The following is a 42132-nucleotide window of genomic DNA, read 5'->3' on the forward strand; positions in this document are numbered from 1 at the left end:
GGAAGTCTCCTACCGTCTGGCTTGCAGAAGCGGGTCTTGTCCCTCCACCCCCGACAGGTTCCTACCCTAACGCCATACAAGCGGATCTCATCCGCGAACCGCGCCGATATGTCCGGCCATCGCGGACAAGGTCCGCTACGGGGGAATGCCGTGCCTCGGGGCAACCTGTAGGAGCGGGCCCTGCCCGCGATTTCGCGCGCAGGGCGCGCTCCTACATGGGAATGGTGCGGGTGGGGCTGCGTAGCGGACTTCGTCCGCGATTCGGCGGATAACGCCATAGGCGTTATGCGCCCTACGGTGAAATACCCGAGCGCACCGGAACGCCCCTGTAGATCGGAGCGCAGGACCGCCTCGGCCCCTATGAAAATCCCGTTCCCCCCCCAGCCAGAGAAACGGCATCCTTTCCCAAGCGAACGGCATTGACTCGGCAGCGGGCTTCTAGCATCTGTCCGTAACCTGATAGTGGCCGGCCGTCCCCTTCGGCAACATGTGTTCTAACCATCACATTCGAAGTGGGTGAATACACATGTACCGTGGCTTTTGGTATGCGCAGGCGCTGGATCGCGATTGTCACCTCGCCCCCTCGCTCAAGGGTAATGAGCAGGCCGACGTCTGCATCGTCGGCGGAGGTTTCCTCGGCCTGTGGTCGGCGATCCGCCTGAAGCAGGCGCATCCCGAGCGCCGGATCGTCATCGTCGAGCGCGACCGCTGCGGCTCCGGCGCCAGCGGCCGCAACGGCGGCATCGCCACCAACTGGTGGGCGAAGTACCTGTCGGTGATGAGCATCTGCGGCGAGAAGGAAGCGCGGCGCATCTGCGAGGCCGCCGAATCGGCCATCGACGAGATCGGCAGCTTCTGCCGCGAGCACGGCATCGACGCGCAGTACCGCAAGGACGGCTGGCTGTGGACCGCCAGCAACCAGCGCCAGGTGGACTCCTGGAAGGTGCTCACCGACAGCCTCGAACGCCATGGCGTCAACCCCTTCCGCAACCTCACCCGCGAGGAGGTGCGCCGGCGCACCGGTTCGGCGCGGATGATGGGCGGCATCTTCGACCCCAACGCCGCCACCGTGCAGCCGGCGATGCTGGCCCGCGGCCTGCGCCGGGTGGCCCTGGAGCTGGGCGTGGTGATCTACGAGAAGTCGCCGCTGACCACCCTGGAGCGCTCCGAGCAGCCGGTGGTGCATACCGCGCAGGGCAGCGTGCGGGCGAAGAAGGTGGTCGTCGCCATGAACGCCTGGGGCGCGCAGTTCCCCGAGCTGCGCCGGATGATCGCGGTCATGTCCAGCGACATGGTGGCCACCGCGCCGGTCAAGGAACGCCTGGATCAGATCGGCTTCAGCGGCGGCGAGTGCATCACCGACTCGCGCACCGTGCTCAACTACTACCGCAACACCCCCGACGGGCGCATCGTCTTCGGCAAGCCGCTGGGGCAGTTCGCCTTCGCCGGCAGGATCGGCGACCTCTACGAGCGCCCGACGCCGGCGGCGCAGAAGGTGGCTGCCGAGATGCGCAGCTTCTACCCGCAACTGAGCGACGTGCCCATCGTCAGCAGCTGGACCGGCCCGATCGACCGCGCCATGAAGGGCCTGCCGAACTTCGGCCAGCTGGGCGGCCACCCGAACATCGTGTTCGGCATCGGCTTCTCCGGCAATGGCGTCGGCACCACGGTGTTCGCCAGCCGGATCATCAAGTCGCTGGTGGAGGAGGCCAACGACGAGTGGGCCAACTGCGGCCTGGTCAACCAGAAGATGAAGCTGTTCCCGCCGGAGCCGTTCCGCTTCATCGGCGCCCACCTGGTGCGTGACGCGCTGGTGCGCAAGGAGTCCCTGGAGGACCGCAACCTGGACGCCAGCTTCCTGACCTCGCAGCTCGCCGCGCTGGCCCCCGCCGGCTACGTTCCCGCCCAGAAGAAATAGGAAAGCATTCCAATGAAGCATCGCATCGTCTTCCTCGACGACGAAGGCATCGGGCCCGACGTCCGCGTGCCGAAGCTGCCTTTCGAGCACACCTGGGTCAGCCACCGCTACACGCGCCCGGAGCAGGTGGTGGAGCACCTGCGCGGCGCCAGCGTGGCGCTGACCTGCAGCGTGCCGCTGCGCGAGGAACACCTGGCCCAGCTACCCGACCTGCGGATGATCTCCCTGGCGCTGACCGGCACCGATATCGTCGACCTGGACTACTGCCGGGCGCACGGCATCAAGGTCAGCAACGTGCCGGGCTACGCCACCTACTCGGTGGCCGAGCATGCCGTGGCGATGATGTTCGAGCTGTTCCGCAAGGTCTCCAGCTACAGCCGCCTGATGCAGCGGGTGCGCAGCGGCGCCGCCGAGCCCAGGAACATCTACTTCGACTACCCGATCCGCGACCTGCGCGGCCGCGTGCTCGGCATCGTCGGCAACGGCCCCATCGGCAAGCGCGTGGCCGAGCTGGGCAGGGGCATCGGCATGCACGTGGTCTTCCATGACCGCGGCGGCCGCTACGCCGGGCCCAGCTACGTACCGCTGGACACGCTGCTGCAGCTCAGCGACGTGCTGATGATCAACTGCCCGCTGACCGACGAGACCCGCGACCTGGTCGGCGCCGCCGAGCTGGCGCGGATGAAGCCCGACGCGGTGATCGTCAACACCGGCCGCGGCGGCGTGGTCAACGAGGCCGCGCTGATCGAGGCGATGCTCGCCGGGCGCCTCGGCGGCGCCGCGCTGGACGTGCTGGTGGACGAGCCGGTGCAGCCAGACAACCCGATCCTGCAGTTGATCGAGCAGGACAACTTCATCCTCACGCCGCACGTGGCCTGGAGCAGCAACGATGCGATGCAGCGGCTGATCGACCAGAGCGTCGGCAACATCGCCGAGTTCGTCGCCTCGAGCGACGGCGCGCAACGCCTCGGGGTGCTCAAGTGAACACCGGCCCGGCCTGCCGCGCTGAGCTTTAACGATCTCCACTTGTGCTGCCCGCCGGCAAAGGTGCGCAGCACTTTTTTATGCAGATGCAACCTGGCGTCCAACGACAATCAACGAGGTATGCAGATGCCGTTCCGCCCGCTCGACATGCTCCGGAAGCTGCGCGACACGCGCGATGTGATGCAGTGCCGGGCCGAGCTGGTGCGCGAGATGCCCGGCCACCTGACCCGCCACCGCTTCCACTATCCCTTCCGGCAGGGCGACCGCTACCCGACCTGGCTGGTGGACATGGGCTTCCGGCTGGTGGCGGCCCTGGGCGGCTGGAAGGTGCCCCTGGCCTACCGCCGCCTGTCCCGTGCGCAGGCCGCCAGCGAGAGCGCCCTGGGACGGGGCAGGGCGGAGGCGCTCTCGCGGATCGCCGCTACGAGGGAGGCCCGTCGTCAGGAAGAGCTGTGCCATTTCGAAAGTCGACAGTGCCGGGCTCGCGAACAGGGCCTTGCCCATTGAGCGAAACCTCTCAGGAGGAATGAGCCATGACCCGGGAGGGCCCGCGGCGTAGTGGATGTTTCGTGCAGGACGCGCCAGCGGAAGCGATGGACCGCCTGGAAAGTCCACGGCCAAGTGCTGTTTGCCTTCAAAACGCTTTTTGCCGCAAAGCTCGGGCACGCGGTCCGGCCGGGTCCCCGGTGGAGCCAAAGGCTCCACCGGGTGAGGGCTTAGCTGCGCCCGCCTCCATGGCTGTGCTGCCCGCCCTTGCGGCCGGCTTCGGAGGCTTTCTCACGGTCGTTGGCGAAGTTGCCGCCGCTTTGCTGACCGCCTTTCTTCCCTGCCTCGGAGGCTTTTTCGCGATCGTTGGCGAAGTTGCCGGGGTTGGTGTTTTTGGAAGTCATGAAAGTGCTCCTCGGATGCATCGCATCCATTGGGTGGGCCGCCAGTCGGCCCACACAGTTACTGGGAAGGCATCGCCGGACAATGGTTCGAAGAAGTTTCGCCAGTGGTTGAAGCACCGTCGGATCAGGCGCCGGAAGGCGTCCGCGAGGGGCGGAGCAGGTCGACGACCTCCTGGTCGTCGAGCTGGTGGAAGTCCCGGTAGTAGTGGCCGACGCTGTGGAAATCCTCAGGCGTCAGCAGGCACACCAGCTCGTCCACCAGCGGCCGCAGTTTCTCCACGGTGGCCGGCGGCCCCACGGGCACGGCGAGGATGATCCGCCGCGGGTCGTCCTCGCGCAGGGCCTGCAGCGCCGCGCGCACGCTGTTGCCGGTGGCCAGTCCGTCGTCCACCAGGATCAGGTCGCGGCCGCGGCGTGACGCCAGCGGTTGCTGCCCACAGTAGCGGGCGCGGCGGCGCTCGATTTCCCGCAGCTGTTCGGCCAGGCGGCGTTCGAACCAGTCGGGCGCCACGCGCAGCTGGCGCAGCAGGTCCTCGTCCTTCACCCACCTGGGCGGGTCGCCTTCCACCACCGCGCCCACGGCGTATTCCTCGTGGCCGGGCGCGCCTATCTTGCGCACCAGCAGCAGCTCCAGGGGATATTGCAGGGCCAGGGAGATTTCATAGGCCACCGGCACGCCGCCGCGGGGCAGGGCCAGCAGCAGGGGTTCGTGCATGGGCCGTTCGCGCAGCGCCTCGGCCAGGGCCTTGCCGGCGTGCCGGCGGTCGTCGAATGCGTTCATCGTCGGACTCCGAAGGGGATGGTGTCCGCCGCGTCCGGCTCCGGCAACGGTTCGGCGGCGTGGCAAAGGCGTTCGCGCCCGGCTTCGCTGGAGGACATGCTGCGTACCTCGTCCCGTGGTTCATTCTGGTTTGAGAAGGCAGCGGGGCGGGCGTTCAGGTTTTCAGTGCGGCGGCGGGCAGAGCAGGAAGCGCAGGGCAGGGGGCCGCTGGCCCCGCTCGCGCCGAAAAGCCGACGTCAGGAAATGACGGTAACTGGCTGGCGAAGCGTCGTTATAACTTCTTCTTATACAGGGGGGATTTCAACTCGCGGACGGCGTCCTGGCGCATGAGCGGGCACGGCTTTTCGTAGGATGGTGTTGAGCGAAGCGATACCCATCAGCGCAACCGCATGGGTATCGCAAGCTCAACCCATCCTACGAAGAGCGCCTTGGTGCGGGGGGCAAAACCGTACCTCCCTGGAATTGTAGGAGGCCCTGCCCGCGATTCGCGCGCAGGGCGCGCTCCTACAGGGAAATGGCGCGGGTGGGGTTGCGTAGGAGCGAGCATGGCTTTTCGTAGGATGGTGTTGAGCGAAGCGATACCCATCGCCATGACCGCATGGGTATCGCCAAGGCTCAACCCATCCTACGAAGAGCGCCTCGGTGCGGGGGCAAAACCATTGCTCGGAGATATGGAGTTCCCGGTGGCGGGGTTTTAAGAGCACCCTCACCCCAGCCCTCTCCCGCAAGCGGGAGAGGGAGCTGTTCGTGCCAGCGGAGTGTCCGGCGTTGCCGGTGAGTCCAATCGCGGACAGAGTCCGCTCCTACGGCCGTACCTCCCTGGAATTGTAGGAGGCCCTGCCCGCGATTCGCGCGCAGGGCGCGCTCCTACAGGGGGATGACGCGGGTGGGGTTGCGTGGGAGCGAGCATGGCTTTTCGTAGGATGGTGTTGAGCGAAGCGATACCCATCGGCGCAACCGCATGGGTTTCGCAGGCTCAACACCATCCTGTTCCTCCGCGGCGTCCTTGGCGCGGTAGGCCGGTCGGCGAGCGCGGCTGAACCTTGGCCCGGGGCGCCGGTCAGCCGGAGACCACGCACCACGGAGGAACACGACCATGGCGCAGCCCCCGCGCTTTCGCATCCATTACGAGCTCGAAGGCCAGCCCTGCTCCCACGAGGTGGATGCCCCCAGCGGCAACCTGACCCCCGACCAGGCGCGCTTCCAGCTGGAAAGCCTGCATTCGGACAGCAACCCGGCGGACATCACCGAGCTGCGCATCGTCCCGCTGACGCCCTGCGAGGGCGAGCCCGGCCCCGGCGACGGCTGGCAGGCCGGCGCCCTGGATGGCGTGGCCTGAGGCTGGCGCGTGATGAAACCTTGCAAGCCGTCCCGGGCAGGGGGGCCGTCGGCATGAAGTCCGCCCTGTTGTGCCTGCTCAGGGGCTGCGAGTGGGAAGGCCGGGAGGTGCTGGAGGTGGGCCGCGAGCGCCTGCTGCACCAGTGCTGCCGGCGCTGCGGCGCGCACCGCTACGCCGCCGCGGCCTAGCTGCCCTGAGCCCCTGGCTGCTGGTCGAGGGCGATCGGCCGCTCGCGGGTGCGCCGGCGATGGCTCATTCGCCCTGCGCCAGCGGCAGTTCGGCGAGGCTCTCCAGGTAGGCGCCGAAACCGCCGTGGGCGCGGTAGTCGCGGCGGGCGCTGGTGGTCACGCAGGTCTGGTGCGTCCAGACGATGCGCGCGCCGCAGCGTTCCAGGTCGCGCACCAGGTGCACATCCTCGTCGCAGGGCAGTGGGCGGAAGCCGCCGGCGCGGCGATAGGCGAGGGCGCAGATGCCCAGGTTGGCGCCGTGCACGTGGCGGTGGCCCTCGCGGGACTGGTAGTGGCGCAGGTAGCGCGCCTGCACCTCGGGGGCATGGGCCGACCAGTCGTCCAGGCGCACCGTGCCGCACACCGCCTCGGCGTCGAAGGCCAGCTGGCGCGCCAGCCAGTCGGGGCCGACGCGGCTGTCGGCGTCGGTGCAGGCCAGCCAGCGCGCGCCCAGGCCCAGCAGGTGCTGGGCGCCGGCGCGGCGGGCCTGGCCGACGTTGCGCGCGCTCACCGGCAGCACCGCCACGCCCAGCTCGGCGGCGATGGCCGCGCTGCCGTCGGTGCAGCTGTCGAGCACTGCCAGCACGGTTACCGGCTCGCCGTTCAGGGCCGGGTGGCGCGCCGCTTCCAGCAGTGACAACAGGCAGCCACGCAGGCGCTGTTCCTCGTTGTGCGCCGGCACCAGCACGCCGATCACGGGGCGGCCCCGGCGTTGCCGTCGAACCACAGCTCCAGGCGGAAGTCCGGTTCCAGGTGGCAGACCCGCGCCGGCATGCCCATGGCCTCGGCGAGCAGGGCATGGACGGCGTCGCCGGCCAGTTCGCAGCCCTGGATCGGATGGCGCCAGTGGCAGGCCGCTAGCGCGGCGCCGCGCTCCAGGCTGGCGGCGGCGCGTTCGCAGGCCAGGCGCCAGGACTCCGCATCGAGGTAGTAACCCAGCTCGCTGAGCACCACCAGGTCGAAACAGCCGGCGGGCCAGTCCTGGGGCAGGCCGCCCTGGCGCACGCGGGCGTGCTCGCAACTGGCCAGGCGCTGGCGTGCCAGGCTCACGGCGGTGGCGCTGGGGTCGCTGCACAGCAGTTCGTCGCAGCGCTGGGCCAGTTCGATGCTCAGTTCGCCGTTGGCGCAGGCCGGCTCGAAGCCGCGGGCGAAGCGCGGGCGCGGCAGGCAGGCCAGCAGCAGCGCGCGCTTGCGCCGTTCGTACCAGCGGGTGCGGAAGGCCCAGGGGTCGGGATCGTCGGCGTACAGCGCCTCGAAATGGCTGGCGGGCAGGCTCACAGGAAGTACACCTCGAAGGGTTGGCTGAGGGTTTCCAGCAGGTGCGGGCCGAGGATGGGGCCGGCGCCGCGGGTGGGGTCCGCTTGCAACTGGCTGGCATGGGCGGCGATGGCCCGGCGCTTGCGCCCCCGGGCGCGTGCGTCCAGGTCCAGGCGCCGGGCCCGCGCCCAGGGCAGGCGCGGGTCGCCGGGGGCGGCCCAGTGCCAGGCCCAGATCGCCACTTCGCAATGGCGCGCACCGGAAGTAGCGGCTGCCGCCGCGCAGGCCAGGCCGACCTGATCGTGGTCCGGGTGGCCGTCGCGGCGCCAGGTGCTGAGCAGCCTGTCGCCGGGGCGCAGCAGGCCGCGCAGGGCGCTATCGAGGGTGGCCGCGTCGACCTGGCCGTCGGCCATGCCCAGGCGCCGCCAGCGCAGGCGCGGCAGGTCCAGGCCGAGGCGGGCGAGGGCCTCGCGGCTCTCCTGCGGGCGCACTTCGCGCAGGCGTTCGCGCGTCCAGCGGGACGAGCCGGGGTGGCTGGCCTCGCCATCGGTGACCGACACCAGCAGCAGCTCGCCGGCCCAGTCGCCCAGGCTGGCGAGCAGGCCGCCGCAGCCGAGCACCTCGTCGTCGGGGTGCGGCGCCACCAGCACCAGGCGCCCGTCGCCCAGCAGCGTCTGCGGGGTGATCCGCGGCAAGCGCTGCAGCGCCCGGCAGGCGCGCCAGGCCTGCGGGTCGGTGCCGGCGCCGGCCGCGGCTATCGGGTCCTGCGCCGCGCTCATAGCGCCCAGGCCTCGGCGGTCTGGGCGGCCAGGCGCAGGCCGAGGAAGGCCAGGTCGCGCTCGCCATGGCTCTGGCGCAGGAATACCGGCAGGTCGGCGGCCAACTGGGCGAAATGCTGGTCGCGGCAGAAGGGCGTGGCGCCCAGGGCGCGGCCGACGTGCCATTGCACCGCCTCCACGGCGCCCTCGACCTGGGCCCGCACGCGCCGGGCGCAGAGTTCGGCGCAGGCGTCGGGGTTGTCGTCGATCCAGCCGGCGCATTCGCGCAGCGCGCCGGCGGCGCCGGCCAGGGCGGCGTCCACCGCGCCCAGGTGGGCCATGGCGTGCGGGTCGTCGGTGTGGCCGTGGTGCAGGTAACTGGCCAGGCGGCTGGCCGCGCCGTACCAGCAGGCGGCGATGCCCGCCGCGCCGTGCCAGAAGCCCGGGCGTTCCAGGTAGGCCAGCGGCCCGCCCACGCAACGCGCCCCGGCTGCCTCGAAGCTGACCTCGACGCTGGCGGTGGCGGCCATGCCCACCGCGTTCCAGCCGCCCTCGGCGACCTGCACGCCCGGCTGCCTGAGGCTCACCGCCACCAGTTGCGGGCGCTGGTTCTCGTCCCGGACGCTGAGCAGCGCCTGGTCCACCTGGGTGGCGCCGGAGCACCAGGGCTTGACCCCGCTGATGCGCACCTCGTCGCCCCGGCGCGCCTCGATGCGTACCCGCTGGCTTGGCGGGTCGGCGGCCCACACCGCCCAGACGCCGGGGCGCCGCGGCACTTCGGGGGCCAGCTCGGCGAGGATCGCCAGGGCATCGGTGTGGCCTTCGTACAGCTTGAGCAGCGACAGGTCGGCGCCGGCCACCGTGGCCAGCGCCTGCCAGCGCTGCAGGGTGCGGCCGCTGCCGGGGCGGGGCAACTGGTCGAGGCCGGCGGCGCACAGCTCGCGCAGGCGCCGGCCCAGCGTGTCGGGCTGGCGGCTGAGGTCGCGGGGGAGTTCGAAGTCGGCGAGGGCCTGCAGCAGGCCGGTGGGCAGGTCGTGGGACATGGCGGCTCCGGCGAAGGTCGTTTCCCAGCCGACTGCCGGGCAAGGCCGGAGGTTCAAACCGAACGCCGAACGCGCCGCCGGCCTACCGCCGGGGAAAAAAGCCTGAACTCCGCCGCCGCGCCCGCCCCCAACCAAGAGCCAGCGCGCCCATGGGCGCCGCCCACCTGATCAGGAGATGGACAGATGACGCAGAACAAAGAGTCCGGCAAGCAGAGCCAACTGGCGGGGACCCAGACCACCGACCGCGGCAACGGCAACGAGAAGCTGGAGCAGTTGGAGCGCTACCGCGAGGACGCCACCGGGCAGGCCCTGACCACCAATACCGGCACGCGCATCGCCGACAACCAGAACAGCCTCCGCGCCGGCCCGCGCGGCCCCTCGCTGCTCGAAGACTTCATACTGCGCGAGAAGATCACCCACTTCGACCACGAGCGCATTCCCGAGCGCGTGGTGCATGCCCGCGGCTCGGCGGCCCACGGCTATTTCGAGGCCTACGAGGACTGCAGCGCGCTGACCAAGGCGGCGTTCCTGGGCAAGGCCGGCAAGCGCACCCCGGTGTTCGTGCGCTTCTCCACCGTGCAGGGCCCGCGCGGCTCGGCCGACACCGTGCGCGACGTGCGCGGCTTCGCGGTGAAGTTCTACACCGAGGAGGGCAACTTCGACCTGGTGGGCAACAACATGCCGGTGTTCTTCATCCAGGACGCGATCAAGTTCCCCGACTTCGTCCACGCGGTGAAGCCCGAGCCGCACAACGAAATCCCCACCGGCGCCTCGGCCCACGACACCTTCTGGGACTTCGTCTCGCTGCAGCCGGAGTCGGCGCACATGGTCATGTGGCTGATGTCCGACCGCGCCATCCCCATCGCCTTCCGCAACATGCAGGGCTTCGGCGTGCATACCTTCCGCCTGGTCAACGCCAACGGCGAGAGCCACCTGGTGAAGTTCCACTGGCGGCCGAAGTCCGGCACCTGCTCGCTGGTCTGGGACGAGGCGCAGAAGCTCGCCGGCAAGGACCCGGACTTCAACCGCCGCACGCTCTGGGAGGACATCGAGAAGGGCGACTACCCGGAATGGGAGCTGGGCGTGCAGGTGATCGCCGAGGATGATCAGGACAAGTTCGACTTCGACCTGCTCGACGCCACCAAGCTGGTGCCCGAGGAACAGGTGCCGGTGCAGCTGCTCGGGCGCATGGTGCTGGACCGCAACCCGGACAACTTCTTCGCCGAGACCGAGCAGGTGGCCTTCCACGTCGGCCACATAGTGCCGGGCATCGATTTCAGCAACGACCCGCTGCTGCAGGGCCGGCTGTTCTCCTACACCGACACCCAGCTGCTGCGCCTGGGCGGGCCGAACTTCAACCAGATCCCGATCAACCAGCCGCTGTGCCCGTTCCACAACAACCAGCGCGACGCCTACCACCAGCACAGCCTGCATCGCGGGCGGGCTTCCTACGAGCCCAACTCCATCGACGCCGGCTGGCCCCGGGAAACCCCGCCGGCGGCGCGCCAGGGCGGCTTCGTCAGCTACCACGAGCCGATGACCGGCAGCAAGGTGCGCGAGCGCGCGGCGTCCTTCGCCGACCACTTCAGCCAGGCCGCGCTGTTCTGGCACAGCCTGAGCGAGGCCGAGCAGAATCACGTGGTGGCCGCTTACGCCTTCGAGCTGGGCAAGGTGGAGCGCCAGGCGATCCGCGAGCGCGAGGTCAACGAGGTGCTGGTGAACATCGACGCCCAGCTGGCCGCGCGGGTGGCCGCGCAGATCGGCGTGCAGGTCACGGCGAAGGCCCCGCAGCGCCCGGCGCCGCAGCCATCGCCGGCGCTCAGCCAGGTGAACCTGCTGGCCGGCGACATCCGTTCGCGCAAGGTGGCGATCCTGGTGGCCGATGGCGCCAGCGAGAGCGAGATCGTCGACATGCTCCAGGCCCTGGGCGCGGAGGGCGCCAGCGCCAAGCTGATCGGCCCCACGGCGGCGCCGGTCAAGACCGACAGCGGCACCAGCCTGGTGCCCCAGGGTACCTGGGACGGCCTGCCCTCGGTGGCCTTCGACGCGGTCTACGTGCCGGGCGGGGTGGCGGTCACCCTGGGCGGGGACGGCCGTGGCCTGCATTACCTGCTGGAGGCCTACAAGCACCTCAAGCCGCTGGCCTTCAGCGGCGATGCGCAGGCGTTGCCGGGGCAACTGGGGCTGCAACCGGATGACGGCCTGGTGATGGGGGCGACGGCGGGGGATGTGTTCGGCGGGTTGAAGAACGCATTGCTGCAGCATCGTATCTGGGCGAGGGAGGCGCAGGTGGGGGCAGTGCCGGCGTGATGTGGGGAGGCTCCTACGGCCAGAAGGCACGGACGTAGGAGCAACTGTCTTGCCGGTTGTGGTGATGGGTATCGCTTCGCTCAACGCCATCCTACGAGTTGTGTTTGCCGGGGGCGTAGGAGCGGACTTTGTCCGCGATTAGACTCACCAAGCGCACCGGACACCCCGGTGGCACGGACAGCCCCCTCTCCCTCTGGGAGAGGGCTGGGGTGAGGGCAGCGGACTTCGCCCACACACCGCTGCCAACCCTGACTCCACACTCGTCTGGCCGCACCCATCGCGGACTGGCCGCCACCGCACTGAACTCGCCGTCCGCTGCGCCAGTCCACTGCCAGAGAAGCTCCGGAGGCGGTGATGAAAAGACGCTACAGCCTGCTCCTGTCGAGCGTCCTGGCGATCCTGGCGTTGCTGCTGGTCGCGCATGTCGCGTTGCCCTACGTGATCCGCGACTACCTCAACGGCAAGCTCGACCGCATGGGCGACTACCACGGCCAGCTCGCCGACGTCGATCTCGCGCTGTGGCGCGGGGCCTACCGGATCAATGGCCTGAAGATCGTCAAGGTCAACGGCAAGGTGCCGGTGCCGCTGCTGGACGCGCCGGTGATCGACCTCTCGGTGAGCTGGCACGCGCTCTGGTACGACCACGGCATTGTGGCGCGGGTGGTGTTCCTGCGGCCGCAGCTGAACTTCGTCGACGGCGGCGACCGCCAGGACTCCCAGAGCGGCGCCGGCACCGACTGGCGCGAGCAGCTGGACAAGCTGCTGCCCATCACTCTGGACGAGGTGCGCATCGACGACGGCCGCATCCACTTCCGCAACTACCGCTCCAGGCCGCCGGTGCACCTTACCGCCAGTGCGGTGCAGGCGAGCCTGTACAACCTGACCAACGTGAGGGACGAGAAGGGCGAGCGGGTGGCCCGCTTCGAAGGCCACGCCCAGCTGTTCGGCCAGGCGCCGCTGGAGGTGCAGGCGTCCTTCGACCCCTTCGCCAACTTCGAGGACTTCGAGCTGCGCCTGCGCGCCAGCGACGTGGAGCTGCGGCGGGTGAACGACTTCGCCGCGGCCTACGGCAAGTTCGACTTCAACCAGGGCCACGGCACCCTGGTGATCGAGGCCAGGGCGGACGAGGGCCGGCTCAGCGGCTACATCAAGCCGCTGCTGCGCGACGTCGACGTGTTCAACTGGCAGCAGGACGTGGAGGAGAAGGACAAGGGCCTGTTCCGCTCCATCTGGGAGGCGCTGGTGGGCGGCGGCGAGACGCTGCTGAAGAACCAGCGCAAGGACCAGTTCGCGACCCGCGTCGAGCTCAGCGGCAACATCCATGACCGGGACGTCAGCGCGTTCCAGGCCTTCCTCGGCATCCTGCGCAACGCCTTCATCCAGGCGTTCAGCGCGCGCTACGAGCGTTCCGCGCCCGAGGACTGAGGCGCCCGCTCAATGGCTGGTGGAGCCCTGGCCGCCGTTCTGCGCCGGCGGGCGGGCGAAATGGCGTTCCTGGCCGCGCGGGGTATCGCCCGGCGCCTCGACGTTGCGCAGCTCGCGGACCGGGAAGGCGAAGTCGACGCCCAGCGCCTGCACCCCGGCCAGCAGCCCCAGGTTGATCTGCTGCTGCACGTCCATGTAACGGTTGTAGTCGGCCGTCTGCATGATGTAGACGACCTCGTAGAGCAGGCGGCTCTCGTCGAAGCAGAGGAAGTGGGCGCGGTCGAACTTCGCCTCGCGCTGGGCGTCGATGATTTCCTTCACCAGCTCCGCCACCGCCTTGGCCTGCTCGGCCGAGGTCCGATAGCTGATGCCGAACTGGAAGACGATGCGCCGGGTGTTCATCCGCTTGTAGTTGTGCAGCGTCTGCTTGAGCAGCTCGGTGTTCGAGCAGACGATCTGCTCGCCGCTGAGGCTGCGGATGCGCGTGGTCTTCAGGCCGATGTGCTCGATGGTGCCGGCCACGTCGCCGAACACCACGAAGTCGCCGATCTCGAAGGGCTTGTCGAAGCCGATCGAGAGGGACGCGAACACGTCGCTGAGGATGGTCTGCACGGCCAGCGCCACGGCGATACCGCCCACGCCCAGGCTGGCGATCAGCGCGGTGATGTCGACGCCCAGGTTGGCCAGGATGGACAGCAGCATCACGGCCCAGACGACGATCAGGATCACCACCGAGAGGAGGGTCGCCATCACCGGGTTGCGGATGCCGCCGAAGCGCGAGCGGGCCAGCTCGCCGGTCCACAGGCGCACGCAGGCGTCGAGCCACAGGGCCACCTGCAGCGCCAGGATGACGAACCAGCCATGGGTCAGCGCCGCCTCCCAGTTGCCCGGCAGGGCAACCAGCTTGAGGGCCAGCATCAGCGAGAAGGCGAACAGCAGCAGGTTGCTGGTCCTGTTGGCGATCGCCGAGGCATAGCGGGCCCACTGGCTGGTCCTGGCCGCCAGGCGCTTTCTCAGGGAACCGATGAGCAGGTGCAGCAGCCCGGCCACCACGAAGGCGGCGGCCACCACCAGCAGCAGGCGGCCGAGGAAGGCGAGGTCGAGCCAGGAATTCAGCGACGCCATGGTGTTCCCCCTTATCGATGCGTATGAGTAGTTTTGGTCGGGGCGAGGCGGCAGAAGTTCAGGAAAACGGCGAAGCTCGCGCTGCCGCCGGCGAGTTCTTCTGAACTCTCGGCCGCGGCGCTTTTCCACCGAGGGCGACACCAGAGGCTTTGGGGGCTCGGCCCCGGGAGAGAACGTGATGAGCGAGAAGAACACCATCGTGCAGAAACCCCGCCCTGGCCCCGTGGCCGAACATGACGACCCGCCGAAGGCGCCGGTGCGCGAGCGCAAGGGCGAGCCGCGCCGGCCCGGCCCGGTCATCGAGACGCCCGAGGAGGACGGCAGCGAGGGTTGCGTGCAGAAGCCCCCGGCCTCGACGGCGGAGTATTCGCCGGAGGACATCGACATCCAGGGGATCGGCGATGAGAAGCGCCCGGGCTGAGCGGCCGGGGCAGATTGCGAAGGCGGCCGCGCCGGGGGCCGACGAGGCGCCCCCGGCCGCGGCTGGCGCCGAGCGGGAAAAGCCCGGCGGGCTGTCGTTTTCCCGCTTCGCCCAGTGGCTCTCGGAATGGGCCGGGCGCCCGCCGACCTTCGCCGTGGCCTGCGCGCTGCTGGTGGCCTGGGCCGTCAGCGGGCCCTTCTTCCACTTCAACGACACCTGGCAACTGGTGATCAACACCTCGACCACCATCGTCACCTTCCTCATGGTGTTCCTCATCCAGAACACCCAGAACCGCGACACCGACGCCCTGCACATCAAGATCGACGAGTTGCTGCGCACCACCCACGCGGCCCACGACGCCCTGATGGGGCTGGACGAACTGGACGCCGAGCAGCTGCAGAAGCTGCGCGACACCTACCAGCGCATGGGCGAGAGCGCCGGCGCCGGGGAAACGCCCCAGCGCGTGGCCGACCAGGAGCAGGCCGAAGGCGACGCGCCGCCGCGCTGATCCATGCGGAACACTTCGCAGCCGCTCATTTGCCGCTCTCGGGAATGATGGAGATCTTGCCGTTCTTCTCCAGGATGGCGAAGCGGATCTGCTCCATGCGCTCCAGGCCCTGGGTCTGGCGCGCGGCGAGGAGGATGTCTTCCTCGCGCAGGCGCGCCTCGGCCAGGCGCGCGCGCAAGGGCCGGCCGTACTCGACGATGAGCGTCGGCGAGCCCTCGATCAGCCGGTCCACCGCCGGGTGGCGCAGCTTGAGCAGCGACAGGCCGACGTCGATGACGATCAGCGTGACTATCACCAGCGCCGCGTTGATCAGCGAGAAGTCGTTGCCCAGCAGGGCCTGCTGGGTGGCCTCGCCGATGATCATCAACAGCAGCAGGTCGAAGGTGGTGATGTCCGCCAGCGACCGCCTGCCGGCGATGCGGAAGAGGATCAGCAACAGCAGGTAGATGGCCGCGGCGCGCAGGACCGACTCCATGGGGCACCTCCTCAGGGGTAGATGAGCTGGTTGAATTCCAGGGCCTGGCCGGCGCCTTCCACCCGGTAGTCGAGCAGGCCCGGCGCGTCGGGCAGCAAGGTCAGGAACAGGTGCCACTCGCCGCGTTCGTCGTGCCGCCCGTGGATGGCCAGCCCGCCGCGCCAGCTGTCGCCGCGCTGCATCGGCTGCAGGCTCTGCACGCTCTGGCGGGCGAGGAAGTCGCCGCCCAGGCGCAGCTCGGCCGGGCTGCCCGGGGCGCCCCGCAGGCGCACGTGCAGGTTGTGGCTGGCGCCGATGCGGCCGAAGCGCTCGTACTCCACCTGCAGCCGGCCATCCTGGCTGGCCAGCTGGCGCGAACTCAGCGGGCCGCTGGCGAACAGGCCGCTCAGGGCCACCAGCACGATGCCCAGCAGGACGGCCAGCCCCAGGCGCTCCAGGCGCCAGGCCCGGCGCTGGCCGGCCATGTGCTCGGCGACCGGGTGGCTGTGTTCGCTGAACTCCTCCGCGGGCTCGGCCGGGAGGGGGCGGGGATGCTCTGTCATGGCGGGTACCTTCGCTTGGCCGCTCTTTGCTGCGACTGCGGCGGCGCCGCTTGGTGCCGGCCAGCTTACCGGCGGCTGCGCTGGGCATTTTGCAGCGCATGGCGGAGCCGCCAGCGCATTCTGCTGATGTCGTCCTGCCATGACCCTGTGCGCGGGCGCTCTGCGCCGGGGCCTGGATCGTCGCGCGGGTGGGCGTGGTTCTTGCTCGCCAGGAAGTCGGACCATTCACCGACGGAGACGAGCCATGAGCGAAACGAACAAGGTGGTGCTGCTGCTCGCCGAGCAGGCCGACCAGTTGTGGCGCCTGGAGCAACTGCTGCTGGACCGCGGCTATGCGGTGCTCGGCGCCGGCGATGCGGAACAGGCGCTGGAACACCTGTCGTCCCCGGTGGTGATCGACCTGATGCTGGTGGACGAGCCTTTCGCCGGGCCGCTCACCGGCGCCGCGCTGATCGAGTCCTACCTGCCGCTGCGCCCGCTGATGCGGGTGCTGGTGCTGACGCAGAACCCTGAGCGCTCCGCGCTGCACGCCCGGGCCTACCCCGTGCTGCTCAAGCCGGTGGGCCTGGAGGAACTGGGCCTGGCGATCGGCGTGGCGCTGTGCAGCCCGCCGGTGCAGCCCTGGCTGTGACGGGGATCAGGCCAGGCGCCGCAAGGTCAGCAGCACCGCGGCGATGCGTTCCACCTGGCGGTAGGCGGGCACTTCCAGCTCTTCGCCGAACACGTCCGGGTCCAGTTCCTCGTAGCGCCATTCCCAGCCGGGGCGGGCCGCCAGCAGCCGGCTCGCCTGGCGCCACAGCGGCGCCTCGCCGTCGATGACCGCGGCGCCCGTGTAGAGCAGCAGGCTGCCGCCGGGCGCCAGGCGGCCGAGGGCGCTTTCGAGGATGCGCAACGACAGCTCCGCGCCCTGGGAGCCGCCGCCATGGCGGTAGGTGCGCTGGGCCGCGTCGAGCATGTAGGGCGGGTTGGCGACCATCAGGTCGAAGTCGCCGGCCAGGCCCTCCAGCAGGTCGCTGCGGCGCACCTGCAATTGCGGCGCCTCGGCCAGCAGCGCGTTGACGCGGGTGAAGGCCAGGGCGTGGGGGTTGATGTCCACCGCATGTATCTCCGCCTGCGGGCAGGCCCTGGCGAGGAGGATGGCGCCGGGCCCGGCGCCGCAGCCGATGTCCACCGCGCGATGGATGTCGCGGCTGTCCAGCGTGCGCAGGTGCTGGGCGATGGCGCGGGCGAAGCGGTAGGTGTCGGGGCCGAAGAACACCGCCTCGGCCGCCTCGGTGGGGTAGGCCGAATGGGCGAACAACTGGTCCTCCAGGCTCGACCAGCGCACCTTGCTGCGCCAGTGGCGGCCGTCCCACTGCAACAGGTCGGCGGCCGCCAGCAGGGAGAACAGCGAGCGCTCGAGCAGGTCCTCGGCGAAGGGCCGGCTCCAGCCGAAGACGTCGCGCAGGTCGCGGGCCAGGGCGTTTTCCTCGCGGGCATTGACCCGCGCGTGGGTGGCCGGGCTCACGGTGACGAAGGCGTAGCCTTCCCCGCGCAGGCGCCGCCCCAGCGCCAGCAGGGCTTCCAGGCGTGGCGGCAGCGGCGTCATGGCGCCACCCCCAGGTCCCGGCTGAACAGGCGGGTGGCCAGCAGGCCCAGCGGCGTCCAGTGGCGCTGCGGGGCCAGCAGCGGCAGCAGGTGCCGGCGGCGCTGGTGCGGCGCCAGCTGGGCCAGTTCGCGGCGCAGCCGGCGTTCTTCCTCGTCGAGGTCGGCCGGCGCCGCTTCCAGCGCCACCGGCTGCGGCGCGCGCCGGCCAGGGGCGTGCGGAGGCGACCAACTGCCGGCGATCCAGTCGTGCAGCAGCTGCTGCTCATAGCCATCGAAGACGCCGAACATCGCCGCGTCGGGGCCGCTGACCAGGCGCCAGAAGCGGCTGTGCGCCGGGTCGGCGTCGCGGCGGATCCAGCCCTCCTGCTGCAGCGCCCGCAGCAGCGCGGCCACGCCCCAGGGCGCGGCCAGCCACTGGTTCAGGGTGCGGCCCTGGATGCGCGTGCGGTCGCTGTGCAGGTGGCGGGCGAAGGGCTGCTTGCGCTCCAGCATGGCCAGCAGCTCGCGGTCGAGGTCGAAGCCGTCGATCACCTGGGTGCTGGACAGGCCGACGTCGTTCAGCCCCATGCCGGCCCGCACCCGGGCGAGGAAGGCCCGGCGCCGCGGTTTGTCCGGCAGATGGTTGTAGAGCGCCTGCAAGGCCCGGCGGGCGTGGCCGCAGCTGGCGTTGTCTATGGTCACGTGGAGGCGGAAGTAGGTGGCGTCGATGCCCAGCTCCTGCAGCTCCCAGGTGGTCACCAGCAGGTGCAGCGGCGGCAGCTCGTAGCCTAGGTTGTAGCCGATCAGCTCGGGCAGGCGCTGCCCGGCCAGGCAGCCCAGCGCCAGTTGCACCGCGCCCTGCACGTAGTGCTCGGCGGACAGCTCGGCCGCGCCGGCGCAGCCCAGGCTTTCCAGCAGGTGGCGGTAGATCAGCACGTGGTTGCTGGCGGCCACGCCGCGGCCGAGTTCCTCCAGGTAGGTATGCAGCAGGGGCAGCAGGCGGGCGTCGCCGGCATGGCCCAGCACGCCATACAGCCAGGCGCCGTCCACCAGCTTGGTGGGGGCCACGCCGCGCAGGAAGTGCAGCGCGTGGGCGCGGTTGCCGAAGTAGCGCCGCGGCGCGCCGGCATGCCGCTCGGCCAGGTACCGGGCATAGTCCCGCGCGGTGCGGGCGGCCCGCGCGTCCAGCCACTGCGGCCAGGCCGCCGGGGCGTCGGGCAGGTCGACGGGCAGCTCGGCCGCCTGGCGCAGCTGCCGGTCGAGGAAGGTTTCGGCCGCCGTCAGGTGCTCCAGGGGCGCATGGAGCAGCGCCCTGTGCAGCGAACGGGCATCGACCGCCTCTTCGCGGGGCGGAGTGCAGGGCAGGTTCATGGGGCGGCTCCTCTGGCGATGGCTCCTGAACATTGCGAGTGGCGCCGGCGGCGAAGGTTTCAACGATCGGCACCAGCGGCTGCGCGTGGGAAAAACGGAACCCCGGACGGGGCCGCGGCGTCGATCCTGTAACCCTTCCGGCAGGGATCCCCATGGTCGCGACGCCCGCCCACCCACCGGCCCGCTTCGGCATCGAGGAAGAGGCCTTCCTCGTCGACGGCGCCAGCCTCGACCTGGCCCGGCAGGTCCCGCCCGAATGGCGGCAGGCCTGCCGCCGGGCGCTGGGCGACTGCTTCGCCGAGGAGATGTTCCAGTGCCAGGCGGAACTGGTCAGCCCGGTGTTCCGCCAGTTGGGCGAGGCCGCCGCCTTCCTCGCCCGCGGCCGCGCGCAGCTGGCCGAGTTGGCCCAGGCCCACGGCCTGCGCAGCCTGGTGGTGGGCGCGCACCCGTTCAGCCGCCTCGCCGACGCTGCGCCCAGCGAGCCGGCGCATTACCGCGCCCTGTTCGAGGACTACGTGCAGCCGGCCCGCAACAGCCTGCTGTGCGGCCTGCACGTGCACGTGGAAGTGCCGCCGGGGCTGGACCGGGTGGCGCTGATGAACCGGGTGCTGCCCTGGGCGCCGCTGCTGCTGGCGCTGAGCTGCTCGTCGCCGTTCTGGCAGGGCCGCCACACCGGGCTGGCGAGCTACCGCCGGGCGCTGTCCGGGCAGTGGCCGCGGATGGACATCCCGCCCTGGTTCGACGACGAGCCGGCCTACCAGGCCTACCTGAAGCTGCTCCACACCCGGGGCCTGATGCGCGAGCCGGGCCACGCCTGGTGGTTCGTCCGGCCCTCGGCACGCTACCCGACCCTGGAACTGCGCATCAGCGACGCCTGCCCGCGCCTGGCCGATGCGCTGTGCATCGCCGGGCTGTTCCGCGCGCTGCTCACCCAGGCCATGGCCGATGCCGACGCAGAGGAGCCGCACCGGCTGCGGGCGCTGCTGGCGGAGAACTACTGGCAGGCCCAGCGCCACGGTTGCCGGGCGCGCTTTCTGCTGGCCGATGGGGATTGCGTGGACCTGGCGCGGTGGCTGGAACTGGCCTGGGCGCAGTGTGGGACAGCGGCGCGTGCCGGCAACGAATGGGCCTATGCCCATGCCTGCCGATTGGTCCGCGAGGGTGGCAGCGCGGTGCGGCAGGTTCGCAGTTTTCGCCGCCACCTGGCGCGCGGGGGCGACGTGGATGAGGCGTTGCGGGAGGTGGTGGTCGAGTTGCTGGAAGAGAACAGCCAGGCTCCGGTGGGGCTGGCGTAGCCGGCGAGTCCAATCGCGGACAAGGTCCGCTCCTACGCCGGTGCTTCCTGGAGCCGTAGGCACAACCGTCTTGCCTGCTGCACCGAGTCGCTTTTCGTAGGATGGGTTGAGCCTGCGAAACCCATGCGGTGGTGGCGATGGGTATCGCTTCGCTCAACCCATCCTACGGGGTGTGGTGTTTGCCGGAGATGTAGGAGCAACTGTCTTGCGCCGAGGTGCTCTTCGTAGGATGGGTTGAGCTTGCGATACCCATGCTGCCGTGGTGATGGGTATCGCTTCGCTCAACCCATCCTACGGGGCTTTCCTGGAACTGTAGGAGCGGGCCCTGCCCGCGAATCGCGCGCAGGGCGCGCTCCTACATGGGAATGGCGCGGGTGGGGCAGCGTAGGAGGACTCTGTCCGCGATCCGGCGGATAACGCCGGCGGTCGGGGTCAAGAGCACCCTCACCCCAGCCCTCTCCCGCAAGCGGGAGAGGGGGCCGTCCGTGCCACCGGAGTGTCCGGCGGGGGCGTTGAGTCCAATCGCGGACAAGGTCCGCTCCTACGCCGGTGCTTCCTGGAACCGTAGCGGACCTTGTCCGCGATTTGGACTTCCAGAGAAATAGCCGAGCGCACCGAAACGCCCCTTCAGCAGGCCGAGCGAAACCCGCGCTCAGGAGGTCATGCGACATGGATGTCGCGAGAGCCCCGATGGGCTACAGGGACGTACCCTCGGGGCGGGCCTCCGTGGCGGGGGAATTCGTGAGGGTAGCCCGACTGTGTCGGGCCCGTATGTCGGGGCAAGCCTTCTTGGTTACTTCTTTGGCGTTTGAAAGAAGTGACTCGCCCGAGGGGGCGAAACAAGACAGTCGAGCAAACTCGGAGCGGCGCAGAAACACCCAAGCCAAGGCAGCTGGGTTATTCCCCTTCGGGCCAGCGCAAGCGCTGTTCGCGATGGAGCCGCGTCCCGCGTTCGCGGGAATGACGAAGTGAAGGACGGAACTACACCTCACCACCATTCGTCGCCCCAATGGCTCCCCCACCCACCCCCGCGACTCACCAGAGAGTCCAGCCCAGCGACCCACGCCCCCAGGAGCCCCCATGTCCACCCACATCATCCACTTCACCGGCCCGATCAACTCCTCCACCTGCGGCAACCTCATCAGCACCTGCACCCGCGCCCTGCAGCAGGGCGCCAGCCACCTGCAGCTGAACATCGCCACCATGGGCGGCGACTGCAGCTACGGCTTCACCCTCTACAACTACCTGCTCTCGCTGCCGGTGCAGGTGGACACCCACAACCTCGGCACAGTCGAGTCCATGGGCAACATCCTGTTCCTCGCCGGCCAGGTGCGCACCGCGTGCCTGTACAGCAAGTTCCTGTTCCACCCCTTCCACTGGTCGCTGCACGGCGCGGTGGACCATGCGCGCATGGCGGAATACGCCATGAGCCTGGACTACGACCTGAAGCTCTACGCCGACATCGTCGACGAGCGCACCCGGGGCGCGGCGGAGCGCCTGGACATTCCCAGCTACCTGATGGCCTACCCGCGCATCCTCGGGGCGCAGGAAGCCATCGCCTGCGGCCTGGTCGAGCGGGTGGACGCCATGCCCATCGCCGATTCCACCTGCCAGTGGACGGTGCACGCCTGACGCCCGGGCAGATTCTTCGAACCCTGGCGGCGACGGACTTTCCACACAGGTGAGTCCACCCTTGAGGAGAACAGCGATGAAAGTCAGCGAAGTCATGAGCCGCGAAGTCCGCACCATCGACCCGGCCACCACCCTGCAGGAGGCGGCGCTGCTGATGCGCCAGGCGGACATCGGCGCCCTGATCGTCGGCGAGGGCGAGCGCATGACCGGCGTGGTCACCGACCGCGACCTGGTGGTGCGCGGCCTGGCCGATGGCCTGGACGGGCGCACGGCGGTCAGCGAGGTGATGAGTCCCGGCGTCTGCTACTGCTTCGACGACGAGGAGCTGGACCACGTGGCCAAGAACATGGGGCAGATCGAGAAGCGCCGCCTGGCGGTGGTGAACCGGCAGAAACGCCTGGTGGGCGTGGTGTCCCTGGCCAACGTCGCCAGCTGCAACGCCGACAAGCTGGGCGCCAACCTGCTGCGGGCGGTGGCGCGGCCGCATTGAGCGCAGGTCCCGCCGCCGGCGCATGCCGGCGGCGGGGCAGGGGGGTTACCAGCGCGGGTTGCGCTCGGCCAGGGCGCGCAGGCGCTCGCCGGCTACCACTATCTTGCGTGGCCGGTGCCGGTAGTTGCCGGGAACGAAGGTGCGCAGCTCGATACGCTTGAGGAACCAGTCGACGTTGTCCGGCTGCAGCGGACCCGACTCGGTGATCAGGTCGCGGCGGATGCGCTCCACCAGGTTGTTCAGCAGGACGTCGTTTTCCTGCTCTTCCTTGTGCAGCACGCGCAGGGCGATGCGCTCGCCGTTGGCGTCGTGCAGGTCCATCAGCACCGAGCCGTCGGGGCGGTAGGAGAATTGCGGGGCATAGGCGCGGAACTGGTTCTGCAGGTATTCGATGGCGGTGTTGGAAATGGCAGGCATGGCGTACTCCCTGTGTGTTGGTTGGGTAGCCGATGCCTTTGCAGCAATCGTTCCGCCCGTGCCGCTATTCCTAAGCGGCTGTTTACGTTGAACTTTCAGCTGAATAGATGGCCCTTTGATGCTTGCGCATTGCAAAGCGGCGGGCTCGCCCGGCGCCTTACTGCATGCCCGGGTGGTGGCGAAATGCAATCCAGGCGCGCCTCTGCCGGCCGGGCCTCGATGGCGGTTGGTACCCGGGTACCGGTAACGCCCCATGGTGCCTACCGCTCGTCGGGCTCGACGCTTTTTGGGGCGACAAGAAAGCGGCGCGCAGGTCCGCGGTCCCGCTAAGTGGATGACCCGCGGAGCGCTTTTGCCAATCAGGCATTCTGCATGGCCAAAGGATGGCGTCCTGCCAGCCTTTTTTCGCTGGCGACCGGCGCTACCTTTTCCCGAAAGAGGGGCTTTTTCCCGGGGAGGGTATCCGCATGACGCATTTCACTCGTGGCGAAATCGAAGCCTTGTTGCAGCACAACCATCCGGGGTTCCGCTTCAACTGCTGCCGCCAGCTCGATGGCTGCTACGCCATCAGCCTGCGCCACCCGTCGCAGGGCAGGGCGCCCACCACGGTGGTAGGCATCAGCGGCGAGGAACTCTGCACCGCCGAGCAGGTGGAAAGCCTGGGCCAGGAGCTGATCCGCACCTACGCCGCCGCCTGAGGCGCGGCGGCGTCGCCCGCGGGAAAAGCTGAACTCCCCGCTTGCGTCCGGCTCAACCGAGGTAGAGCTGACGCACGGAGGAGCCTGGAAATGAAACCCGATATCTGTGCCTGCCCCAACTGCATCTGCGAGCTGGACGCCGCCGCCGTGCGCGAGGGCGACCGCTATTTCTGCTGCCAGGCCTGCGCCCAGGGCCACCCCGAGGACCGCCAGTGCAAGGACCCCGAATGCCCCTGCGCCGACAGCGGCAGGCTGAAGAAGGCGCAGGAACGGCAACTGGACCACTCCCTGGAAGAAACCTTCCCCGCCAGCGACCCCATTTCCCCCTGAGGCCCATGCGCCGCGCGCGGCCCGTAGGTGGCCGGACAGGGCGGCGCCCAGCGAGAGGAGAAGGCCATGAGCGACGATCGCAAGCACAGCCAGCCGCAGGAAATCGACGACACCGAGGACCGCATGGGCTCGGTGCGCGAACTGGATTTCGAGGACGAGCGCGCCACGGGCCGCATCGGCGACGAGCGTCCGCGACGCGAAGTGAATGAGGAGTTCCCGCCGCAGCGGGCTGCCGAGATGGGCATGACCGGCGGCGAGACCCTGGTCGACGGCGAGTACGAGGACCACGTGGACAGCGACGACCTGGCCCCGGAGACGCTGCTCGACGAAGGCACCGAGTCCGAACTCGAGCCCGCCGACGAAACACCGGTGGACCGCGAACTGCGGGTGGTGGGCGAGGAGGAGATCGGCGGCGGCATCGGCCTGGACGAGGCCGAGTTGGGCCGCTCCGCGCCTTTGGACGGCAAACCCTGGACCGACCAGGTGTCGCCGCCGGACACTGACGAGGAAGAACGCTGAAGCGGCCCGCCGCGGAGGAAACGCCCATGGCCAGTGATACGCCGAGCCTGGAGGAGTACGCTCGCCGCCGTGACTTCAGCGGCACGCCGGAGCCGCGCGGCGAGGCCCCCGGACACCAGGCCGGGGAACTGGAATTCGTCGTCCAGAAGCATGACGCCAGCCACCTGCACTACGACTTCCGCCTGGAACTCGATGGCGTGCTCAAGAGCTGGGCGGTGCCCAAGGGGCCCTGCCTGGACCCTTCGGTGAAGCGCCTGGCCATCGAGGTGGAGGACCACCCGCTGGAGTACGCCGGCTTCGAGGGCCACATCCCCGAGGGCCACTACGGCGCCGGCGACGTTATCGTCTGGGACCGCGGCCGCTGGCAGCCCCTGGGCGACCCGCGGCAGGGCCTGGAGAACGGCCACCTGAAGTTCCGCCTGGAAGGCAGCAAGCTGCACGGCAGCTGGAACCTCATCCGCACCCGCATGGCCGGGCGCAAGCCACAGTGGTTCCTGGTCAAGGGGCGCGACGACCAGGCCCGCGACTTCCCCCGCCACGACATCCTCGCCGAGGCGCCGCAGAGCGTGCTCAGCGGGCGGACGCTGCCCGGCGAGGCGGCGCCGGCGCAAAAGCCGGCCGACCCGCCCAGGCGCGCCGCCGCGGCCAAGGCGCCGCGCCGCAAGGCCGCCAAGGCCGGCGCCATGCCCGAGCGCATCTCCCCGGAACTGGCCACGTTGCTGGATGCGCCCCCGGAGGGCGACTGGCGCTACGAGTTGAAGCTCGACGGCTACCGCATCCTGGCGCGGGTGGAAAAGGGCGAGGTGCGCCTGCAGACGCGCAACGGCCACGACTGGGCGGAGCGCCTGCCGGACATCTGCGCCGCGCTGCGCGCCCTGCCGCTGCAGTCCGCCTGGCTCGACGGCGAAATCCTGGTGGTGGACGAGGAGGGCCGCCCGGACTTCCAGCGCCTGCAGAACGCCTTCGACGTCGGCGCCAGCGACGAGGTGCGCTACACCCTGTTCGACCTGCTCTGGCTGGACGGCGAGGACCTGCGCCGGCAGCCCGTGGAGCAGCGCCGCGCCATGCTGGCCGGGTTGCTGAAGCACAATGCCAGCGACCGCCTGCGCTACTCGGAGGATTTCACCGACGACCCGCGCAGCATCCTCGACAGCGCCTGCCGCCTGGGCCTGGAAGGGCTGATCGGCAAGCGCGCCGGTAGCGTCTATGTCGAGCGCCGCTCCACCGACTGGATCAAGCTCAAGTGCAAGCGCCGCCAGGAATTCGTCATCCTCGGCCTGACCCCGCCCAAGGGCAGCCGCCGGCATTTCGGCGCGCTGCTGCTGGGCCTGCACGACGACCAGGGCGAACTGCGCTACGCCGGCAAGGTGGGCACCGGCTTCGACGCCGCCACCCTCAAGCGGGTGCACGACAACCTGCGCCCGCTGGCCAGCAAGACCTGCCCGCTGGCCTCGCCGCCGCGCGGCCAGGCCTTCCAGGGCGTGACCTGGCTGCGCCCCGAGCGGCTCTGCGAAGTGGCCTTCGCCGAAATGACCCGCGAGGGCCTGGTGCGCCACGCGGTGTTCCACGGCCTGCGCAACGACAAGCCCGCCGAGGCGATAGTCGAGGAACGCGCGAAGCCGGCGGCCGGGGAGGGCGCGCAGCCCGCGGCGAAACGTCCGCGCAAGGCGGCGAAGGACGACGCGAAGGTGGCCGGCGTGGCCATCACCCACCCCGAGCGGGTGATCGACGCCGCCAGCGGCCTGCGCAAGCTGGACCTGGCGCGCTACTACGAGAAGGCCGCCGAGCGCATCCTGCCCTGGCTCGGCGACCGCCCGGTGTCGCTGCTGCGCGCCCCGGACGGCGTCGGCGGCGAAGTGTTCTTCCAGCGCCACGCCTCGCGCAACGCCATGCCCGGCGTGGAACAGCTGGACCCGCGCCTGGACCCGGGCCACGCGCCGCTGCTGCGCATCGCCACCGCCAAGGCCCTGGCCGGCGCCGCGCAGATGGGCGTGGTCGAGCTGCACACCTGGAACGCCCGGGTGGACGACCTGGAGCACCCCGACCGCTTCGTCCTCGACCTGGACCCCGACCCCAGCCTGCCCTGGGCGCGCATGATCGAGGCAACCCGGCTGACCCTCGCAGTGCTCGACGAACTGGGCCTGGCCTGCTTTCTCAAGACCAGCGGCGGCAAGGGCATGCACATCCTGGTGCCGCTGGAGCGCCGCCACGGCTGGGACGAGGTCAAGGACTTCGCCCACGCCATCACCCGCCACCTGGCCAGGCAGATGCCGGACCGCTTCAGCGCCGTATCCGGGCCGAAGAACCGCGTCGGGCGGATCTTCGTCGACTACCTGCGCAACAGTCGCGGCGCCAGCACCGTGTGCGCCTGGTCGGTCCGCGCCCGCGAAGGCCTGCCGGTGTCGGTGCCGGTGGCCGAGGGCGAGCTGGATGCGTTGCGCGGCGCCAATGCCTGGAACCTGGGCAACATCGACGAGCGCCTGGCGCTGAAGGGCGAGGATGACCCCTGGGCGAGTTGGGGCGAGACCCGGCAACGCCTGACGCGGCGGATGTGGCGGCAGTTGGGCGAGGAGCGCTGAGGCCGGCCTGCCGGCCGGATCGCGGACGAAGTCCGCTCCTACGTCCGCAAACACAATCCGTAGGATGGCGTTGAGCGAAGCGATACCCATCACCGTGGCCGCATGGGTTTCGCCAAGGCTCAACCCATCCTACGAAAAGCGCTTCACAGTTGCTCCTACGTCCGGGCTGTAGGGCGCATAACGCCTATGGCGTTATCCGCCGTTTGGCCTTGGTTTCCAGCAGCTCCGGGGGGGATCTGGGCATTGGCCATCACCTCGGTGTATCGGCGAATAACCGCGAACGGTTATACGCCCTACGTCACTGACGAAGTCTCAGGACGACTGCGAATTCATCGCCCACGCCGAACGGCTCCCTCTCCCTCTGGGAGAGGGCTGGGGTGAGGGCAACGGACTTCGCCGACACACCTCTGCCAACCCTGACTCCGCTCCCCCTCCCTAACCCTCCCCCGCAAGCGGGAGAGGGGATCGCTCGGCATGATGCGCAACCACGAAGCTCCCTGGCTCCACAGGCAGGCGAATAGCAGCAGCGAAATGCGCGCAGCCGGCGGGCCGCTGGCGGAAAAAGCTGAACTCCGCCGCCCACGGCCGGCCGAACCCTGTGACCGGCGGGGCTGCGGCCCCGCGCCACGAAGCGGAGGAGACCTGTCATGAGCGACCAACCCTGCGCCTGCCCCGGCTGCCAGTGCAGCCTGGGCGCGGCGGCCGTGTTCGCCGACGGCCGCGCCTATTGCTGCCAGGCCTGCGCGGACGGCCACCCCGATGGCGAGAAGCACTGCCAGGACCCGCACTGCCATTGCGGCGAGACCCTGCCGCCGCGCGGCTGACGGCCCGCGCTACCGACCCACGCACCGGAGGACAGCCACCATGAGCGAGAAACTACCGCCCCAGCACCAGGACCGGCAGCCCGGCCGCGAGGAGATCATGCAGCCGCCGCCGGAGTTCGCCTCGGAAAGCTACCGCACCGCCGGCAAGCTGGAGGGCAAGGTGGCGGTGGTCACCGGCGGCGACAGCGGCATCGGCCGCGCCGTGGCGCTGACCTTCGCCCGCGAGGGCGCCGACGTGATGCTGCTGTACCTGGAGGAAACCGAGGACGCGACCAAGACCTGCCAGTTGATCGAGGCCTGCGGCCGGCACTGCCTGGAACTGGCCGGCGACGTCGCCGATGCCGGTTTCTGCGCCGAGGTGGCGCGGCGCCTGAAGGAACGCTGGGGCAGGCTGGACGTGCTGGTGAACAACGCCGGCGAACAGCACCCGGCCGACTCCCTCGAAGACATCAGCGAGGAACAGTGGGAGCGCACCTTCCGCACCAACATCTTCGGCATGTTCCAGCTGACCAAGGCGCTGCTGCCGCTGATGGGCGAGGGCGCGGCCATCGTCAACACCACCTCGATCACCGCCTACAAGGGCAACCCCAGGCTGATCGACTATTCCTCGACCAAGGGCGCCATCACTTCCTTCACCCGTTCCCTGGCGCTGAACCTGGTGCAGCGCGGCATCCGGGTGAACGCCGTGGCCCCGGGGCCGATCTGGACGCCGCTGATCCCCTCGACCTTCAGCGCCGAAGAGGTGGCGGAGTTCGGCAGCAACACGCCGATGGGGCGCCCCGGTCAGCCCGACGAGCTGGCCCCGGCCTACGTCTACCTGGCCTGTTCCGACTCCTCGTACATGAGCGGCCAGGTGCTGCACGTCAACGGCGGAACCGTGGTCAACGGCTGAGACGCCCGGCCCCTGGCGCAATGCAGCGCCAGGGGCCAGGGGCCAGGGATCAGGCCTTGCGCAAGGCCTCGATCAGCTCCTGCTTGCGCATGGACGAGCGCCCGCGGATGTTCTGCCGGCGCGCGCGCTCCAGCAGTTCCTGCTTGTTCATCGCCTCCAGGCGCTGGCCGGGGCGCGGCACGCCGTGCTTGGTGGCCACCGCGCGGCGCGCCGAGGAACGCCGCGACTCGGCCTTGGCCGTTGAGCTCTTCTTCTGGCCCGAGCCGCCGGCGCGCTCGCCGCCGCCGGACTGCTTGTTGACGGTGGCCCAGGCCCGCGCTTCGGCCTCGTCCCTGGACACGCCACGCTCCTCGTAGCTTTCCTCGATATGTTCGGCCTTGCGCTTCTGCTTGTCGGTGTACTTGTCTTTGCTGCCTCGGGGCATCGCTCTTCTCCTTTCGCGGCCGCTTCACTGCGGGGTTCGTTCGGGAGAGGCGGCGGCGCCGGGCGGTGTTCAGCGATTCGGACGGACGGCCGCGGACGAGGGGAAAAACGCCTGAACTCTGGCCGGCGCACCGGGCCTAGATACACGAGGCGGCCGCCGGCGCCGCCCTTTTCCCAAGGCGAACCACGGAGAACACGCCATGCACGGCTCCAGCACCCCCGTTCCCGAACAGGTGGAAACCTTCAAGCAGGAAGTGCTGACGCGACTGCGCTACGACGTCGGCAAGGACGCCGCCGATGCCTACGCCCACGACTGGTTCGAGGCCGTGGCGCTGGCCGCGCGGCGCTACATCGTCGACGGCTGGGACGAGGCCAGCCGCAGCATCGACCGCGGCCAGCGCAAGCGCGTCTACTACCTGTCGCTGGAGTTCCTCATCGGCCGCCTGCTGATCGACAACCTGAGCAACCTCGGCCTGCTGGAGATCGCCCGCGAGGCCCTGCTGCAACTGGGCGTGGACCTGGAGCAGGTGCGCCTGGCCGAGCCCGACGCGGCCCTGGGCAACGGCGGCCTGGGCCGCCTGGCGGCGTGCTTCATGGAGAGCATGGCGACCCTCGACATCCCCGCCTACGGCTACGGCATCCGCTACGAGCACGGGCTGTTCCGCCAGAGCATCGCCGACGGCTGGCAGCAGGAGCAGCCGGAGACCTGGCTGGACTTCGGCAACCCCTGGGAGTTCGAGCGCCCGGAATGCAGCATCAGCATCGGCTTCGGCGGCAGCGTGTACGCCATCGACGGCGGCGACGGCAGCGCGCGGCAGCACTGGGAACCCATGGAACGCCTGCGCGCGGTGGCCTACGACATGCCCATCGTCGGCTGGCGGCGGGCCGGGGTGAACACCCTGCGGCTGTGGCGCGCCCGCGGCGAGGAAACCCTCAAGCTCGACCGCTTCAACGCCGGCGACCACCTCGGCGCGGTGGCCGACACGGCGCGCGCCGAGAGCATCTCGCGGGTGCTCTACCCGGCGGACAGCACCGAGGCCGGCCAGGAGCTGCGCCTGCGCCAGGAATACTTCTTCGTCAGCGCCTCGCTGCAGGACCTGTTGCAGCGCCACCTGGGCCAGGGCCTGGCGCTGGCCAGCCTGCCGGCGCGGGTGGCCATCCAGCTCAACGACACCCACCCGGCCATCGCCGTGGCCGAACTGATGCGCCTGCTGCTGGACGACCATTACCTGCAGTGGGAGCAGGCCTGGGAGCTGACCGTGGCGACGCTGTCCTACACCAACCACACGCTGCTGCCCGAGGCCCTGGAGTCCTGGCCGGTGGGGCTGATGGAGCGCATGCTGCCGCGGCACATGCAGATCATCTACCTGATCAACGCCTTCCACATCGACGCGCTGCGCGCCAAGGACATCCACGACTTCGCCCTGCTGCGCGCGGTGTCGCTGATCGAGGAGGACAACGGCCGGCGGGTGCGCATGGGCAACCTGGCGTTCCTCGGCTCGCACAGCGTCAACGGCGTCTCCGCGCTGCACACCGAGCTGATGCGCGAGACGGTGTTCCGCGACCTGCACCGCCTGTACCCGGGGCGCATCAGCAACAAGACCAACGGCGTGACCTTCCGCCGCTGGCTGTTCCAGACCAACCCGGAGCTGACCGGGCTGCTCTGCGAGTTCCTCGGCCGCGAACTGCTCGACGACCCCGAGACGCGCCTGCGCGCCCTGGAGGCCCTCGCCGGGGACGCCGCGGTGCAGCGCGGCTTCGCCCAGCAGCGGCGGCACAACAAGGCACGCCTGGCGCGGCTGGTGGAGGAGCGCCTGGGCATCCGCCTGGACGTCGAGGCGCTGTTCGACGTGCAGGTCAAGCGCATCCACGAGTACAAGCGCCAACTGCTCAACCTGCTGCACGCCGTGGCGCTGTACCAGGACATCCGCAACGACCCGGCCACCCCGCGGGTGCCGCGGGTGAAGATCTTCGCCGGCAAGGCCGCGCCCAGCTACCACCAGGCCAAGCTGATCATCAAGCTGGCCAACGACGTCGCCCGCATCGTCAACGACGACCCCACCGTGCGCGGCCTGCTCAAGGTGGTGTTCATCCCCAACTACAACGTCAGCCTGGCCGAGGCCATCATCCCGGCGGCGGACCTGTCCGAGCAGATTTCCACCGCGGGCCTGGAGGCCTCGGGCACCAGCAACATGAAGTTCGCCTTGAACGGCGCGCTGACCATCGGCACCCTGGACGGCGCCAACGTCGAGATGTCCGAGCGCATCGGCCTGGAGAACCTGTTCATCTTCGGCCTCACCGCCCAGCAGGTGGAGGCCCGCAAGCACGCCGGCGAGCTGTCCATGGCCGGCGAGATCGCCGCCTCGCCGCGCCTGCAGGAAGCCCTGAAGGCCATCGGCTCGGGGGTGTTCTCGCCGGACGACGCCAACCGCTACACGGCCCTGGTGGAGGGGCTGCGCCACGACGACAGGTTCATGCTCTGCGCCGACTTCGAGGCCTACTGGCAGGCCCAGGAACGCGTCGAGGCGCTGTGGCGCGAGCCGGCGCGCTGGTGGCGGGCGGCGGTGCTGAACACCGCGCGGGTCGGCTGGTTCTCCTCCGACCGCACCATCCGCGAGTACGCCGAGGACATCTGGAAGGTGCCGCTGGGCGGCGCCTAGGGTCTACCAGAAGCCGCCGCCGTGGCGGCGCGCCAGGTAGTCCGGGCTGAGGCCGAAGCCGGTCTGGAAGAAGGCCTGCAGGCGGGTGTCCAGCACCATGCGGTTGAGCGAGGCCAGCGGGCCGACGATGCGCTCCGGCTCGCTGCGCCCGCCGTAGTGGTTCTCGTGCACCAGGCTGGCGCTCTGCGGCTCGGCGCTGATCAGGCAGCGGCAGTCCAGGCCCTCGCCGGGGCGGCGGGCGTGCAGGCCCAGCTCGGAGAGCCCGCCGGCGCCACGGTGCAGGCCCACGTGGCAGAGCAGGCCGTGGGCGCGGGCGTACTCGCCGGCGGCGGCGAAGGCGGGCAGGGCCACTTCGGTCAGGGCCTGTTCGTAGGCCTGGGCGAAGTCGGTGTCGTCGCGGCTGTTCATGGCACATTCCTTTGGTGTTCGACGCTTGCCGGGGTTGGACAGGCGCGGCGGGCGAATGCGCGGACGATCCGCCGGGCGGTCGTGCCGGGCTTCCGCCGGGGAAATCGTTCAAACCATCGGCCGGCGCGGCAGTCTGCACCTGCAACGGCCCTTCGCGGAGAAGCCCATGGAGACCCTGTCGCGCATCGCCGCGGCCCTGCTGGCGGAGTTTTCCGACCTGCGCGAGCTGGAGCAGATCACCCGCGCCTGCTTCCGCCTGGCGCTCGCCGCGCTGCTCGGCGGCCTGCTGGGCTACGAGCGCGAGGCCCAGGGCAAGGCCGCCGGGCTGCGCACGCACATGCTGGTCACCCTGGGCGCCGCGCTCTTCGTCATGGCCATGAGCGAGGGCGGCGCCGGCGACGACGCCATCAGCCGGGTGATCCAGGGCATCGCCGCGGGCATCGGCTTCCTCTGCGCCGGCACCATCCTCAAGCAGGACAGCGCCGACACCGCGCGGGTGAAGGGGCTGACCACGGCGGCGGGGCTGTGGCTGAGCACCGCCATCGGCATCTGCGTGGGCCGCGGCCATTCCGCCACCGCGGTGCTCGGCACCCTGCTGGCGCTGCTGGTGCTGCACAGCCTGCCGCGCCTGTTCGAGCGGCCGCGGGCGCCGCGCAAGACCGCGGAGGATCACCATGTTCCGTGAATTCAGCGGCAGCAGCGCCTGGACCGACGCCATGCGCAGCGGCGGCGCCTACGTCGGGCTGATCGAATACCAGCCCAGGCGCGAGGGCGCGGCGGTGCAGGTGCTCTGGGTGTTCGCCCCCGGCAGCCGCAACGAGGCCCAGGCCGAGGACGCGGCCCGGCGCATGCTGGCGCGCATCCGCGACATTTCGGCGGACGGCCGCGTCCGCTTCGACGACGGCATCTCACTGTAGGAGGCATGCATGGCGCGCGTGATCTGGAAGGGCGCGATCAGTTTCGGCCTGGTGCACATCCCCGTGGGGCTGAACAGCGCCAGCCGCTCCGGCGGCACCGACTTCGACTGGCTGGACGCCCGCAGCCTGGAGCCGGTGGGCTACAAGCGGGTGAACAAGGTGACCGGCAAGGAGGTGCCCAAGGAGCAGATCGTCAAGGGCGTGGAATACGAGAAGGGCCGCTACGTGGTGCTCAGCGAGGCGGAAATCCGCGCGGCGCGCCCGCGGGCCACCCAGACCATCGACATCCTGCGCTTCGTCGAGCGCGGCGAGATTCCCCTGGCGTACTTCGACACGCCCTACTACCTGAGCTCCGAGCGGCGCGGCGAGAAGGTCTACGTGCTGCTGCGCGAGACCCTCGCGCGCAGCGGCAAGGTCGCGGTGTGCCAGCTGGTGCTGCACAGCCGCCAGCATCTGGCGGCGCTGCTGGCCGACGGCGAGGCGCTGCTGCTGATGACGCTGCGCTGGCCGGGCGAGGTGCGCTCGGTGGACGAACTGGGCCTGGAGCTGGACGACGTCGACCTGGACAAGCGCGAGCGCGAGATGGCCACGCGCCTGGTGGAAGACATGAGCCAGGCCTGGGACGACTCGGCCTTCAAGGACAGCTTCAGCGACGAGATCCACGCCCTGGTCGAGCAGAAGGCCGCCAAGGGCCAACTGGAGGAAGTGCCCGGCGCCGAGACGCCGGAAGCCGGGGAGGGCGCCGACATCATCGACCTCACCGACCTGCTGCGGCGCAGCCTGCGCGGCAACGCCGGGGGCGGCGGCAAAGCGGCGCCCAGGGGCAAGGCCGGAGAGGCGCCGGCGCCGCGCAAGAGCAGCGGCCGGCGGCGCGCCCCGCGCTGAGCCGGCCCGCCGGCGAAAAGTCTGAACTTGCCGGCGGGCCCGGCCTCGGAAAGCATGGGGCCGCAGGTTGCGGCCGACGACGAACATGCGATCGCCTGGCGAGGAGGGCGCAGCGATGAATCCGGACCTGCAGGGGCGCGCCAGCGCCGCGGCCAAGGCGCCGCGCATCGCCATCGAGGGCATCGAGCCCCAGGTCGAGGGCGGGCGCTTCGCCGCCAAGGCCATCGCCGGCCGGGGCTGCCCGGTCAGCGCGCGCATCTTCATGGACGGCCACGAGCAACTGGGCGCCGAGGTGACCTGGCGCCTGGAGCCGGAAGAGGCCTGGCGCAGCCTGCCGCTGGCCTGGCAGGGCAACGACCTGTGGCGCGCCGAGCTGCTGCCGCCCCACGAGGGCCGCATCCAGTTCGTGATCCAGGCCTGGCTGGACCGCTACGCCAGCTTCCGCCACGACCTGGAGAAGAAGTACGCCGCCGGCCAGGCCGTGGACCTGGAACTCAGCGAGGGCGAGCAACTGCTGCGCGAGGCGCGGCAGGGTGCCCAGGGCGAACCCGCCGCGCAACTGGACGCCCTGCTGGGCCAGCTTGCCGCCGAGCAGGCCCGCGACGGCCGCGTGGCCCTGCTGCTGGCGCCGGCCACCCTGGAACTGATGCAACGAGTGGAGCCGCGCCTGCACCGCGTGCGCAGCCCGCTGCTGAGCCTGGAGGTGGAGCGGCCGCTGGCCGGCTTCGCCAGCTGGTACGAGCTGTTCCCGCGCTCGGAGGGCGCGCAGCCGGGCGTGCACGGGCGCTTCGAGGACGTGCGCCGGCGCCTGCCGGAAATCGCCGCCATGGGCTTCGACGTGCTGTATTTCCCGCCCATCCACCCCATCGGCCGCACCCACCGCAAGGGCCCGAACAACAGCCTGCAGGCCGGCCCGGACGACCCCGGCAGCCCCTACGCCATCGGCGCCGAGGAGGGCGGCCACGAGGCCGTGCACCCGCAGCTGGGCAGCCTGGAAGACTTCCGCGCGCTGGTGGCCGACGCCCGCACCCACGGCCTGGAGGTGGCTCTGGACTTCGCCATCCAGTGCTCGCCGGACCACCCCTGGCTGCGCCGGCACCCCGGCTGGTTCAGCTGGCGCGCCGACGGCAGCATCCGCCATGCCGAGAACCCGCCGAAGAAGTACGAGGACATCGTCAACGTCGATTTCTACGCCACCGACGCCGTGCCCTCGCTGTGGCTGGCGCTGCTGGAGGTGGTGCTGGGCTGGGTGGCCCAGGGCGTGACGCTGTTCCGCGTCGACAACCCGCACACCAAGCCGCTGCCGTTCTGGGAATGGCTGATCGCCGAGGTGCGCCACCTGCACCCCGAGGTGATCTTCCTGGCCGAGGCCTTCACCCGCCCGGCGATGATGGCGCGCCTGGGCAAGCTCGGCTTCAGCCAGAGCTACACCTACTTCACCTGGCGCAACACCAAGCAGGAATTGCAGGAATACCTCGCCGAGCTGAACCAGCCGCCCTGGCGCGACTGCTACCGGCCCAACTTCTTCGTCAACACCCCGGACATCAACCCCTTCTTCCTGCAGCGCAGCGGGCGCGCCGGCTTTCTCATCCGCGCCGTGCTGGCGGCCACCGGCTCGGGGCTGTGGGGGATGTATTCGGGCTTCGAGCTGTGCGAGGCCGCGGCCATCCCCGGGCGCGAGGAATACGCCGACTCCGAGAAGTACCAGCTGCGCCAGCGCGACTACCGCGCGCCGGGCAACATCGTCGGCGAGATCACCCAGCTCAACCGCATCCGCCGCGAGAACCCGGCGCTGCACAGCCACCTCGGCTTCCAGGCCTACAACGCCTGGAACGACAACATCCTCTATTTCGGCAAGCGCACCGCGGACCTGGCCAACTTCGTGCTGGTCGCCGTGTGCCTGGACCCGGACAACGCCCAGGAGGCCGACTTCGAGCTGCCGCTGTGGGAGTTCGGCCTGGCGGACGACGCCGCCATGGGCGGCGAGGACCTGATGAACGGCCACCAGTGGACCTGGTACGGCAAACGCCAACGGATGCGCATCGAGCCCTGGCACCTTCCCTTCGGCATCTGGCGCCTGCATCCGCAGCGCCGCTAGGAGTCCGCCCATGGCCAGACGCCTGAGAAAGCCCCGTCCCTTCCTGCACGACCCGCTCTGGTACAAGGACGCGGTCATCTACCAGTTGCACGTGAAGTCCTTCTTCGACGCCAACAACGACGGCATCGGCGACTTCCCCGGGCTGATCGAGAAGCTCGACTACATCGCCGACCTGGGGGTGAACACCCTCTGGCTGCTGCCGTTCTACCCCTCGCCGCGGCGCGACGACGGCTACGACATCGCCATGTACCGCGGCGTGCACCCCGACTACGGCAGCCTGGCCGACGTGCGCCGCTTCATCGCCGCCGCCCATGCGCGCGGCCTGCGGGTGATCACCGAGCTGGTGATCAACCACACCTCCGACCAGCACCCCTGGTTCCAGCGCGCGCGGCGGGCGAAGAAGGGCTCGCGGGCGCGGGAGTGGTACGTGTGGTCCGACACTGACGAGCGCTATGCCGGCACCCGCATCATCTTCGTCGACAGCGAGACCTCCAACTGGACCTGGGACCCGCTGGCCGGGCAGTACTACTGGCACCGCTTCTACTCGCACCAGCCGGACCTGAACTTCGACAACCCGCAGGTGCTGCGCGCCGTGCTGGGGGTGATGCGCTTCTGGCTCGACCTGGGCGTGGACGGCCTGCGCCTGGACGCCATTCCCTACCTGATCGAGCGCGAGGGCACCAGCAGCGAGAACCTGCCGGAAACCCACGCGGTGCTCAAGCGCATCCGCGCCGAGCTGGACGCCCACTACCCCGACCGCATGCTGCTGGCCGAGGCCAACCAGTGGCCGGAGGACACCCGCCCGTACTTCGGCGGCGTGGACGACGGCGGCCCCGGCGACGAATGCCACATGGCCTTCCACTTCCCGCTGATGCCGCGCATGTACATGGCCATCGCCCAGGAAGACCGCTTCCCCATCAGCGACATCCTGCGCCAGACCCCGGCCATCCCCGACAACTGCCAGTGGGCGATCTTCCTGCGCAACCACGACGAGCTGACCCTGGAGATGGTCACCGACGACGAGCGCGACTACCTGTGGAACTACTACGCCGCCGACCGCCGCGCGCGCATCAACCTGGGCATCCGCCGGCGCCTGGCGCCGCTGGTGGAGCGCGACCGGCGGCGCATCGAGCTGCTCAACAGCCTGCTGCTGTCGATGCCCGGCACGCCGACGCTGTACTACGGCGACGAGATCGGCATGGGCGACAACATCTACCTGGGCGACCGCGACGGCGTGCGCACCCCCATGCAATGGTCGGTGGACCGCAACGGCGGCTTCTCCCGCGCCGACCCGGCGAGCCTGGTGCTGCCGGCCATCCTCGACCCGCTGTACGGCTACCAGAGCGTCAACGTCGAGGCGCAGCTGCGCGACCCGCATTCGCTGCTCAACTGGACGCGGCGCATGCTCGCCGTGCGCAAGCAGCAGAAGGCCTTCGGCCGCGGCAGCATGACCCTGCTGTCGCCGAGCAACAGGCGCATCCTCGCCTACCTGCGGCAGTACCGCGGCGAGGACGGCGAGGACAGTCTGCTGTGCGTGGCCAACCTGTCCGGCGCGGCCCAGGCGGTGGAACTGGAGCTGGCCGAGTTCGACGGCCGCGTGCCGCTGGAAATGCTCGGCGGCGCGGCCTTCCCGCCGATCGGCCGGCTGACCTACCTGCTGACCCTGCCGCCCTACGGCTTCTACTGGTTCTACCTGGCCGATTCCCAGCGCATGCCCAGCTGGCACCGCCAGCCGGAGGAGCGCCTGCCGGAACTGCCGACCCTGGTGCTGGGCCAGCGTCTGGAAGAGATCATGGCCGGCGCCCCGCGCGAGCTGCTGGAGAGGGATTCGCTGCCGCGCTACCTGCCGCGCCGGCGCTGGTTCCCCCATGCCCGCGCGCAGGCCGGCAGCGTGCGCCTGCTCTATGCGCTGCCGCTGGAGGAGGATGACGCCGCGCCGCTGCTGGCGGAACTGGAATACCGCGACGGCGAGCTGCGCGAGCGCTACCAGTTGCCCCTGGCCGCGGCGCCGGAAAAAAGCAGCAGCGGCTACGACCTGCCGCAGCAACTGGCCCTGGCCCGGCTGCGCCGCGGCCGCCGCGTCGGCCTGCTGACCGACGCCCTGAGCCTGCCGCGCTTCAGCCGCGTGGTGCTGCGCCTGCTGCGCGAGAACGCGACCCTGGCCGGCGACGGCGGCGAGGTGCAGTTCCTGCCGCAACCCGGCCTGGCCGAGCTGGAACTGGCCGAGGACATCCCGGTGCGGGTGCTGGCCGCGGACCAGTCGAACACCTCGGCGCTGGTCGGCGACGGCCTGCTGCTCAAGGTGCTGCGCCGCGTCTCGCCCGGCCTGCACCCGGAGGCGGAAATGGGCGCCTACCTGAGCCGCCATGGCTTTGCCAACGTCGCGCCGCTGCTGGGCGAGGTGCGCCGGGTGGACGAGCAGGGGCAGACGCATACCCTGATGCTGCTGCAGGGCTACCTGAGCAACCAGGGCGACGCCTGGACCTGGACGCAGAACAACCTCGAGCGGGCCATCCGCGAGGCCCTGGCCGCCGGCGCCGCGCAGCCTCCGGAATTCGATGCCCTGGACGAGCTGCGCGGCTTCGCCGCCACCCTCGGCCGGCGCCTGGGCGAGATGCACCAGGTGCTGGCCGACGGCGCGGACGAGCCGGACTTCGCCCCGCGGCGCAGCGCCCCGGCCGATAGCCGCGCCTGGCAGGAGGGCGTCGGCGCCCAGGTCGAGCAGGCCCTGCGGGCGCTGGAAGACGCCCCGGGGCTGGACGAGCGCGGCCGCGCCCAGGCCGCGCGCCTGCTGGAGCTGCGCGACGAGCTGCTGCTGGCGGTGGGCAACCTGGCGCGGCTGGCCGAGGGCGGCCTGATGATCCGCGTGCACGGCGACCTGCACCTGGGCCAGGTGCTGGTGGTGCAGGAGGACGCCTACCTGATCGATTTCGAGGGCGAGCCCAACCGTTCGCTGGCCGAACGCCGGGCCCTGAACAGCCCGATGAAGGACGTGGCCGGGGTGCTGCGCTCCTTCGACTACGCCGCCGCCATGGCCGAGCGCAGCCTGCAGAGCGCCGACGTCTCGGAAGAAGCGGTGCGGGTGCGCCGCGCCCTGGCCCAGCGCTACCGCGCGGACGCCCGCGACGCCTTCCTCGACGCCTACCGCCTGGCCGCCGCCGGGCTGCCCCACGAATGGCGCGGGCGCGAGGGGGAGGGCGCGGCCCTGGCGCTGTTCAGCCTGGAGAAGGCGGCCTACGAAGTGGTCTACGAGAGCGGCCACCGCCCCGACTGGGTCGCCGTGCCGCTGCAGGGAATGCTGGAACTGACGCTCCACCTGCTGGGAGGAAGGCCATGACACAAGCGTCGCAAGACGACGAACGCAACCACCTGCAAGGGCTGCAACGGGCCGAGCACGGCGACACCTTCGCCTTCCTCGGCCCGCACCCGGAGGGCGACGGCTGGCGCGTGCGCGCCTGGCTGCCGGGGGCCTTCGCCTGCGAGCTGCTGGGCCGCGAGGGCGAATTCCTCGCGGCCATGCAGCAGCGGGACGCCAGCGGCCTGTTCAGCGCCCACCTGGATGCGCGCCAGGCCTACCTGCTGCGCATCCACTGGCCCGAGGGCGAACAGATCACCGAGGACCCCTACGCCTTCGGCCCGCTGCTGGGCGACACCGACCTGTACCTGTTCGCCGAAGGCAACCACCGCCACCTGGGCCAGTGCTTCGGCGCCCAGGCCATGAGCGTGGACGGCGTGGCCGGGGTGCGCTTCGCCGTGTGGGCGCCCAATGCCCGGCGCGTGTCGGTGGTGGGCGACTTCAACGCCTGGGACGGGCGCCGCCACGCCATGCGCCTGCGCTACCCCAGCGGCGTGTGGGAACTGTTCGTGCCGCGCCTGCAACCCGGCGAGGTCTACAAGTACGAAATCCTCGGCCCCGGCGGCCTGCTGCCGCTCAAGGCCGACCCTGTGGCGCTGGCCACGGAACGGCCGCCGGCCACCGGCTCGCGGGTGGCCGACCCGGCGCCGCGGCACTGGCGGGACGAACGCTGGATGAGCGAGCGGCGCAGCCGCCAGGGCGCGGAAAGCCCGCTGGCGATCTACGAACTGCACGCCGGCTCCTGGCAGACCCTCGACGGCCGCCCGCCGAGCTGGGACGAGCTGGCCGAGCGGCTGCTCCCCTACCTGCAGGACATGGGCTTCACCCACGTCGAGCTGATGCCGATCATGGAGCATCCCTTCGGCGGCTCCTGGGGCTACCAGCCGCTGTCGCTGTTCGCCCCCACCGCGCGCTACGGCAGCCCGGCGCAGTTCGCCGCCTTCGTCGAGCGCTGCCACCAGGCCGGGATCGGCGTCATCCTCGACTGGGTGCCGGCGCATTTCCCCACCGACGCGCACGGCCTGGGGCAGTTCGACGGCACCGCGCTGTACGAATACGCGCATCCCTTCGAGGGCTTCCACCCGGACTGGGACACCTACATCTACAACCTCGGCCGCACCGAGGTGCACGGCTTCCTGCTGGCCTCGGCGCTGCACTGGCTGCGCGAGTACCACGTCGACGGCCTGCGCGTCGACGCCGTGGCCTCGATGCTCTACCGCGACTATTCGCGCAAGGAGGGCGAGTGGATCCCCAACCGCCACGGCGGGCGCGAGAACCTGGAGGCCATCGAGTTCCTCCGCCACCTCAACGAGGTGGTCGCCGCCGAGGTGCCCGACGCCCTGGTGATCGCCGAGGAATCCACCGCCTGGCCCGGCGTCAGCCGCCCGGTGGCCGAGGGCGGGCTGGGTTTCTCGCACAAGTGGAACATGGGCTGGATGCACGACACCCTGGCCTACATCCGCGAGGACCCGCTGTACCGCGGCTACCATCACCACCGCCTGACCTTCGGCCTGCTCTACGCCTTCACCGAGCGCTTCATCCTGCCCATCTCCCACGACGAGGTGGTGCACGGCAAGGGCTCGCTGCTGGGCAAGATGCCCGGCGACCGCTGGCGCCAGTTCGCCAACCTGCGCCTGTACCTGAGCCTGATGTGGACGCACCCGGGGCGCAAGCTGCTGTTCATGGGCTGCGAGTTCGGCCAGTGGCGCGAGTGGGACCACGACGACCAGCTGGACTGGTACCTGCTGCGCTACGCCGAGCACCTGGGCGTGCAGACGCTGGTGCGCGACCTCAACCGCCTGTACCGCGAACTGCCGGCGCTGCACCAGCTGGACGACAGTCCCGAGGGCTTCCACTGGCTGATCGGCGACGACCAGCGCAACAGCGTCTACGCCTGGTTGCGCCTGGACCGCGAAGGCTCGCCGCTGCTGGTGGTGCACAACTTCACGCCGCTGCCGCGCGAAGGCTATCGGGTAGGGGTGCCGCTGCAAGGCGCCTGGCAGGTGCGGCTGAACTCCGACGGCGCCTGCTACGCCGGCTCCGATGCCGGCAGCCGCGAGCGCTGCGAGACACTCCCGGAGCCGTCCCACGGTCAGCCATACTCGCTGCTGCTGGATTTGCCGCCGCTGGGCAGCCTGGTCCTGGAACCGGCGCCGGCCCTGCCGGCGTAATCGCGGATAAGATCCCTACGCTGCGCCACCTGCGCCATTCCCCTGTAGGAGCGCGCCCTGCGCGCGATTCGCGGGCAGGGCCCGCTCCTACAGGTTTGCGCGAGGCACGGCATGTCCTGACGGATTCATCCGCGATAGCCGGACGTTCCGGCACGGTTCGCGGATAAGATCTCCTACGCTGCGCCACCCACGCCATTCCCCTGTAGGAGCGCGCCCTGCGCGCGAATCGCGGGCAGGGCCCGCTCCTACAGGTTTGCGCGAGGCACGGCATGTCCTGGCGGATTCATCCGCGATAGCCGGACGTCCCGGCGCGGTTCGCGGATAAGATCCGCTACGCTGCGCCACCCACGCCATTCCCCTGTAGGAGCGCGCCCTGCGCGCGAATCGCGGGCAGGGCCCGCTCCTACAGGTTTGCACGAGGCACGGCATGTCCTGGCGGATTCATCCGCGATAGCCGAACCTTCCGGCGCGGTTCGCGGATAAGATCCGCTTGTATGGCGGTAGGGTAGGAACCTGTCGGGGGTGGAGGGACAAGACCCGCTTCTGCAAGCCAGACGGTAGGAGACTTCCCCCACCCACGCGCTCACGACAAGCGCCGA

Annotated in this window: 39 protein-coding genes and 1 pseudogene; 26 read left to right on the forward strand and 14 right to left on the reverse strand. The window is 70.2% G+C overall.

The annotated features are described in order from the left end of the window. The first annotated feature begins 526 nt into the window (after nt 1–526). The 3 genes from RN02_RS08675 to RN02_RS08685 all read left to right on the forward strand — a co-directional run bounded on the left by RN02_RS08675 (nt 527) and on the right by RN02_RS08685 (nt 3409). Nucleotides 527–1918 carry an NAD(P)/FAD-dependent oxidoreductase gene (locus tag RN02_RS08675; protein ID WP_009619761.1) on the forward strand — a complete coding sequence of 464 codons (1392 nt, stop codon included), beginning with the start codon at nt 527–529 and terminating at the stop codon, nt 1916–1918. 12 nt (nt 1919–1930) lie between these two features. Continuing rightward, entirely contained in the window at nt 1931–2902 is a 972-nt protein-coding gene (locus RN02_RS08680; protein WP_043266498.1) for a D-2-hydroxyacid dehydrogenase, read from the forward strand. Between the two features lie 126 nt (nt 2903–3028). Then, nucleotides 3029–3409: a hypothetical protein gene (locus tag RN02_RS08685; protein WP_043314107.1), complete on the forward strand. Its 381-nt coding sequence runs from the start codon at nt 3029–3031 to the stop codon at nt 3407–3409. A gap of 209 nt (nt 3410–3618) precedes the next feature. On the opposite strand, the pseudogene RN02_RS08690 reads toward RN02_RS08685, so the two are convergent. After that, nucleotides 3619–3768, reverse strand: a pseudogene (locus tag RN02_RS08690) (general stress protein); the annotation flags it as partial. Nucleotides 3769–3916: 148 nt separating this feature from the next. Beyond that, nucleotides 3917–4573, reverse strand: coding sequence for a phosphoribosyltransferase (locus tag RN02_RS08695; protein WP_043314108.1), 657 nt, complete (start codon nt 4571–4573; stop codon nt 3917–3919). A 1096-nt stretch (nt 4574–5669) separates the two neighbouring features. Between RN02_RS08695 and RN02_RS08700 the strand changes: the two genes are divergently transcribed. Together RN02_RS08700 and RN02_RS34450 are read left to right on the forward strand one after the other, a co-directional pair. After that, the gene (locus RN02_RS08700) at nt 5670–5912 is read left to right on the forward strand and encodes a hypothetical protein (protein ID WP_009619767.1); all 243 of its coding nucleotides are present in this window, start codon (nt 5670–5672) and stop codon (nt 5910–5912) included. A 53-nt stretch (nt 5913–5965) separates the two neighbouring features. Continuing rightward, nucleotides 5966–6100, forward strand: coding sequence for a PSPA7_2676 family Cys-rich small protein (locus RN02_RS34450; RefSeq protein ID WP_268872057.1), 135 nt, complete (start codon nt 5966–5968; stop codon nt 6098–6100). 64 nt (nt 6101–6164) lie between these two features. Here the strand turns inward: RN02_RS34450 and RN02_RS08705 are convergent, their stop codons facing one another. From RN02_RS08705 to RN02_RS08720, 4 genes are read right to left on the reverse strand one after another with little or no spacing between them, the layout of a single operon-like run. Continuing rightward, nucleotides 6165–6836 (reverse strand): glycosyltransferase, encoded by a 672-nt coding sequence (locus RN02_RS08705; RefSeq protein ID WP_043314109.1) that lies wholly within the window; start codon nt 6834–6836, stop codon nt 6165–6167. Next, nucleotides 6833–7417, reverse strand: coding sequence for a class I SAM-dependent methyltransferase (locus RN02_RS08710; RefSeq protein ID WP_043314110.1), 585 nt, complete (start codon nt 7415–7417; stop codon nt 6833–6835). The genes RN02_RS08705 and RN02_RS08710 overlap by 4 nt, the downstream gene beginning before the upstream one ends. Beyond that, nucleotides 7414–8175, reverse strand: coding sequence for a PIG-L deacetylase family protein (locus RN02_RS08715; RefSeq protein WP_043314111.1), 762 nt, complete (start codon nt 8173–8175; stop codon nt 7414–7416). The genes RN02_RS08710 and RN02_RS08715 overlap by 4 nt, the downstream gene beginning before the upstream one ends. After that, a complete protein-coding gene (locus RN02_RS08720; RefSeq protein WP_043314112.1) occupies nt 8172–9197 on the reverse strand; it encodes an acyl-CoA dehydrogenase in 1026 nt (341 codons plus the stop codon). The genes RN02_RS08715 and RN02_RS08720 overlap by 4 nt, the downstream gene beginning before the upstream one ends. Nucleotides 9198–9380: 183 nt before the next feature. Between RN02_RS08720 and katE the strand changes: the two genes are divergently transcribed. Both katE and RN02_RS08730 read left to right on the forward strand, forming a co-directional pair. Next, nucleotides 9381–11507 carry a catalase HPII gene (gene katE, locus RN02_RS08725; protein ID WP_043314113.1) on the forward strand — a complete coding sequence of 709 codons (2127 nt, stop codon included), beginning with the start codon at nt 9381–9383 and terminating at the stop codon, nt 11505–11507. A gap of 354 nt (nt 11508–11861) precedes the next feature. Then, nucleotides 11862–12932 (forward strand): DUF748 domain-containing protein, encoded by a 1071-nt coding sequence (locus tag RN02_RS08730; RefSeq protein ID WP_009619780.1) that lies wholly within the window; start codon nt 11862–11864, stop codon nt 12930–12932. 9 nt (nt 12933–12941) lie between these two features. On the opposite strand, the gene RN02_RS08735 is transcribed toward RN02_RS08730, so the two are convergent. Beyond that, a complete protein-coding gene (locus RN02_RS08735; RefSeq protein ID WP_043314114.1) occupies nt 12942–14057 on the reverse strand; it encodes a mechanosensitive ion channel family protein in 1116 nt (371 codons plus the stop codon). Between the two features lie 178 nt (nt 14058–14235). Here RN02_RS08735 and RN02_RS08740 point away from each other — a divergent pair, with 178 nt between their 5' ends. Further along, a complete protein-coding gene (locus tag RN02_RS08740) occupies nt 14236–14478 on the forward strand; it encodes a hypothetical protein (protein WP_043266479.1) in 243 nt (80 codons plus the stop codon). A 91-nt stretch (nt 14479–14569) separates the two neighbouring features. Continuing rightward, on the forward strand, nt 14570–14986 hold the full coding sequence (locus tag RN02_RS08745) for a low affinity iron permease family protein (RefSeq protein ID WP_043314132.1): 417 nt from the start codon (nt 14570–14572) through the stop codon (nt 14984–14986). A gap of 25 nt (nt 14987–15011) precedes the next feature. Here the strand turns inward: RN02_RS08745 and RN02_RS08750 are convergent, their stop codons facing one another. After that, the gene (locus RN02_RS08750; protein ID WP_009619789.1) at nt 15012–15461 is read right to left on the reverse strand and encodes a DUF421 domain-containing protein; all 450 of its coding nucleotides are present in this window, start codon (nt 15459–15461) and stop codon (nt 15012–15014) included. A gap of 11 nt (nt 15462–15472) precedes the next feature. Then, a complete protein-coding gene (locus tag RN02_RS08755) occupies nt 15473–16003 on the reverse strand; it encodes a hypothetical protein (RefSeq protein ID WP_043314115.1) in 531 nt (176 codons plus the stop codon). Nucleotides 16004–16247: 244 nt separating this feature from the next. Here RN02_RS08755 and RN02_RS08760 point away from each other — a divergent pair, with 244 nt between their 5' ends. Beyond that, nucleotides 16248–16634: a response regulator gene (locus tag RN02_RS08760; RefSeq protein WP_043314116.1), complete on the forward strand. Its 387-nt coding sequence runs from the start codon at nt 16248–16250 to the stop codon at nt 16632–16634. 6 nt (nt 16635–16640) lie between these two features. On the opposite strand, the gene RN02_RS08765 is transcribed toward RN02_RS08760, so the two are convergent. Then, the gene (locus tag RN02_RS08765) at nt 16641–17591 is read right to left on the reverse strand and encodes a N5-glutamine methyltransferase family protein (protein WP_043314117.1); all 951 of its coding nucleotides are present in this window, start codon (nt 17589–17591) and stop codon (nt 16641–16643) included. Further along, nucleotides 17588–18940 (reverse strand): iron-containing redox enzyme family protein, encoded by a 1353-nt coding sequence (locus tag RN02_RS08770; protein ID WP_043314118.1) that lies wholly within the window; start codon nt 18938–18940, stop codon nt 17588–17590. The genes RN02_RS08765 and RN02_RS08770 overlap by 4 nt, the downstream gene beginning before the upstream one ends. 152 nt (nt 18941–19092) lie before the next feature. Between RN02_RS08770 and RN02_RS08775 the strand changes: the two genes are divergently transcribed. The 3 genes from RN02_RS08775 (at nt 19093) to RN02_RS08785 (ending at nt 22357) form a co-directional block, all read left to right on the forward strand. Then, on the forward strand, nt 19093–20235 hold the full coding sequence (locus RN02_RS08775; RefSeq protein WP_043314119.1) for a carboxylate-amine ligase: 1143 nt from the start codon (nt 19093–19095) through the stop codon (nt 20233–20235). 1080 nt (nt 20236–21315) lie between these two features. Next, nucleotides 21316–21867: an ATP-dependent Clp protease proteolytic subunit gene (locus tag RN02_RS08780; protein WP_009619802.1), complete on the forward strand. Its 552-nt coding sequence runs from the start codon at nt 21316–21318 to the stop codon at nt 21865–21867. Nucleotides 21868–21943: 76 nt separating this feature from the next. After that, nucleotides 21944–22357, forward strand: coding sequence for a CBS domain-containing protein (locus RN02_RS08785; RefSeq protein WP_043266468.1), 414 nt, complete (start codon nt 21944–21946; stop codon nt 22355–22357). A 45-nt stretch (nt 22358–22402) separates the two neighbouring features. Here RN02_RS08785 and RN02_RS08790 read toward each other — a convergent pair whose 3' ends face one another. After that, the gene (locus RN02_RS08790) at nt 22403–22774 is read right to left on the reverse strand and encodes a DUF3509 domain-containing protein (protein WP_043314120.1); all 372 of its coding nucleotides are present in this window, start codon (nt 22772–22774) and stop codon (nt 22403–22405) included. Between the two features lie 467 nt (nt 22775–23241). Between RN02_RS08790 and RN02_RS08795 the strand changes: the two genes are divergently transcribed. The 6 genes from RN02_RS08795 to RN02_RS08820 all read left to right on the forward strand — a co-directional run bounded on the left by RN02_RS08795 (nt 23242) and on the right by RN02_RS08820 (nt 28616). Further along, nucleotides 23242–23472: a hypothetical protein gene (locus tag RN02_RS08795; RefSeq protein WP_009619807.1), complete on the forward strand. Its 231-nt coding sequence runs from the start codon at nt 23242–23244 to the stop codon at nt 23470–23472. Between the two features lie 90 nt (nt 23473–23562). Beyond that, a complete protein-coding gene (locus RN02_RS08800) occupies nt 23563–23802 on the forward strand; it encodes a metallothionein (RefSeq protein ID WP_043314121.1) in 240 nt (79 codons plus the stop codon). 66 nt (nt 23803–23868) lie between these two features. Further along, nucleotides 23869–24321, forward strand: a complete 453-nt coding sequence (locus RN02_RS08805; RefSeq protein ID WP_043314122.1) for a hypothetical protein — start codon at nt 23869–23871, stop codon at nt 24319–24321. Nucleotides 24322–24347: 26 nt separating this feature from the next. Continuing rightward, on the forward strand, nt 24348–26900 hold the full coding sequence (gene ligD, locus RN02_RS08810) for a DNA ligase D (RefSeq protein WP_043314123.1): 2553 nt from the start codon (nt 24348–24350) through the stop codon (nt 26898–26900). A gap of 647 nt (nt 26901–27547) precedes the next feature. Then, a complete protein-coding gene (locus RN02_RS08815) occupies nt 27548–27724 on the forward strand; it encodes a metallothionein (protein WP_009619813.1) in 177 nt (58 codons plus the stop codon). 40 nt (nt 27725–27764) lie between these two features. Then, nucleotides 27765–28616 carry an SDR family oxidoreductase gene (locus RN02_RS08820; protein ID WP_043314124.1) on the forward strand — a complete coding sequence of 284 codons (852 nt, stop codon included), beginning with the start codon at nt 27765–27767 and terminating at the stop codon, nt 28614–28616. A gap of 49 nt (nt 28617–28665) precedes the next feature. Here the strand turns inward: RN02_RS08820 and RN02_RS08825 are convergent, their stop codons facing one another. Beyond that, a complete protein-coding gene (locus tag RN02_RS08825; RefSeq protein ID WP_043314125.1) occupies nt 28666–29040 on the reverse strand; it encodes a Rho termination factor N-terminal domain-containing protein in 375 nt (124 codons plus the stop codon). Between the two features lie 199 nt (nt 29041–29239). On the opposite strand from RN02_RS08825, the gene RN02_RS08830 reads away from it, so the two are divergent. Beyond that, nucleotides 29240–31699 (forward strand): glycogen/starch/alpha-glucan phosphorylase, encoded by a 2460-nt coding sequence (locus RN02_RS08830; RefSeq protein WP_043314126.1) that lies wholly within the window; start codon nt 29240–29242, stop codon nt 31697–31699. A gap of 3 nt (nt 31700–31702) precedes the next feature. On the opposite strand, the gene RN02_RS08835 is transcribed toward RN02_RS08830, so the two are convergent. Next, on the reverse strand, nt 31703–32107 hold the full coding sequence (locus tag RN02_RS08835; RefSeq protein WP_043266444.1) for a hypothetical protein: 405 nt from the start codon (nt 32105–32107) through the stop codon (nt 31703–31705). Nucleotides 32108–32273: 166 nt separating this feature from the next. Here RN02_RS08835 and RN02_RS08840 point away from each other — a divergent pair, with 166 nt between their 5' ends. The 6 genes from RN02_RS08840 to glgB all read left to right on the forward strand — a co-directional run bounded on the left by RN02_RS08840 (nt 32274) and on the right by glgB (nt 41533). Further along, nucleotides 32274–32792, forward strand: coding sequence for an MgtC/SapB family protein (locus RN02_RS08840; RefSeq protein ID WP_043266442.1), 519 nt, complete (start codon nt 32274–32276; stop codon nt 32790–32792). Next, nucleotides 32782–33024, forward strand: a complete 243-nt coding sequence (locus RN02_RS08845; RefSeq protein WP_043314127.1) for a hypothetical protein — start codon at nt 32782–32784, stop codon at nt 33022–33024. Before RN02_RS08840 ends, RN02_RS08845 begins: the two co-directional genes overlap by 11 nt. Before the next feature lie 9 nt (nt 33025–33033). Next, nucleotides 33034–33909 carry a non-homologous end joining protein Ku gene (ku, locus tag RN02_RS08850; RefSeq protein WP_043314128.1) on the forward strand — a complete coding sequence of 292 codons (876 nt, stop codon included), beginning with the start codon at nt 33034–33036 and terminating at the stop codon, nt 33907–33909. Between the two features lie 115 nt (nt 33910–34024). Beyond that, a complete protein-coding gene (locus RN02_RS08855; RefSeq protein WP_043314129.1) occupies nt 34025–36007 on the forward strand; it encodes an alpha-1,4-glucan--maltose-1-phosphate maltosyltransferase in 1983 nt (660 codons plus the stop codon). A gap of 10 nt (nt 36008–36017) precedes the next feature. After that, the gene (gene treS, locus RN02_RS08860; RefSeq protein ID WP_043314130.1) at nt 36018–39344 is read left to right on the forward strand and encodes a maltose alpha-D-glucosyltransferase; all 3327 of its coding nucleotides are present in this window, start codon (nt 36018–36020) and stop codon (nt 39342–39344) included. Then, a complete protein-coding gene (gene glgB / locus RN02_RS08865) occupies nt 39341–41533 on the forward strand; it encodes a 1,4-alpha-glucan branching protein GlgB (protein WP_043314131.1) in 2193 nt (730 codons plus the stop codon). Before treS ends, glgB begins: the two co-directional genes overlap by 4 nt. The last annotated feature ends 599 nt before the right edge of the window (nt 41534–42132 follow it).

Origin of the sequence: Pseudomonas sp. PI1 (genome assembly GCF_000812405.1) — a bacterium.
Lineage (GTDB): Bacteria > Pseudomonadota > Gammaproteobacteria > Pseudomonadales > Pseudomonadaceae > Pseudomonas > Pseudomonas citronellolis.

Bases quoted from the DNA above. Each gene is read 5' to 3' on its own strand.
- RN02_RS08675 (WP_009619761.1), top strand. From the start codon at position 527: ATGTACCGTGGCTTTTGGTATGCGCAGGCGCTGGATCGCGATTGTCAC.
- RN02_RS08680 (WP_043266498.1), top strand. From the start codon at position 1,931: ATGAAGCATCGCATCGTCTTCCTCGACGACGAAGGCATCGGGCCCGAC.
- RN02_RS08685 (WP_043314107.1), top strand. From the start codon at position 3,029: ATGCCGTTCCGCCCGCTCGACATGCTCCGGAAGCTGCGCGACACGCGC.
- RN02_RS08695 (WP_043314108.1), bottom strand. From the start codon at position 4,573: ATGAACGCATTCGACGACCGCCGGCACGCCGGCAAGGCCCTGGCCGAG.
- RN02_RS08700 (WP_009619767.1), top strand. From the start codon at position 5,670: ATGGCGCAGCCCCCGCGCTTTCGCATCCATTACGAGCTCGAAGGCCAG.
- RN02_RS34450 (WP_268872057.1), top strand. From the start codon at position 5,966: ATGAAGTCCGCCCTGTTGTGCCTGCTCAGGGGCTGCGAGTGGGAAGGC.
- RN02_RS08715 (WP_043314111.1), bottom strand. From the start codon at position 8,175: ATGAGCGCGGCGCAGGACCCGATAGCCGCGGCCGGCGCCGGCACCGAC.
- RN02_RS08720 (WP_043314112.1), bottom strand. From the start codon at position 9,197: ATGTCCCACGACCTGCCCACCGGCCTGCTGCAGGCCCTCGCCGACTTC.
- katE (WP_043314113.1), top strand. From the start codon at position 9,381: ATGACGCAGAACAAAGAGTCCGGCAAGCAGAGCCAACTGGCGGGGACC.
- RN02_RS08730 (WP_009619780.1), top strand. From the start codon at position 11,862: ATGAAAAGACGCTACAGCCTGCTCCTGTCGAGCGTCCTGGCGATCCTG.
- RN02_RS08735 (WP_043314114.1), bottom strand. From the start codon at position 14,057: ATGGCGTCGCTGAATTCCTGGCTCGACCTCGCCTTCCTCGGCCGCCTG.
- RN02_RS08740 (WP_043266479.1), top strand. From the start codon at position 14,236: ATGAGCGAGAAGAACACCATCGTGCAGAAACCCCGCCCTGGCCCCGTG.
- RN02_RS08750 (WP_009619789.1), bottom strand. From the start codon at position 15,461: ATGGAGTCGGTCCTGCGCGCCGCGGCCATCTACCTGCTGTTGCTGATC.
- RN02_RS08755 (WP_043314115.1), bottom strand. From the start codon at position 16,003: ATGACAGAGCATCCCCGCCCCCTCCCGGCCGAGCCCGCGGAGGAGTTC.
- RN02_RS08760 (WP_043314116.1), top strand. From the start codon at position 16,248: ATGAGCGAAACGAACAAGGTGGTGCTGCTGCTCGCCGAGCAGGCCGAC.
- RN02_RS08765 (WP_043314117.1), bottom strand. From the start codon at position 17,591: ATGACGCCGCTGCCGCCACGCCTGGAAGCCCTGCTGGCGCTGGGGCGG.
- RN02_RS08770 (WP_043314118.1), bottom strand. From the start codon at position 18,940: ATGAACCTGCCCTGCACTCCGCCCCGCGAAGAGGCGGTCGATGCCCGT.
- RN02_RS08775 (WP_043314119.1), top strand. From the start codon at position 19,093: ATGGTCGCGACGCCCGCCCACCCACCGGCCCGCTTCGGCATCGAGGAA.
- RN02_RS08780 (WP_009619802.1), top strand. From the start codon at position 21,316: ATGTCCACCCACATCATCCACTTCACCGGCCCGATCAACTCCTCCACC.
- RN02_RS08785 (WP_043266468.1), top strand. From the start codon at position 21,944: ATGAAAGTCAGCGAAGTCATGAGCCGCGAAGTCCGCACCATCGACCCG.
- RN02_RS08790 (WP_043314120.1), bottom strand. From the start codon at position 22,774: ATGCCTGCCATTTCCAACACCGCCATCGAATACCTGCAGAACCAGTTC.
- RN02_RS08795 (WP_009619807.1), top strand. From the start codon at position 23,242: ATGACGCATTTCACTCGTGGCGAAATCGAAGCCTTGTTGCAGCACAAC.
- RN02_RS08800 (WP_043314121.1), top strand. From the start codon at position 23,563: ATGAAACCCGATATCTGTGCCTGCCCCAACTGCATCTGCGAGCTGGAC.
- RN02_RS08805 (WP_043314122.1), top strand. From the start codon at position 23,869: ATGAGCGACGATCGCAAGCACAGCCAGCCGCAGGAAATCGACGACACC.
- ligD (WP_043314123.1), top strand. From the start codon at position 24,348: ATGGCCAGTGATACGCCGAGCCTGGAGGAGTACGCTCGCCGCCGTGAC.
- RN02_RS08815 (WP_009619813.1), top strand. From the start codon at position 27,548: ATGAGCGACCAACCCTGCGCCTGCCCCGGCTGCCAGTGCAGCCTGGGC.
- RN02_RS08820 (WP_043314124.1), top strand. From the start codon at position 27,765: ATGAGCGAGAAACTACCGCCCCAGCACCAGGACCGGCAGCCCGGCCGC.
- RN02_RS08825 (WP_043314125.1), bottom strand. From the start codon at position 29,040: ATGCCCCGAGGCAGCAAAGACAAGTACACCGACAAGCAGAAGCGCAAG.
- RN02_RS08830 (WP_043314126.1), top strand. From the start codon at position 29,240: ATGCACGGCTCCAGCACCCCCGTTCCCGAACAGGTGGAAACCTTCAAG.
- RN02_RS08835 (WP_043266444.1), bottom strand. From the start codon at position 32,107: ATGAACAGCCGCGACGACACCGACTTCGCCCAGGCCTACGAACAGGCC.
- RN02_RS08840 (WP_043266442.1), top strand. From the start codon at position 32,274: ATGGAGACCCTGTCGCGCATCGCCGCGGCCCTGCTGGCGGAGTTTTCC.
- RN02_RS08845 (WP_043314127.1), top strand. From the start codon at position 32,782: ATGTTCCGTGAATTCAGCGGCAGCAGCGCCTGGACCGACGCCATGCGC.
- ku (WP_043314128.1), top strand. From the start codon at position 33,034: ATGGCGCGCGTGATCTGGAAGGGCGCGATCAGTTTCGGCCTGGTGCAC.
- RN02_RS08855 (WP_043314129.1), top strand. From the start codon at position 34,025: ATGAATCCGGACCTGCAGGGGCGCGCCAGCGCCGCGGCCAAGGCGCCG.
- treS (WP_043314130.1), top strand. From the start codon at position 36,018: ATGGCCAGACGCCTGAGAAAGCCCCGTCCCTTCCTGCACGACCCGCTC.
- glgB (WP_043314131.1), top strand. From the start codon at position 39,341: ATGACACAAGCGTCGCAAGACGACGAACGCAACCACCTGCAAGGGCTG.